Origin of the sequence: Methanoregula sp. UBA64 (genome assembly GCF_002502735.1) — an archaeon.
Classification (GTDB): Archaea; Halobacteriota; Methanomicrobia; order Methanomicrobiales; family Methanospirillaceae; genus Methanoregula.
Map to the genome: position 1 here is coordinate 1 of NZ_DAQC01000008.1, position 53,472 is coordinate 53,472.

Genomic DNA, 53,472 nt, shown 5'->3' on the forward strand with positions numbered 1-53,472 from the left:
ACGAGATCTGGATCTGGACCGATGTGGACGGCATCATGACCTCCGACCCGCGGGTGATTAACGATGCCCGGGTCTTAACGAGCGTCTCCTACATCGAGGTCATGGAGCTCTCGTACTTCGGCGCAAAGGTCATGCACCCGCGCTCGATCGATCCGGCCATGCGCAAAAACATCCTTGTCCGGGTAAAAAACACCTTCAACCCGACCTACCCGGGCACGATGATCGTAAGAAACGGCCACCGGGACAACCGGGTGGTAAAGGCGCTCACCTACATCGACAAGGTTGCGTCCATCAACATCAACGGCGCCCAGATGATCGGCAGGCCCGGGGTTGCAAAGATGATCTTCTCGGCTCTTGCCGACAAGGCCGTGAACGTGATGATGATAACGCAGGGGTCGAGCGAGGCGAACATCTCGCTCATCGTTGACGAGTCGCACCTCGACGCGGCGGTAGAGTCGCTCGAATTTCTCGTCAAAGACGGGATCGTCCGCGAGGTCTCGCACAACCGGGATGTCTGTGCGGTCGCCGTGGTCGGCGCCGGCATGGCAGGCGCGGCCGGGACGGGCGGGCGGATCTTCACGGCGCTCGGGGCAGCCGGCGTGAACGTGATGATGATCTCGCAGGGGTCGAGCGAGGCTAACATCTCCTTTGTGGTAAAGCAGGAGGACGGCCCGCGGGCGGTCCGCGTGCTCCACGACGAATTCAGGCTCTCGGAGGAAAGCGAATGACACAAAGCGAATACAGCAAGGCCGGTGTGGATATCGATCTCGAAGCAACGGCAATCAAGGCGCTCATCAAAAACCTGAGCTACCGGCGGAAGGGCAACTACACGATGCTCGGGAACGTGGGCCACTTTGCGGGTCTCATCGATTTTGGGCCAAAGGCGCTCGCGCTCACTACCGACGGCGTGGGGACAAAGATGCTCGTTGCCGACAAGGTCGGGGACTGGAGCACGGTGGGGATCGACTGCATTGCGATGAACGTGAACGATCTCTACGTGATGCATATGGAGCCGGTCGCGTTCGTGGACTACATTGCCACCGACCGGCTCTCGATTGAGCAGATGGCGCAGATCGGGATCGGCCTCAACGAGGGCGCAAAGCAGGCGAACATCGATATCGTGGGCGGCGAGACCGCGTCCCTAAAAGGGCTCATCAACGGCCTCGATCTTGCCGGCACCTGCTTTGGCATCCAGGACAAGCAAAAGATCGTGACGGGCGAGAAGATCCGGCCCGGCGACAAGATCGTTGGCGTCCCGTCAACCGGCATCCACAGCAACGGCCTCTCGCTCGCCCGCCGGGTCGTGGAGCAGCACGCGGACTACGATGAAAAACTCAGTAACGGTAAGACAATCGCCCGCGAACTGTTGACCCCGACAAGGATCTACCACGAGAGCCTTGCAGTTGCCGATGCCTGCACGGTGCACGGCATGTGCCACGTCACGGGCGGCGGCCTGTTGAATTTCCTGCGGCTCAGCAAGTTCGGGTTCCGGTTCGACAACCCGCTCACGCCCCCGGAGATCTTCCGCTGGATCGAAGAGACCGGGAAGATCTCGAAGGTCGAGATGTACCGGACCTTCAACATGGGCATGGGATACTCCTACGTTGTCCCGGCCGATGCAGCGGACAAGGTGACCGCGATGGTGCCCGGGGCCAGAGTGGTCGGGGAAGTTATCGAGAAGCCCGGCGCATGGCTCGGGGATATGCAGGTTACCTGATTCCGAACTTTTTCACGGGAATTTTAGTTTTTGGGACTGTAGAAATCATTTCCCTTCACCAAACCGTATTTGCGAGGGTGACCCCCTCTCTCCCCCAGAGGGGGAGGCAACCCAAGGGGGAAAGCCCCCTTGACCCCCCTGCGGAATGAAAATTTTTCAATTATGCTTCCCGTACATGGTTTTGCTCCACGGGGCGAGCCCCGACGAGGCGGCGAGCACCCGTGGTCCCCTCGCAACAAAATTTAGGATGGTACTTACAGTTTTTTACAGAGTCAATTATTCAGATAATTTTATACTTTTGCTGTGTTCTTTACCATTTATGGTAACGATGGATTGGACAAATATCGGCATTGATGCTCTTGCTCTGGTTGTAACATTCATTATCACAACGATCCTTGCCGCATTTTTCCTGTGGCTTATCGATATGGCGCTCAATGAGGTAGATTTCCTGACAATGCGTGATGACCCAAAAGCCCAGGCAATTGCCAGTCTAGGATGGCTGATTCTCTACGCCCTGGTATTTGCCGGAGCCTTTATTGCACCATTCTCCCTTGACGGGTTGATTCTCCGGGAAATCGTGTGGACATTTGTCATGCTGCTTGTGGCATCGGTCCTGACTATTATCTCAGTGAAATTCATCAGCCCGTACATGCGTTACTGTGGGAAAGACGGCCTGCAAGGTCTTGGCAAAGATCGCGTGGCAACTTCACTTTTTTATCTGGGATTGTGCATTCTGATCGGAGTGATAAGTTTCAGCGCATTGACAGCGTGAGGTTAGAAAACAATGAACCTTCGTGTGGGGCAGCGAATCGTGAAAACCGGATCACTGATGCTGATCATTTGTTTTTCCTTTTCCTTTTTTTATGGAGTTGTGGCAGCGGCGTCTGTACCTTTGGGTCAGATAAGCGGGCACAATGCTTATCCTCATTTTACTTCGACCGTTCCGGGAAATTCCGCCGGGGGATTTGATACCCAGGGATCCAATCAAATTAATTTTAATTCAGTATCGAATGCTAACAGTTTTTCAGCCTCTTCTAAAAAGAGCACCAGTTCCGAGAAAAATTGTTATGTGCATGGATACACAACGAAAAAAGGAACTCACGTGAAAGGATATTACCGGCGTTGCAGATAATTTGGCAGATGAACAGTACGTGCCCCCGGCATCTCTTTTTTTCTTACGGTAAAACCGAAACCGTATTACCCCCGCCTGCCGTAATGACGCTAACGAAGCGTGAACCATGACCGGCACCAGCGGATCGGATCGTCACGAACGCACCCGCGTTATCCTGACGACAAGGACAAAACGGGCGATCCGCGAGCTGGTCGGCACCTGCGAGTACTGCGGCGCAACGTTCCCGCCCGAAGAACTCGACGTGTTCCAGATCGGCATGCTCTCCAGCAGCCCCGAACGGCCCGCGGGAAACCCGGCAAATGCCATTATTGTCCTGTGCCATGAACATCACCGCGAGGCAGAGGAGGGAACGATCAGAAAAAGCGACCTCAAGGGAAAGGTGACAAAGCGCACCGATAAAAGAAAGATGGCGCTGCGCGGGCTTTTGCTGAAACTCGACCGGACCTACGAGGGCGCGAATGTCAAAAAAAGCCGCAACCCGGCGGTCTTCGGGGTCAAGGCGTTTGTAAAAGAGCAGTCGGGTCTCCGGAGATAATGCGGCGTTAGACGCACGGCATTCCCGGTCATTCCTCGTCGTACGATCCCGAGAAATAATAGGCGGGACCGGACGGGACGAGCTCTGCCCCGCACGCCGGGCACCGGAACGGGCCGGGGGACGGCTGGCAGCAGCTGCACCCTGCCATGACATCGTAGTCCTTCCCGCAGCCCGGGCATCTCATCCGCTGCATACCGTGTCCTGTTGGCAGTGCGGGGTGTTGAAGCTGGCGGCCGGTGCCGGATAAAAACGTACCGGCCCGGGGGTTACTCCCCGTCCTTCTCCGGTTCTTCCGGCACAAACGCGGTCTTTTTTGCCTTGTCCGAGACGATCACGCTGTTACCCAGCGGGTCCTGGAGGATGACGGTCACCGGCAGCTCGCCGGCTTTTACTGCCTCCATCTTCCCGAACAGCACCCGGGCATTCTCCCGTTCCTCGGGAGTCCCGTCGCGGATCCCGGCGGTAACGGCCTGGCCGATCCGGTCGAGCACGCCCTCGACATTGGTGATAAAACCCTGGCAGGCCGGGCCCGGATCGATCCGGACGCCGAGCTCGGGGATCTCGATGATCCCGGTCATGCTCCGGACTACTTTCGCGCTGAGATCCCCGGCGGTCGTCACCGCGAGCTCGTACCGCACCGGCTCGGCACTCTTGAGCATCTGGGTATCGACGTACCGGTACCCGCATGAGGGACACGTAGCCGAAATGATGAGGATATCAGAAAAATAGGGAATATTTTCTGTCTGGTAAAGGTATTGTATCTCGGTATTGCAGTAGGGGCACGGTCCCGGGACGATCTTCTGCACGGGCTTATGCCCCGCCGATCTTGTCGCGCGAGATCTTCACCGACATAGGGGTGAGAACCACGTAGCGCTGGTCGCCGAGGCCGATGATATCGCCGTTTACGTCTTTTGCAACCTCTTTTAAGTCCTTTAAGACGCGCTCGTACGAGATCTTGTCCATTTTCAGGCGCGAGATGTCCACGATCACGATGTTGCCGTTGTATACCTCGTCCTTTACCCGGGGGGTGTCCTTGAGGTCGCCGATCGTTGCGATCTTCACAAGAAGCGCCGGCGCACCGGAACTGCCGCGCTCTTCATAGGAACTGAGGTCCAGCTCCATATAGTCGTCATCGGAACTGGTGGCGTTTTTGCCTAAAAGGGTGTCAATGATCTTAACCATAAAAAAACTGTATGAAGAAAATTATTTAATAGTATCGATGGAAAAGCGGCAAACCGCCGTTTATCTGGCCCGTTTTCGCACGAAAAAAAGATTATATCTCAAGGTTCCAGAGTTCATCGCCGACATGGTGGAAGCTTTTACACATCTTCCCCTGTGCGCTCGCGAGAATTGCCTGCCCGTCCATGAGCGCGACGCCGATGGCGAGCGGCTTTTTGTGGCGTTCCTCGACAATCTGGACCGGGCCGTTGGCTTTCACGTCCCCGCTCACGGCCACGATCCCCGGCCGCATCACGTCAGCGCCGTTCACCACGTACGGGATCGCCCCGGCATCGACCGTGACCATCCGTTCCGGGAAGGGGATCTGGAGTGCCCCTTTGAGGGTCGGAAAGACCCAGTCGCCGTTATCCATGAAGAGCGGTTTCTTGTTGACCAGGTAGATCGCAACGTCCGCATTGGTCTCGAGGATCTCGATCATGTCTGCCTTGAACAGGTCTGCCGAGGGGCCGATCTGGAGGGCGAGCCGGTCCATGAGATCGGCAACCTGCCCTTTCCGGATGGAATGGCGTTTCTTTATGACGATCTTTTTCATAGTTCTGCACCTACATTCTCCCGGCAAACGGCTAAATAGGTTTTCCCCCCCGGGGAAACCACGGCGGGCCGCACTCTGCCAGAAACCTTCATGCTCCATGACGGTCTACGCTATGTTTAAGTAGAGTGCTCACGCACATATATTACTCCAGAGCGATGGTAGTACAAGGGTTTTAGAGTATGACCAAAAGACCGTTGGATATTTTGGATCTGGTGCTGAACCGCCAGCCCGTGATCGTCTCCCTCAAAGGCGGGAGAGAGATCCGGGGAGTTCTTCAGGGGTACGACGTTCACATGAACCTCGTCCTTGACAAGGCAGAGGAAACTGAGAACGGGCAGGTCGTAAAGGTAGGCACGCTTATCGTCCGTGGAGATAACGTGATCTACATCTCGCCATCGCTGGAATCATAAGGTGAAATAACATGACAAAAGGCACTCCGTCAATGGGTAAGATGAACAAGATGACCCACATCGCCTGCCGGCGCTGTGGCAGGATCTCGTTCCACGCCCAGAAGAAAGTCTGCTCTTCCTGCGGATTTGGAAGAAGCACCAAGATGCAAAACTTCAAGTGGCACAGCAAGAGACCAAAAACGCCGACCCATTAAGAGAGCAGTACCATGTGTGGTATCGTTGGCATCGTGGATGCTGGCGGTGTATCCATCCGGCTCTATTATGCCTTGTATGCCCTCCAGCATCGTGGCCAGGAAAGTGCCGGGATCTCCACATATGACGGCACAAGTCTTTGTAAGTTCAAGGGGCAGGGACTTGTCGCCGATGTGTTTTCCCCTTCTGTTTTAAAAGATCTCAAAGGTACGGCCGGTATCGGCCATGTGCGGTACCCGACCACCGGTGCAAACCTGCCGGAGAATATCCAGCCGCTGAATTTCCAGTTCAAGGATCACTCCATCTCGGTTGCCCATAACGGGAACCTGGTCAACACCTGCGAGCTCCGGCGCGAGTACGAGCAGGCCGGCCAGATCTTCACGACCACGACCGACACGGAGATCATTGCAAAGATCTTAATGGAGGAGATCAGCGCCTCCAACTGCGTCGAGGACGCGGTCCACCTCTGCATGAAGCGGATGGCCGGCTCGTATTCGGTCGTGATCATGATCGACGGCGTGATCTACGCGTTCCGCGACCCGCTCGGCATCAAGCCGTTCTGCCTCGGGAAAATCGAGAACGGCTATATCGTTGCCTCCGAGAGCGTGGCAATCGATGCCCTGGGCGGGAAGTTCCTTCGCGACATAAAACCCGGCGAGCTGATCCGGATGGACGCGGAAGGGGTCCGGTGCACGCAGATAGCAACGGCCGGGCGTTGCGCCCACTGTATCTTCGAGTACATCTACTTTGCCCGGGCCGATGCGATTATCGACGGGGTGCTGGTGTACGATGTGCGCCGGGCAATCGGCCAGAAACTCCACGAGGAGGCACCGGTCAATGTCGATTCGGTCTGCCCGGTGCCGGACTCGGGAACGGCGTACGCTATCGGGTATGCGGAGCGCTCGAAGGTTCCCTTTGTGGAGAGCCTCATGAAGAACCGGTACATGGGGCGGACTTTTATCATGCCGGGCCAGAAGGAGCGCGAGCGTGCGGTCCGGATCAAGCTCAACCCGATCCCGGGGCACTTAAAGAACAAGTCGATTGTCCTTGTCGATGACAGCATCGTGCGGGGCACGACCTCGAAACGGATCATTGAGATGATGCGGGATGCGGGGGCAAAAGAGATCCATATGCGGATCGGTTCCCCGGCGATCAAGGCCCCGTGTTACCTTGGCGTCGATATGCCGACCCGAAAAGAGCTGATCGCAAGCGACAAGGAAGAGGAGGAGGTCCGGCGCTGCATCACGGCAAACTCGCTCCACCATATCTCGCTCGATGCGCTCGTAAAAGCCATAGGCTTTGACCGCGAGGACCTCTGCACGGGCTGCCTTACTGGCTGTTACCCGCTGCCCATCGAGGGCGAGACGGCAAACCCCCGCCAGGTAAACTTCGTGGACGGGACATTCCAGTCGCGGCTCGAATCGTTCGAGGCGGAGAGCAGCTAAGTTTTTCCTTTAAGCGAACTCCCTTTTTTATCGGGATCGTTTCTTGTCACATATAGTAGCCATAGCAGCAGGAGCGAAAGCCGACGAGGAGCTTTATTCTGCTACGGTAATGATTTCTTCAGAGGCAAATTTTGTATCTTTTCATAATCACCACCAGAATCCGAAGATACACGTTAAACGATGACTCGCCCCCCGACCCCCTCGCGCCCGGCGGGTGGCACTGCTACACCCGTCTCGCTAGGGGGAGTATCGGTCCACTCTTCCAAAACTCACCTTTTTCTCCCTGCATCGACAACCCGGAACCATACCGGAATATCCTTTTAGCCCACAGGAGACCTTGCATGGATCACATCAGGAAAGCCTTCGATGCAGTAGCGACAGAGTACGATGCGCAGCGGGAGTTCGTTATCCCGCAGATGCGGGAATATTACGGGGCTGCGGTCTGGGCTGCGGAAAGTCCGAACCCCTCCCCCCGGATCCTCGATGTCGGGGCGGGCACCGGCCTCTTATCCGCGCTGCTTTTGGAAAAATACCCGACTGCCACGCTCACCCTGCTCGATATCTCGGAGAAGATGCTTGCCGTAGCCCGGGAGCGGTTTAGGGGCCGCGACACTATCCGGTTCTGCACCGGCGATTACTCGCAGGCGGACCTGGGCGGGCCCTACGATCTTGTCTGCTCCGCGCTCTCGATCCACCACCTCGGACAGGACGAGAAGCGCCGGCTCTTTTGCCGGATCCACGATGTCCTGGTGCCCGGCGGGCTCTTTGTCAACGCCGACCAGGCCGAGGGCGAGACGCCGTACTTTTCCCGGAGGTATCTTGAATACTGGAATGCCTTCTTGGAAAACGGGCCGCTTTCACGTGAAGAGCACGAAGCGATCCTGAAACGCCGGGACACGCTCGACAAGAACGAGAAGCTCTCCGACCAGCTCGCGTGGCTCAGGGAAGCCGGGTTCTCCGATGTCGATGTGGTGTACCGGAACCGGACCTTTATCGTGACCGTGGCAGGAAAAAACTAAAAAAAACGCTGGCCCGGGGCCGCGCCTTACGAGGGCAGCTCTTTCGTAAGGAAATAGAACGAACAGAGCGCCGCGACAAGGCCGGCAGCCGTCAGGACAAGCGATGCCGCGGACGGCAGGCTCACGCCGTTATAGGTCAGCACCTCTTTTACTAAAAACAGCCCGAATCCGAGGGCAAGGGGCCAGCCCCAGCGCTTTTTCTCGGTCACGGCCACACGGACCGCGTAGATCACTACGAGCAGGTCGATCCCGATCAGGATCGGCGGCAGCCATCCAGGAACAATCATCCTGTACCCGTTGTCCTTCCTGTACAAAAAGGCGTTCGTCTCCCCCACCGGGATGCACAAAAACAAAAAAATAAAAAAACGCTTTACCAGGTCCGGACCCGGACCGACCGCCACGCCGCGGGAGGTACCTGGATCTCGAACCGGGCCCCGTTCCCCGGTTCCCCGGTCTCGGCAATGGTTATCCCGGTCATTAAAAGAATGTCCCGGGACAGGGAGAGCCCGATACCGGTATGGCTGCCGTACCCGAACTCGAAGATCCGGGATTTTTCCCCGGTCTTTATGCCTTTGCCATCGTCCTCAAAGACGATAACAAGGCTCCCGTCGGGCCCCGTTTTTGTGGAGACCTCGAACCGGGTGACATGGCCGCCGTGCCGGATCGCATTCTCAAACAGGTTGTACATCACCTTGAAGGCCAGCGGATCGGTATAAATCTCGACCGGGTCCACGTGTACCGTGAGCGCAATTCCTTCGTGAGGGAACGCCGCGATCCCCCGCTCGATCAGCGATTCGAGCGGCTGCCAGGCCGGCTCGTGGGACCCGATCTCCTGGTACTCCCGCGAGAACTGGAGGTGGCGGGAGATCTTCTCCATGACCCCGTCGGCCGATGCAAGGTAGGCGACGATCCCGGGATCGGTGTTCTTTTCCCGGACCAGGTCAAGATAACCGGAAAGCGCGGTGAGGAGGTTCCCGACGTCATGCCGGGTCATCTGGGAGAGGATGGAAATCTTCTCGTTGGCAAGCTTTAAGGAGACTTCCGCAGCCTTGCGGTCGGAGATGTCCCGGATGATGAGTACAAACCCGGCGATCCGGCCGTAGGGGTCCCGGACCTGGGTCCCGGCAATGCTCCCGAACGTACAGGACCGCCGGGCAAGCCCGACCTCCAGATCGGTGACCGATCCCTTCTCCAGAAGGGCCGATCGCAGGGTGGCACAGACCCCTGCGGGAAGAAACGATGCAATTGTCTGCCCGGGGAGATCCTCAGCGGGAACCCCGAGAATCTTTCCCGCCGCCAGGTTTGCGACAATAATCTTTCCGGCGGGATTTACCAGGATCACGCCCTCCGGGAGGGTGCGCAGGATCTCGGGGACTACCGTCTCGGGGCTCATGGAGAATAAGCCGTACTGCCGGATCGCAGATACGATCAGGATCGCAAAGATCATGCTGCCGACAAAGATCAGGTTCGGGAGATAGATCCCCATACGGGGGAAAAGCATCGCCGAAAGGGCACCGCAGACAATAAGGCAGACGAGCCCGACGCAAACGAGCCCGTTCTGCCGCCGGGTCATCTCCTGCTCGGCCCGCTGCCACGCGATCATGGTTGCACCGGTCGCCCAGAGCATGATGAGGATCATGTAGATCCCGCTTGCCAGGTACACGCTGCTCGACAGAATCGGCACGTAGACCCAGCCGGTCCCGGGAATGTACTCCACGGAGAAGAACGCGTCCGTTAATGCGCCGGCAAGGGAGAAGAAGACCGCCGGAAGAAAGAGCAGCGCCCGCAGGGCCCACGACAGGGCATGATCTTTTGGCCAGCGGCCGGTAAACGTGATGATGAAATAGACGCAGACCGCCGTAGCAAGCGGCCAGAACGCGCTTGCATGGAGCCATAAAGAGAGCCCGTCGGCATTCCCGGCAGACCAGAGATGGTACTCCCCGAGCGCCCAGTAGGTAGCACCGATCATCATGGCAAAAAAGAGACGGTTGAGCCGGGACTGGCTGTTCTTTGCCAGAACATACACGCCCAGCGCCAGGGAGACGAATGCGGAGAGCAGGCAGGTCAGGATCAGGAGATGAAGAAGGTTCGTTGGGGTTCACATCCGTTCTTTTACGGCAGGCACACTACTGCCGGTGCAGAACCAGGGGATTCAAAAAGCGCAAGGGAAAAAATCCCGGTGTTTCGATCCACACATATGCCGGTTCAGAGTTGTCTGATATTATTTGTGAAAACGTAAATTCCTTTGTTTTTATTCACGGAGAATATAGATCTCATTATATCACATGAGATACGTGACCTGCCTTCGGCAGGGGCTTACTTAAAAAAAAAGGAAACGCGGGATTATTTGACCACGAGCACCTTGCAGGGCGCGGAACGGATAACCTCTTCTGCCACGCTCCCGAGAAGCAGGCGCTCAAAGCCCTTTTTGCCCTGCGTGCCGATCACGATCAGATCGATCCTTTTTGCCGCGGCATACTTCACGATCTCTGCCGCGGGCCGGCCATCGAGGATCGATGTCGTTACCGGCATATCTCCGGCCAGCGTTTTTATCCGGTCGAATGCCTCGTCTGCCTCGGCCTTGATGATGCGGTAGGTATCGCCGATGGGCATATCCGCCGACATGGAAGAGAACGTTCCCATATCGATCACGTATACCGCATATACGGCAGCACCGAACGCACGGGCAATTTTTATGCCTTCTTCCAGGGCCGGCCGGTTCTTCACCGAACCGTCCGTTGCGATCAGGATCCTGTCAACCAGTCCGTTCGTCATCTCCGGTTACCTCCAGTGTTACCAGATATTCCTTACTTGCGGCTCCTATCAGATACCTCTTGCGGATCGCGGGCGGGGATGGTGCCCGGCGGCACTGCGCCATCGGTCTCCTCTACATAGCGTTCGCCCCGCATCGCACAGAGGAGCGCGGCAAAGAACGAGACGCCGGCGCCGATATAAAACGAGAGCGCAACGGACGGCATGAACGCCCCGGCAAGCATGGTCGGGAACCACGTGCTCCCGGTAAGGAGCGCGATCGTTGCCGGGGCTACGGTGGCGATGACGGCCGGGGAGAGGCCGGCAAGGATCGTCTGAACCGGGTTGTAGCCGAGGAACGCGGCAAAAAGCGCGCCGGTCGGCGGGATCGAACCGAGCGCCGGAGCGAGCTGGCTGGCGTTTGCCGCGGCAAGCGACGAGGTGAGTGTCAGGGGGAAGGCGTTTGTCAGCCCCACGACGATGATCGTAAAGAACATGCCCATCGAGAGGACAAAGCCCGAGTTCATCAGGGTCGACATCATGCCCGAGGAGACCCCGCGATCCCCGGGGGGGACCGAGTTCATGATCGCCGCGGCATTTGGCGAGGAGAACATGCCGTTGCCTATCCCCATGATCAGAAGCGCGATCGCGAACGGAAGGTAATCGAAGTTGTAGGGCAGCACGGCGAGGATCAAAAACGAGATCCCCACGAGGATCATGCCGAGCGTGCTGATCCAGCGGGCGCCATACTTGTCGGAGATAATGCCCGAGAGCGGGCCCATCACCACAAAGCCGATGGTGAGCGGCAGCATGTACACCCCGGCCCAGAACGGCGTGGACTCGAAGCTGTAGCCGTGCAGGGGGAGCCAGATGCCCTGGAGCAGGATGATGAGCACGATCATGACGCCGCCCCGGGCAAGGGCCGACATGAACCCGGCGGCGTTCCCGAACGCAAAGTTCCGGATCTTAAAGAGGTCCATCCTGAACATCGGGTCTTCCACCCGGGTCTCGATGACGGGGAACGCAACAAGGAGCGCGAGCCCGACAGCGAGCGCCGCGATAACGAACGGATCCCGCCATCCCATTGCATCGCTGCCATAGGGGAGCAGGGCATAGGTGATCCCGATCAAAAAGATGGTCAGCCCGCCGATGAACGATAAGTTGCCCCAGATATCGATCTTCTGGCTCCGTTTCTGGTAGGCCGGCTCTTTGAGTTTCATAAACGCCCAGATTGTCCCGATGATACCGAACGGCACGCTGATCAAAAAGACGTACCGCCAGTGGTAGACCGCGAGGATACCGCCGATTAAAAGGCCGATGAACTGGCCGGCAAGGGCTGCTACCATGTTGAGGCCGAGCGCTTTTCCCCGCTCGTCGGGCGGGAACGCATCGGTGAGGATCGCGGCGCTGTTCGAGAAGATGAACGCCGCCCCCACGGCCTGGATGAGCCGGAAGACGATGAGCTCGATGGCCCCGGCATCCCCGGTATCCGGTGTGAGGAAGAGGAGGATCGAGCCGGCGGTAAAGATCGCAAACCCGATGTTGTAGAGCCGGACCCGGCCGTACATGTCCGAGAGCCGCCCGAAGCTCAACAGCAGGGTGGCGGTCACGATCCCGTAGCCCATCAGGATCCAGAGCAGGTACTGGAAGGAGGTGAGCGGGTTGATGTTGATGCCGTTAAAGATCGCCGGCAGGGAGATGAGGAGGATGCTCCCGTTTACCGCGGCCATGAACATGGCAATGGTCGTATTCGAGAGCGCTATCCACTTGTAGTGGGGATCCCGCACGGAGGGATCCGGTACCGGCTGCCCGGACACTTCATTGGTATGCGGCTGTGCGTCCACGATAGTTACCGTCTCTTTGCAGTTCTTCCGGATCATGTCATCCGGTGCCCATTTATATGAAACACTAACCACGGGAGCATATAGTTTCATCGGGCATACTGTCCGCCCGGGGATCGTGAGGGGCACAAGCGCCCCGGGGTGGGGGGGTCACGCTAAAATTTGTGTGACCCCCCTCACGCTGTACCTGCATATCCGGTGCGGGATTGCCGACATTTTACGGCGGACAAATTCCGGGAGTACCGGGCATTTTGGATAAACTGGGGTGGGGGGTCACACCTTTTTTTAGCACGTGAGGAGTCGGGAAAATTTCCGGTGATAAAACAGGGTAAATACTCGCCCCGGGAGGACCGAAAAAACAGGGGGGGTCATGCCTTTTTTTGTGCGACCCCCCCCTTTTTGCGGCAGCTGCACCGGTCAGGCAGGATGCAGTAACCCGAGTGCTTCTTTTGCAGCATTCTGCCGGGCTTCTGCGGTACTTGACCCGGTCCCCGTGCCAAGGATGCGGCCCTTCTCATCGGAGACGCTGTACGTAAAGACCGGCTGGTGATCCGGGCCGGTCCGGGAGCGTTCCGCATAGACCGGGACCGGCCGGCCGGACTGCTGGAAGTGTTCCTGGAGCCGGCCGATATAATTGGCAGACGGGTCGTAGGCTTCGATCTCCCCGGCAAGGAAGTCGCGGGCAACAGATACGGCAGTAAAAAGGCCGGCACACGCGGAGATCGCACCGATGCACGCCTCGATCGCCCCGCCCCGGATCGCATCCCCGTATGCCTGCTGCTGCCCGATGGCTGCCGGGACCAGCAGGGAGGTATCCACGCCTTTGTGCCCGGCAATGGCCGCAAGGGACTCGTTTGCCACCACCCCCATCTTTTGGGTCATCGTGCCTTCGTCACAGGCGGGATTGCCGGAGAAGAGCAGCCCGGCTGCGGCAAGGTTGAGGATCCGGTCGCCGAGGAACTCGTACCGCTGCCAGGCTTCCTTTGAGACCTGCCAGGCTGGATCATCCGAACCGGCCTTTTCGTTGTAATACCGGACGAACGCCGCGATCTTCTGCGCAACCGTGCAGCCGGGTCCGGACAGGACCGCGGCAAGTTCCTCTCGGGATCGATTGTCCATATAAAAAAGTTCAGGCTGACGGGGCGGGGGGCTGTTTTCGCTCCACCCCTACCCGGCCGTTCTCGGCAGTAAGGACAAAACCGAGGTCTTCCAGGTACTTCCGGCTCTTGCCGGTCCCGTGCGTCAGGAGCTCCACAAAGTCCTCTTTCTCGTCGATATCGGTGTGGAGCACAAACGAGTCTATCACTTCGCAGGAGAGGCCGGCCTCTTCTGCGATCTTTTTGTGCTTGAGGTAACTCATCCCGTAGTAATCGACATGGAACTTTGCCGGCTCTTTTAGGAAGATCACGTTCGTGCCCCCGCCCCGGCCGGGGACGATTGCCATATCGCTCTTTGTCGTAATCACCCGTTTTATCGCTGGGCCGGTGGCAAGCGGGAGATCGGCCATGATGATCAGGATCGAGCCCACGGACTGGGGGAGCACCTCGTTTAAGGTACCGCTTAAGTCCTTGTCGGGAATCGTGATCTGGATATCCTCGGAATCAAAAAGTTCGGTGGCAACGATCACGGGGCTGCAGTTTACGTCTTTTACTGCCGCAATCACATCCTCGAGCATTGCCCGGGCAAACGCCTCCCGCTCCTCGGTCGAGAGCACACCGGAGAGCCGGCTTTTGGGTCCCGCGGGCTTAAAGGGGATGAGTGCATGGGGACACATGTGATACGCTCATATGCGGGGCAATGTAAAAAAAGTGCTGATTCTCTTTTTGGAGCGGCAGCCCCGGCCCTGCAGCGCAGTAAAAAACGGCCGGGTTTAACAGGGTTGAGCGGCAAACCATACCGGTAATGGACGATACTGCCTATACCGTAGAAAAACTCTCCTCCCGGCTCGTGGCCGGGATCGAACGGCGCACCTGCAATGCAGACGGCAGGAGCTTAAAAGACATCCCTGCATGCTGGCAGGATTACCTGTCGACAAAAGCGGTGGCCCGTACCCCCGACCGTGCCAAGCCCACGGTCATGTATGCGGTATATTCCGGCTATACTACCGACTGGACCGGGGAATACTCGTACCTTCTGGGATGCGGCGTAACAAAAGCTGACAAACTCCCCAAAGACCTGGTGGCACGGGAGATCCCGGCACAAACGTATGCGCATTTTAAGGCGCAGGGACAGATGCCGGATGCGGTTGTCGGTACCTGGGCCGGGATCTGGGGCTCGGACCTGCCGCGGACGTACGTCTGCGATTTTGAGATCTACGATGCCCGGTTCACCGACAAGAACAAGCCCGAAGTCGATATCTACGTCGGGATAAAGGAAGAATAAACTCTTTTCTTTAAAGGCTCTCGTTCCGGTAGCACCCGGCCGGGATCCGGATCTCGAACCGGGCTCCCTTCCCGGGCTCCCCGGTCTCGGTAATCGTCATCCCGGTGAGGGCAAGGATCTCGCTTACTAAAAACAGCCCCCACCCGGTATGCTTGCCAAACCCGCGGTCGAAGAGACGCGGCTTGTTCTCTTTTGGGATCCCGATACCGTCATCCTCCACCACCAGGAGGGCCCCGCCGCTGTCTTCCTGCACGGAGATCCGGATCCGGGTAACGTGATCCCCGTGGCGGATCGCATTGTCCAGCAGCTGGCCGATGGCCTTTTCAAGCGCCGGATCGGCGTACACGGCTGCGTTCCCGCAGGACTCTTCGAGGGCAACGCTCCCCAGCGCCACCATCTCGCTGCCGCGGCGGACCGCGGATGCGATCGGTTCCCAGCGCGGCGGTTCGGCGGCAAGGTTCTGGTATTCCTTTGCGAACTGGAACTGGCGCCGGATCTTTTCAAGGGCGGTCCGCTCCTTCTCGATATAGGACTTCATCTGCGGATCGGTTGTCACCATCTCCAAAAGTTCGGTGTACCCGCTGACCGCCGTGAGCTGGTTTAGGACATCGTGGCGCGTGACGCTGCCAACAAGGTTGAGTTTCTTTTCCAAAAACGCCACGAGATCGGCCTGGCGCCGGGCCGTGCAGACCTTGTCGATGAGGCAGGCAAGGGCCGGGTACCAGGCATCGACCGGGCCTTCCATGACCATGATCTCTGCGCGCCGGGTAACAGCCGTAAAAAAGACCCCGGGATCGTACGCCCCGGCAAGGATGATGACCGGGAGGCCGACTCCCTGCTCGCGCAGGTGCGTGAGGAATGCCAGGCCGTTCTGGCCCTCTTCATGGACGGCAATAACAACGGCGTCCGACTCCGCCAGGTGCCGGCTTATGGTGACTTCCTGCGCAGCAGACACCATGACGCGGAACTGCCCGGTACCGGCGAGGCGTTCGGTCAGGGCGGCGCTGCGGTCGGCCTTCGTATCGATACACAGGAGAGGGATCATATCGTATCACATCGAAGCATCCGTTCGTCTTACCATTCTATTCTTCTCCCTATCGTATAAAAGACGCACCGGCCCCGCGAATTTTTAACATGTACAAAAGGGATACCCTGATCCATGCAGCCCCGGACGATCACCTTCTCAAAGAACGTCTTTTTGCCCCTGACCACCGTCTGCCGGAACCGGTGCGGGTACTGTTCGTTCAAGACCCCGGTGCAGGACGGGTGCCTCATGATGCCGGACAATGTAGAGGCGCTCCTTCTCCGCGGCAGGGATGCAGGGTGCACCGAGGCGCTCTTTACCTTCGGGGAACGGCCCGAAGAGGAGCCGGGGTTTTCGAGATATCTGGAAAAGACCGGCTACGACACCATCCTCGATTACTGCGAAGCGATGTGCAAAAAGAGCATAGAGTACGGGATTCTCCCGCACACGAACGCCGGGATCCTCACCTATGACGAGATGAAGCGGCTCCGGAAGGTGAACGCGAGCATGGGGCTGATGCTCGAAACCACCGCACGGATCCCGGCCCACAACGGCTCGAAAGGGAAAGAGCCGGAGGTGCGCCTTGCCATGATGGAGGATGCAGGAAAGCTCAAAATCCCGTTCACCACCGGCCTCCTCCTCGGGATCGGCGAGACCGTGGCCGACCGCGAGGAGTCGCTTTTGGCGATCCGCGACATCAATAAGAAATACGGGAATATCCAGGAGATCATCCTCCAGAACTTCTGCCCCAAGGACAACACCCCGATGGCCGCATTCCGGGTGCCGGAAACGGAGGAGATCTGCGAGACGATCAAAATGGCGCGCCGGATCCTGCCAGAGGAGATCGCGATCCAGATCGCCCCGAACCTGATCGATGCCTCAACACTCATCTCCTGCGGGGTGGACGACCTTGGCGGCGTCTCCCCGGTCACCATCGATTACGTGAACCCCGAGCACCCCTGGCCGGCGATTGACGATCTCAAAACAATCGTCGGCGACGCAACGCTCCGGGAACGCCTCTGCATCTATCCCCGGTTCATCCGGGCGGGGTGGTTCGACGCCGGCCTGCAACCCCTAATAAACCGGCTCGACCAACGTATATCCACAGGGAGCAGGAAACCGTGAAGCAGAAAAAACTCCTGTATACCGGAAAGGCCAAGTCGGTCTTTAAGACGGACGAAAAGGGAACGCTGATCGTAGAATTCCGCGATGATATCACCGCGTTTGACGGCGGGAAAAAGGACACCTTAAAAAACAAGGGCAGCTACAATGCAAACGTCTCCGCGTACTTCTTTTCGTATCTTGAAAAGAACGGGGTAAAGACCCATTTTGTCAGGATGCTCGATGAGAAGCGGATGGTGGTCCGCGAACTCTCGATGATCCCGCTCGAAGTGATTGTCAGAAACCTTGCGGCAGGCTCGATTGTGAGGAACTATCCGTTCAAGGAGGGCACACCGTTAAAACCGCCGGTCATCGTCATCGATTACAAGGACGACTCCCGGCACGACCCGATGCTCAACGACGAGCTGATCGTTGCGCTCAAGCTCGCGACCCCGGCAGAACTCAAAAAGATCAAGGAGATTGCACTCAAGATCAACACGCTCCTTGTAAAACTCGTCGCAAAGCAGGGGATCACGCTCGTGGACTTCAAGCTTGAATTCGGCCGGCAGGGAAAAACGGTCTACCTGGGCGACGAGATCAGCATGGACTCGATGCGCCTCTGGGATAAGAAGACCGGCGAATCGCTCGATAAGGACGTGTACCGGTTCAACAAGGGCGACGTGATGGCAACCTACAACCGGGTTGCGGCACGCATCACGAAAAAGGCAAAGCCCGCTGCTGCAAAGAAGAAGACCACAAAAGCGGCAGTGCCAAAAAAGGCCGCAAAGAAACCCGGCAAGCGGTAGATTCCACAACACATAAGTTGTCCCTCGAAAGATAATCGTACGAGGAAGGGTGGGCAGGACAATCATGGCAGAGGTGTCGCAGGAAGAAGCGGATATGCGCAAGTGGACAACCGCGATAGCGAGGAAGAACGGGTGGATCCTAAATCCCGACGAGGAACACCTGCGCATTGTCCTCAAGGGGTTAGTAAGGAACAAGGAGAAGTTCGGGAGGCCCTACTGCCCGTGCCGGCTCCGGAGCGGGGACGAGGAGAAGGACCGGGCCATCGAGTGTCCCTGCATCTACCACAAGGACGAGATCGCAAAAGACGGGCACTGCCACTGCCTGCTGTATTATAAGAAACCATAATCTTTTTTTTTTATGACCTTGGGTAGTTCCCGATCGCCCGGGCTTGCACCGGTTTCCGGGGAGAGTCCGGCAGTCCTTATTCTCGGCAGTTTCCCGTCGGTGCAGTCGCTTGCAAAACGCGAGTACTACGGCAACCCGCAGAACCGGTTCTGGGCGATCATGGAGAACATCTTCGGGATAGACCGCTCCCTGCCGTACGCAGCCCGCACAGCGCAGCTGGCCAAATGCCGCATCGCGCTCTGGGACGTCCTTGCCTCCTGCACCCGCAAAGGGAGTGCCGACGCATCGATCCGGGAGATCGTCCCAAACGATATTGCCGGGTTCCTGGAGATGCACCCCTCCGTCAGGTGCATTGCGCTCAACGGGACCGCAGCAGGGAAGTTCTTCTCCCGGGACACCTGCCCGGTCCCGGCAATCGTCCTCCCCTCGACGAGCCCGGCCAATGCCCGGCAGTCATTGGAAGAAAAGACCCGGATCTGGAGTACCTGCCTCGCGGAATATCTGCACTAAAAAAGAGATTTTTTCATCCGGCCATCTAGCGTTCGAGCCGGAGCTTGAGGAAGATAACGTGGTAGATCGCATAGAACCCGCAGAGCACGGCGGCTGTATAGCCGAGGATCGCGATCCACATGACCTCTTTTGGCATGGTGACCGGCGACGCCTGGAGCACGAGCGACGACCCGACCACGAGCGCTGCCACCACAAGGCCGATCATGATCTTGTCGCTTGCCCGGTCGAGCGCCATCTGGAGTTTCTTTAAGTCCGTATCAACGACTTCGAGCCGGACGGTCCCGGTCGAGAGGCGCTTGAGCATGAGGTTGACGTTTCTGGGCAGGTCGAATGCCGCATCCACCGCTTCCAGAAGCGAGTTCGATGCACGCTTTGCATAGCCGGCGGAGAGCACATTGGAGTCGGTGAGCTTGCGCAGGTACGGCGTGATCTCTTCCCCAAAGGAAAACTTCGGGTCCAGGTGGATGGCGACATCGTAGACCATGACGAGGGTCTTTAACAGGAGCATCAGGCTCATGGGCACCTTGATGTTGTAGTGCCGCATGACTTCGGTGAGCTCGTTTATCATGAGGCCGAAGTTGAACTGGGCGATCTGGTCCCCGCCGCCGAAATCGTGGAGCATGATGTAGAGGTCGTCCCTCAGGGCCTCGCGGTTCTCCTCGGCAACAACGATCCCGAAGCCTTCGAGGGCCTTTAAGATCATATCCACATCGTCCGTGGTGAGGGCAAAGAGCAGGTTGATGAAGAGCTGCTTCTTCTCCGGCCGGAGCACCCCGACGATACCGAAGTCCAGGAGCACGAGGTCCCCGGTCTCGGAGACGAGCATATTGCCCGGGTGGGGGTCGCCGTGGAAGAACCCGTCCTCGAAGATCATCTTCAGGTAGGCGTAAAAGCCCCGCAGCGCGATATCGTGCGGGTTGCACCCCTGCGCCTTGATCGCCTCGATATTGTCGACCCGCACCCCTTTCACGAACTCCATGACGAGGATGTGGGGCGAGGAGTAGTCCCAGTAGACTTTCGGGAAATGGATGCCGGGCACGTCGCGGAAGTTCCGGGCCATCCGCTCCATGTTCCGGCCGTCGCGGGTGAAATCAAGTTCCTTTCGGATCTGGTTGGCAAAGTCCTGCACAAGGCCGACCGGGTTGTACATCCGGCTCTCGGGGAAGACCGCCTCGATCCTCTCGGCCATGGACTGGAGGATGGCGAGATCGTTTTCTATCTGGTCGGGGATACCGGGGCGCTGGATCTTGACCGCGACCACGGTCCCGTCGCGGAGGACCGCACGGTGGACCTGCCCGATCGAGGCCGATGCAACCGGCGTCTCGTCGATCTCGGAGAACCAGTCGCCGAGATCCGGGCAGGACTGGTGGAGCACCGCGACAACGTCCGAGAACGGCAAGGGTTTGGCATGGTCCTGGAGTTTTTTGAGCTGCGCGATCAGCTCCGGCGGGAATATCTCCGTCCTCGTGCTCATGATCTGCCCGAACTTCACAAACGTGGGGCCGAGCTCTTCGAGCGCCATGCGGATGCGCTCGTACGTCGTGGACTGGTCCGGCTGCGACGATTCGGATCCCGGGAGACGGAACCGGGTCCTGCCCGGGAATGCTTTTTCAAGGGCTATCCCAAAACCGTATTTCGTTAAAACATCGATAATCTGCGCGTACCGCCGGATACGGGTGACCATGGATACAGTTTGGCAGTGGGGCTACTTAATGCTGGCTTTTTTTGATCAACCGGCGGGGCAGGGCCGGCCGGGGCCGGCTCAGCAGGAGTCCGGCTTAGAAAAGACCACGATCCGGTTCGTGTTGGTGCCGCACTCGTTGTTCCCGACACCCCAGATATGGGAGGTCTTGGAGAAGACCTGCTGGTTGATGATCACGCATTCGCAGGAAAACCCGGCGTCCTGCCCGAGCGGGACCACGTGCTCTTCCAGGCGGACGGTCTTTTTGCGCACTTCGCCCACCTCGAACGCCACCCAGCCCCCGGGTGCAGTGATCCGGTAGAGTTCGGAGAATACCGCTCCCATCACCGCGTTCCATTCCGCGACCGTTCGGGCCATCGTGATCGTCTTCCCGATCGCCTCCTCGTCGAGGCCGCAGAACCAGCACCGGAGCCAGTTGTCGTCCCGGTACTGGACGATATCCAGAAACGGCGGCGAGGTAACCGTCAGCTTCACCGTCCCGGTACCGATGGACGGGGTATCCCGGGCATCACCGGTCAGGAACCGGGCGCCCTCCCCGGCACGGGCGAGGCGGGCCATTGCTGCGGGAGTAAGCCCGGAGAGCAGGCTCTTTGATTTCTTCAGGATCAGGGCGTGCGTGTCCCGGTACTCCGGCACCTGGTCCCGTTTTTTATTGATACGCCGCTGGCTTTCGGGAGAGACGGCCTGGTTGGGGGGGAGCGTGTAGACAGAAAAGAAGCCGGAGGAGTGGCCGGTGAGCCGGTTGGTGGCTGCCATCCGGATCCACGCATCGGTCGCATCCGCAGTACCCTCCTCGTTTCGGGCAATCAGGTACTCCCGCAGGGCCGCGATCTCCTGCTCGGTCTGAGGATGGTAGAACATGGAGAGGTCCCGGTCTGCCTGTCCGCCGTCCCGCGGGATCGTCTCCAGCCGGGCCGCGATCTCCGGCAGCGTGGGCGGGAAAAACCGGGGCTCCGTGAGCAGCCGGGACAACGGGTTTGCATCGTTTGCGATAACGTTTCGTCCCGAGAGCCCTGCTTCGACCGCAGTCGTACCGCGTCCCGAGAACGGGTCGTACACGATCTCCCCGGGACGTGTCAGAAGGTCGATGAAAAAACGGGGCAGCTGCGGCTTGAAACAGGCCCGGTAGGAGATCTCGTGCAGGGACGAGGCCTGGCGCTGCCGGGATGTCCAGAACTCTCCCGTGTACTGCCGGATACCGGAGAGACCCGGGGGTTTTCCCACGAGCACCAAACGATCCCCCGGGCCCCGGAATGCGGCAAGGCACGCGTGGAATGCTCGTGGGGTTTTCCGGTAGGTACCTGCCATCGGGATCGCTTCCGTGATACATACCGTTGTGCCGGATAACGGTATATCACCTGTGTTCCGGAGTTATATAAAAAAAGAATCAGGACGGGACAAAAAGGGCGGGACACCGTACCCGTTCAGCCGGCATGGGCCCCTTCCTCGTCAAACTCCCGGGGGTACCGGACGGTGCCGTGGATGCCGTCGAGCGCCCCGTCAACCAGGGGATATGCCATGAACACCTCGTTCCTGCAGGGGAACGGTGCCTTGATTCCCATCACCGGTGCCGGGGTAAACCCGAACCGGGGGTAATAGGAGGGATGCCCTACCACGATCACGATCCGGTGCCCCTGCTCCCGGCAGATCCTGAGCCCCTCTTCCACAAGACCGGAACCAACGCCCCGGCACTGGTATTCAGAAAGAACGGAGAGTGGCGCAAGAGCCACGGCCGGTATACTGGCATGTTCGGATTCGATCGAGATCGGGGCAAAGAGGATATGGCCGATAATTTTTCCATCGTGAACGGCAACAAGGGATGAGCCGGGGATATAGTCTCCCCCGTTCCTGAGGGCCCGGACCAGCCGGGCTTCCCCGTCCTGGCCAAACGCCTCGCGATTGACGGTATCTATTGCAGGAATATCGGAGGGAATTTCAGATCGGATAAAAAACGAGTCCATCCTGTAATATACGCAGTCTGAGGTAAAAGAAGGAGCAGACCGGGAACACCCCGGGATCGCGGTTCATTCCTGGCTCAGCACCACGGAGACCACGCTTCCGGCTATTTTTTCCTCAAGGGAGCGTTTGAGCTCGGCGGCAAATGTCTGGACCTCCCCCATCTTCTGCTCCGGGTTAAACCCAAGGGAGATCTCGATGTAGATCCTGCTCCCTGACCGGCGGGAGCGGACACCGTGGAATTCATCGTATTTCTCGAACGAGCCGGAGAGTTCCCGGAGGATGACCAGCTGGAGCTCTTCGTCAAGGGTCTTGTCAAAGAGATCGGGGAGCGATGAGGAGAATTCCCGGTACCCGGCAAGGATAAGGAACCCGATGATGACAAACGAGACCACCGGGTCGATGTAGCGCGCCCATTCGTACCCGATGAAGAGTACCGAGAGCACGAGCGCGGACAGGATCAGCAGGTTGGAGAAGGTCTTTGCCCTCCGCAGGCGCCACTGCGCCTCCATGATCGGGGAGGGGTCCTGCTCGGAACGGTGGCGATAGGCATGCCAGTGGTGGTAATCCGCGATGCTTGCAATGCACATCAGCGGGATACCGATGTATGCCGCATCCATGTCGAACTCCTCGGGATGCGTGAGCCGGTGGAGGGTAAACAGGAAGAGGATGCAGATGGAGATCCCCATCACACCGCCGGTGATGATCCGGGTTAATGTCTCGAACTTTCCCATCCCGTAATCGTAGGTAAACTTCCCGCCGGCCTTCATTCTCCTGATTATCAGGAGGGCAAAGAGGGAGGCCAGGATCTCGTTTGCACACTTGAACGCATCGGACAGGAGGGTGGCCGACCCTGACAGGAGAATGGCCGCGATCTCCGGGATCAGGATGAAAACGTCCGTGCAGACCCCGGCGGAAACCAGCTTCTCGCGGGACTTTTTTGGCTTGTCGTTCCCACTTGAATTCACGGAGGGCTGCATGATCTTTCTGGTACGTTCAAACGAAAAAGAAAAAATTTCAGGTATGCGTGAAGTAGGCCCGGATACCGCTCTTGTCCGCGGCATCGATCCGGGCAAAGGCAACCCGCTCGAACTGCACGACCTTACCGGCCTCTGCCTTCACGGCAGGCTCGCAGGCACCCTTCATCTCCCCGTCCTGCGTGAGAAGCGTGCAGGGCGTGGCTGCCTGCACCGGGAGCCACTGGATGATCTTTGCCTTTGCCGCCCGGGCATCGGCAAGCGAGTCCCCGCCGTACGAGAACGAGGGGGTTTCGCCAGTCCATGTAACATTCACGTTGAAGAGGTCTTTTAACCGGACCATCGAGGTCCCGAAAACGATCTCGCCCTTCGGGAGGAGGACGGTGCCGGTAAATTCCAGGGAACGCGATCCTTTCTCCTCATGGCCCGGGTGGAGCATGGCATGGGCAGTCCGGACCGGGGCACCCCCGATCTCTGCCTCCAGCGGGTCGGGCACGAAGAAGTACCGGTTTGCCACCGGGTCCACGATCTTCTTGTTCTCCGCGTACAGGTTGTCCCACGAAAACGAGATGTCCACATCGCCGATCCCGATCGCGATCATCGCGTTTTTCACGGCATCGGGGCTGATCCCCCGCCGGGCAAGGGCGCGGAGCGTCCCGAGGTGGATGTCGTCCCAGCCGGTGTATTTCCCCTCGTTGATCCCTGCGTGCATCTGGGAAGTGGAGAGTACCACGCCCTCGATTCCCATCCGGCCATAGTGCCGGTACACCGGGACCTTCCAGCCGAAGTGGTCGTAGATGTAGCGCTGGCGCCGGGTGTTTGCTATGTGATCCTTCCCGCGGATCACGTGCGTTACGCCGAGCAGGTGGTCGTCGGCAACCACCGAGAAGTTCATGAGCGGGTAGACCCGGGCGTCCCCGATCTTCGGGTGGAGCGGGGCATCGAGGATCCGGAAGATCGGATAGTCCCGCATTGCCGGGTCGGGGTTCAACAGATCGGTCTTGACACGGACCGAGGCTTCGCCTTCCTTAAACCCACCGTTGAGCATCTTCTCCCAGAGGGAAAGTGCTGTTTCGACCGGCTGGTCGCGGCAGGGGCAGGCTTTCTTCGCGTCTTTTAACGCCTTGAAGTGCTCGTTCTCGCAGGTGCAGACGTACGCCCCGCCGCGTTCGATAAGCTGTTTGCAGAGATCGTAGTAGATCGGGAACCGTTCGCTCTGGGTAACCGTCTCGGTGATCCCAAGGCCGAGCCACGCGATATCCTCCTTTACCATCTCATAGGCTTCGGGGTCGACGCGCTTGGGGTCCGTATCCTCGATCCGGAGGATGTACCGGCCGCCGTACTGTTTCACGTAGGCATCGTTGAGCGCCGCGGCCCGGGCATGACCGATATGGAGCGGACCGGAGGGGTTTGGCGCAAACCGCATGACAACGCCGTTCTCGGCTCCTTCGAGCTCGGGAAGCACCTTCTTCTTCTCGTGCTTCTCGTGGAGCGCGGCAAACATCTCCGGGGAAAGGGACTGGAGCTTTGCCACCCGCTCCCCGGGGGAGAGGGCTGCTACGTCAGCGATGGCATCTTTTGCCGCCGCGGACACTTCCTTTGCCTGCTTACGGAGCTCGGGATGAGCCCCCATGACCATCCCGATAACCGCTCCTGCCTGCGGTACGCCGCCGTGCTTGACCGCGTTCTGGAGTGCACACAAAAAAAGCGCGGCCTTTATCTCGTCCCCTGCCATCCTAGAAGCTCCGGGTTACGAAGAATTCTCCGACGTCCATGATGAGCTGGCGTTCCTTTGTCGGGGGAAGGACCATGAGCAGGCGGTTGGAGTCTTCGACAAGATCGGCAGCCTTCTTCTTCACGGCATCGATGACGCCTGCATCGGCAAGTTCCTTTATGGCGGCCTTAATGTCGGCCGGCGAGAGTTCGCGCCGGTACTTCAGGAGGTCGACGCCTTTCTGCCGGGCAATGATCATAATTAAGGTCTGTTTGCCCTCGCGGAGATCGGAACCCTGATCCTTGCCGCTCTTTTCCGTCGGGGTCAGAAGATCGATAAGATCGTCCTGGATCTGGAACGCAATGCCGGTGTTGAGCCCGAACTGGTACAGGGCTTTTACCTGCTCCTCGTTCCCGCCGGCAAGCGTGCCGCCGATGGCTGCTGCCGCCGCATAGAGGACACCGGTCTTCTTTGCTACCATCTCCATGTACTCCTTCTCGGTTACATCGGTCCGGTGCTCGAACGACATGTCCTGGTGCTGGCCCTCGCAGATATCTGCGCAGGCCCGGGCAAGGAGTGCAGTCGCTTTGACCTTTGCAGCATCGCCGGCCTTTGCCTGGCTGATGAACTCGAATGCCCGGGCATAGAGGACATCGCCGGCAAGGATCCCGGTCGGCATGTCCCACTTCGTATGAACCGTCGGCACCCCGCGCCGGAGCGAGTCCCCGTCCATGATATCGTCGTGGATCAGGGTGAAGGTGTGGGTAACTTCGAGCGCGAGTGCTGCCGGCATGATATCGGCGGAACTCCCGCTCCGTACTGCATCAGCCGCAAGCATGACCACCGCGGGCCGGAGGCGCTTGCCGCCGGCGTTTAAAAGGTGGGCGGAGGCCTTGTCGAGCTCTCCGGTGGCGCGGTTGAAGTTCGTGTCAATCAGGCCATCGATCTTCTGTGCGACCGATTTTAAGTACGGTGATAGTTCCGACATCGTTGTTCTCCTTAATTGATCTTGAGCCGCTGGCCGTTCTGCATGATGTGAACGTCGTTACCGAGCGTGTAGCCGAGGTCTGCGGAAAACTCGGCGTAGGCCGCGGTCATCTTGATGTTCCCGTGGGCCGGGACAATGTGCTGCGGGTTTAAGAGACTGATAAACTCGTAGTGGTCCTCGCGGTACGCATGCCCGCTCACGTGGAGGTCCGGGAAGAGTCGGGCGCCGGCCATTCTCAGGTGCGTCTCGACCATGTAGCGCTGGCCGTAGTTCATCGGGTTCGGGATCACGTTTGCCGAGAAGAGCACCTTGTCGCCTTTTGCGATCTGGTACGGCGTGTCGCCGAGGGCCATCCGGGTCAGGATCGATCCCGGCTCTCCCTGGTGGCCGGTGATGATCGGGAGGAATTTTTCTTTTCCGGCCTTCATCATCCGGCGCAGGGTCCGGTCAACGGTCCGCCGGTTCCCAAAGACGCTCGTGTCCGGGGGAAGCGAGACGAGTTTCATCTGTTCGGCCGTGACCGAGTACTTCTCCATCGAGCGGCCAAGGAGCACCGGCTTTCGCCCGATCTCGTGCGCACACTCGGCGATGGTCTTAACCCGGGCGATATGGGACGAGAACGTCGAGACAATGATCGAGTTCTTGTCGTCCTCGTAGCTGGTGATGACGTCCCGGACCATGTCCCGCGCCATCCGCTCGCTCGGGCAGCGGCCCGGGCGGTCGATATACGTACTCTCGACAATCAGCGCAAGCACGCCTTCTTTTCCGATCTGGCGGAACCGGGCAAAGTCCGGCGGTTCTCCGATGACCGGGCTCCGGTCGAGCTTGAAGTCGCAGGCGTAGACAATCGCGCCGTGCGGGGTGTGGAGCACCGGGGTCACCGTGTCGATGATCGAATGCTGGGTCCGCACGAACTCGAGCACCAGGTGCTGCGAGATCGTGTACCGCTGGCCGGGCTTAAGCGCGAAGAGCTTGTTGTTCACCCCGAACTTCTGCTCGCCCGAGATCTGCTGCCGGATCAGTTCGGTTGCATAGGGCGACGCGATGATCGGCGCATTGTACCGGTGCGCCAGCTTCGGGATCGCGCCGATATGGTCGAGGTGGCCGTGGGAGCAGACGATAGCCTTTACCGTCCCCTCGACCGAGTTCATCATCGTATCGTCGGGTATCGCCCCGATCTTGATCAGATCGAGGGAGTGCATATTCTCAACCTCCGCGTCCTCGTGGATCATCATCTGGTCCAGGCGGAGCCCCATGTCGAAAATGACAATTTCTTTCCCGCAGCGGACTGCGGACATGTTCCGTCCGACTTCGTTGTACCCGCCCACTGCTATAATCTCTATATCCATGTTTGTACTCCTGTTGTTTTTTTTTTGGTAAAAGGCCGTTTTTTTAAAAAAACTGCCTCACATCTCGTGATATGCGCCGGTGCGCTCCCCGATCATCTGCCGGGTTTTCCCCGTAATATACACACGGGTCGAGCGCAGGTCGGCGGTCCGTGCGGCACCGCACAGGAACATCGCTCCCACCAGTTCGCGGTGGATCGTCTCCACGCGGGCACTAAGCGCCGCGTCGCTCTCAAGCGCCGGTTTCAAAAGCGGCATCGCCATCCCGGTAAGGTCCGCTCCCAGGGCAAGGCACTTTGCCATGTCGATGCCGGTGCGTATCCCGCCCGATGCAATCACCGGGCCGCCGGTCGCCGCTACCTCGGCAAGGCTTACCACCGTGGGGATGCCCCATGCGGAGAAGTCTTCGCCAAGCGTCTGTAAGGGCCGGTCTTTTTCGTTTTTGCTCTCGCCGGCCCGCACGCTCTCGACTGCTGCCCATGAGGTGCCGCCCCAGCCGCCGATATCGATGGCCTTTGCGCCGGCGCCCCAGCACCGGCGTGCCACTTCGCCCGAGATCCCGCAGCCGGTCTCTTTTACGATCACCGGTGTTTTCATCTCGGAACAAAGCTCTGTAATCGCGGCAAGGCAGCCGGTGGCATTATGATCGCCTTCCGGCTGGATCGCTTCCTGGAGGAAGTTGAGGTGGATCGCAAGAGCGTCCGCCCCGATCATCTCCACGGCCTCCTCTGCCCATGCAGTCCCGTGTTCGCGGAGCTGCACGGCACCGAGGTTTCCTACGATAAACGCGTGGGGCGCTTCGTCGCGGACAACAGCGAACGTGTCCGCGAGGGACTCGTCCTCCAGCGCCGCACGCTGCGAGCCGACACCCATCCCGAGACCGAACCGTTCTGCGATCCGGGCGAGGCGGGCATTGGTCTCCTTGGTCTTCGGGTGACCCCCGGTCATTGCCGAGACAAAGAGGGGCGAATTTAGCGTATGGCCGAGGAAACGGACAGAGAGGTCGATGTTGCGCATATCGCACTCCGGCAGGGCATTGTGCGCCAGCCGGACATCGCCGAATCCTGCATCGCCGCACTCCACGGCCTCTTCCGCGCAGATGCGCAGGTGGTCGAGCTTGCGCGACGATGTGAACCGTTTCTTGTCAGCCATAGTGGTTAGTTCCCCCTCACTTTTGTCCCGCCGTGGTCGTTTCCACAAAGGAAATCGCCCAGGCGCGAGACATGAAAGATATCGGACCCGGTGCCGGCTTTTGCCAGCCCGAGCAGTTCGTCAATTTTCCCTTTCATTCCACCGGTTACATCGGTATGTGACGAGTTGCCGATCTGGAGGTTTGCGACAGTCGCCGGAGTGATCTCCGGTACCACGCGTCCCCCATCCAGCACTCCCGGTACATCGGTGGCGAGCCCGACGCGGCTGCATTTGAGCGCAACCGCGAAGTACCGCACGAGCTGGTCGCCCGATACGATACACGCTCCCCGGGAAAGGTCCATCACCACGTCGCCGTGGATCACAGGGACCATCCCGAGCGCAAGCATCTTTTCGATATGCCGGTGCTCGAATGCGATAAGCCGGCCGTTGTCCGCCACGCCCGCATGGAGCGGGTGGACGCCTGCTGCCGCGATACCGGCTTCCCGTAAAGAAGAAACGACGGCATCGTTTAAGGAACTCACGGCCCGGTGCGTGACCACGATCCCTTCCGTTGCCCCGACCTCTGCCCCGCGGTCCAGGTGGTAGCGGTGCGCCTCGGGGTGCCCGCAGGAACCGGCGCCGTGGACGACCACGATCTCCGCTGCGTGCGCCCGGGCGATCGCCCCGGCGATCTCGGCAAGAGCTGACTTGTTGATCGCACAGTCGGCACCCTTGTCGGTGATCACGCTGCCGCCCAGTTTTACTATCACGCGCTCAGACATTCTTCTCCTTCCGTACCCCTTCGGTATCGATCCCGGTCACGATCGCCCGGGCATCGCAGGACTCTATCGCGTGGGCAACCCGGTGCCGGATCGGTTTTGCGCAGAGGGCGACCATGCAGCCGCCGCCCCCGGCCCCGGTCAGTTTCGCACCAAACGCCCCGGCCGACCGTGCGGCAAGCACGAGCCGCGAGAGCTGCGGGTGACCCACACCCAGCGCTTCAAGGAGCGCATGGTTCATGTTCATGTACCGTCCCAGCTCGCGGTGGTTTGCCAGGTGGTGGATCGCAGCAAGGCTCACGCCTTCGATGGCATCGAGGATCGGATCTACGATCTGCGGGTTGTGCTTCTTTAAGTCCGCCACCTGCTCGACCATCTTTGACGTGCTGTGGGAGACGAGCGAGTCGCCAATCACCAGATACATGTTCTCGGGAGGCAGGCGCCTGCGGGACGTGCCGGTGATAAGGACAACGCCGCCGAATGCGGAGACGGTCGTATCCGTGGGGCTCGCCCGCCCTTTCTGCACCTTTTTTTCGATCTCGAATGCCATGTTTGCGACATCTTCCCGGGTCTTCCCGAGGCCGAACTCGTCGTTGATTGCCGAGAGCGTGGCAACAGTCACCGCAGCGGACGACCCGAGGCCGGAGGAACTGGGGATCTGCGAGTTGATGTATACGCTCCCCATGACCCCCATCGCCTCAAAGCACCCGTCGATATAGGGGGACTTTGCCCGCTGCGGTCGCTTGGATCTCCTGACCGTTACAAAGACCCGGGGCTTGATGGCCATGGCAATGCCGGGCTTCCCGTATACCACCGCATGTTCGCCGAACAGAAACACCTTGCCGGGTGCACTCCACGTTGCCAACCTACATCACCGCAATGGCTGCATACCCTACGACCGCGTCCCGGTCGCCGGTTGCATCGCCGCTCGTACCGTACCGGATCAGCTGCCCTTTTTCCGCCCCCATGTGCAGGCAGGAAGTGATCATAGCGCTGATCGGTCCGTATCCGCAGGCAGTCAGGCGCTTTTCCCGTATCCGCCGGTAGAACTCCGGTACATCGAGGTTCTCGACTGCCTGGATCGCATACAGGTCGCCGTCGCGGGCAACCTGCTCCGGCACATAGTGCGAGAAGTCGCTCGATGCCACGATCCGGATATCCCGTCCTGTCATCCGGTGCGCCGCCACGATCTTCTCGGCCACGGCCATGGCATGGGCAGGATCCTGCTCGCCCATCATAACGGGAGCGATCTTCGCTTTCGGGAACCTGTACCGGATGAACGGCAGCTGCACCTCGATCGAGTGCTCGGTCACCTGGGCCATCTCGTCAACCGGGAGATCCAGTTCCGCTGCAAACTCCTCGTCCGTTTCAACCGGGCCAAGCGGCGTGTCCCACGAGATCGCCGAGATACAGGTGAGGTACCCGTTATGGGACGGGCCGATCACGACAAAGGTACCGGAAAAATCGGGGGAGATGGCCGAGAACGCATGGGCTGCAATCTGCCCGGAATAGACATACCCGGCATGCGGGCATACTATTCCCTTGGCATCGGTGGCAGGCCCGGTCCCCGTAAAGAAACCGCCGATGAGGTGTCCGAGGCGGGCAGGATCTTTTGGATAGAACATCCCCGCCACGGCGCACGGACGCGTCATCATCGGATCAACCCTCTGGTCGTCCTGTTATATCTAACGATCGGTCCAAAAAATGGACCGTTTCAGATCTCGGTTTCGAAATCTTCCTGGGTGAGTGCCGTCGAGATCCCGCGGATCTTGAGCATCTCCCTTGTCAGCAGGAAGTAGATCATCGAGAGGGCTTTCCGGCCCTTGTTGTTCGTGGGGATCACGAGGTCCACGAACTTGGTCATGTTGTTGGTGTCGCAGAGTGCAACGACCGGGATGCCGCACTGGACGGCCTCGTTAATGACCTGTGAATCGCCGATCGGGTCGGTGACGACGATGACCTTGGGCTCGATGTATGCTTCGAGCACGGGGTTGGTGAGCAGCCCGGGGATGAACCGGCCGGTGGCCGACATCGCGCCGATAGTGTCGGCAAACTTCTTTGCCGGGTACTGGCCGTACTGCCGGGAGGTGACCACGAGGATCTCGGGTGCCTCGTACTTGCTTAAGAACTTCGCCACCGTCTTGATCCGGGCATCGGTCTCGCGGATATCAAGAATATAGAGACCGTCACCGCGGACGCGGTAGATAAACTTCTTCATGTCCTCGCTTTTCTGCTGGGTGCCGATGTGGACACCGGCTGCCAGGTACTCCTCGACGGGGATGAGCGGTTCCTTTAATTCAATTTCCATCTCGTTGACTTGGGTCATAGTTGTTCCTCTATGCGGATAAGTTCGTTGAGTTTTGCAATGCGTTCGCCACCGACGACCCCGCATTTTAAGAAGACGCAGGAGAACGCCGTAGCAAGGTGCGCAATCGTGGTATCCGTGGTTTCGCCGGACCGGTGACTCATCACCGTGTCCAGCCCATGGGTGTGAGCGAGGCGGACGGCCTCGAAGGTGTCGGTCAGGGTGCCGACCTGGTTGGGCTTGATGAGGACGCAGTTTGCGGATGCACGCTCGATGCCCTTTTCAATGCGGTCGACCTGGGTTACAAAGAGGTCGTCCCCGCAGAGCAGGCATCGGTCGCCAACCTGGCTGTTGAGTTCTGCAAACCCGTCGAAATCGTCCTCGTGGAGGGGATCTTCGACATAGACGAGATTGTATTTATCGACCAGTTCGGCGATATACGCGATCTGGTCCTCGGTCGAACGGACACGGTCGCGGTACTTGTACCCCTCGCCGTTCCACATCTGGCTCGATGCAACATCGATCCCCATGTCGACCTGGACATTCATCTCGTCTGCCACACGTCCGGTTGCCTCGGCAATGAGCTCAAATGCGAGGGCATCGTCAATCTGCGGTGCCCAGGCACCCTCATCACCCTTGCCGGCGGCAATACCTTTCTTCTTTAAGATATCCTTGAGGTTTTTGTGGACGGCGGCATTGGCAAAGACTGCCTCCTCCGCATCCGCCGCGCCGCCCGGAACCACCAGGAACTCCTGGATCTCGGTAGCGTTTGTGGCATGCGCACCGCCACCGATAACGTTCCCGAGCGGCAGCGGCATCTCGTTGACAAACGCCCCGCCCAGGTACCGGAAGAGCGGCAGGCCGAGCGCCGAGGCCGCAGCCTTTGCATTTGCAAGGGAGAGCGCGACCGCGATATTTGCCCCGATACCGGAGAAATTCTCCGTTCCGTCGATATCACGGAGCTGTGCATCGAAGCACTCCTGGTCGGCAGAATCCATCCCGACGAGCGCCGGGACCAGGCTCTCAATGGCATGGTCGATGGCCTCTTTGGGGGGCAGGACCTTTGCCTCAGCCGCGCCGGTGGAGGCGCCGCTCGGGGCTGCCGCCCTCCCGTGGCCGCTTGCCGTGTATACGTCCGCCTCGACGGTCGGGTTCCCCCGGCTGTCAATGATCGTCCGCAGCTCGATTGCCTCAATCATCGTCATAGTGGCCACACGTCCTTATCTTCGCTTTACGGTAATGGGGATAATGTTCGCGTTGAATTCCTCGATGGCGATCTCCAAAGGATCGATCCGGGAGGTAGTGACGAGTAACGGAGCACCCATTGATATCTGCAGAGCCCTTGCTCCAATAATCCGCGCCCGTTCATACCGGGTGTAAACCTGCGTCTGCATTCGTTGTCCTCAAAAATTGTTCGATAGTGCAATTTGGTACAGTTGGAAAATGGGGTCGCTGAGATTCGAACTCAGGTCACTGCGTCCCGAACGCAATAGGATAGTCCAGGCTACCCCACGACCCCTCGGTCATATCACTGGTACGGGTTGAGCTCATCAATGATCTCTTTGTGTGTTAAGAGCATCCGCCGGCAGCAGTATCGGGTGATACCGAGATCGTCGAGGATCTTTTTAGGATCCTCGCCTTTCTCCCGCCGTGCCTTATACTCTTCCCACGCTGTGGAAATAGGTTTTCCGCAGGTGAAACATCGTACGGGTATCAAGATTGTCGACCTCTCATATATTGGTTGCTTAACGATAAGACTTTTGGAACTTCTTGCGTGCGCCACGGCCGTGAGGCTTCTTGGTTTCTTTCTGGCGCGAGTCGTTTACCAGGAGCGTTCTGTCGTATGTCAGGTACGCATCCTTGATTGCGGGATCATTGGACCATTCCATGATGCCGCGGGCGAGCGCGGTACGGACGGCCTCTGCCTGTCCCATAACCCCTCCGCCAGAGACTTCGATGGTCACATCGATCTCGCTTGCCGCACCGGGCACGAGAAGGAGCGGCTCGGCGATCTTCATCCGGGTGGTCTCGGTGCCGTACTTTTCGAGCGGCACGGAGTTGACCCGGATCATGCCTTTGCCGGCCTTCACGGTCGCCCGTGCAATTGCCGTCTTGCGTTTTCCGCTGGTGTTAATGATCTTTGCCATACCTGACCACCTTAGAACTTCGCTCCGAGAGCTGTGCTGACTGCCCCGAGGGTTACGAACTGCGGGTTGTTGAGCCGGTCCATGTGAACTTCCTCGGGGACTTCCATCTTCGCATTGGCGAACTCTGCCGGGACGCCGACATAGCACTTGATGCGCTTGAACGCGTCAATGCCGCGGGGGCGCTTGTAAGGGAGCATGCCACGGATCGTGCGCTTGACGATGTGGTCGGGTCTGCGGGGGAAGTACGGACCCCAGTCGGTCGACCCGCGCTCGCGCTTGTGGTAGTAGTTGCCAAGCACGCGTGCGCGGCTGCCGGAGATAATAACCTTCTCGACGTTCACGATCGCGATCTCTTCACCGGCAAGGGCGCGCTGGGCGGAAACGCTTGCGAGCCGTCCGAGGATGAGGCCGTCGCCATTGATTACGGTAACCATGTCTTTCTCACCTCAGGATCCGGACACCGCTACCCTTGGGGTTGTCCTTTAACAGCTGTTCGATGGTCATGCACTGCCCTTTTGCGTCCGCGATCTTGCTTGTCGCCGATGCAGAAAAGTTCAGCGCGGCAACCTTTACGGACTGCTCCAGCATGCCGCTGCCCAGCACCTTGCCCGGGACGATGATCGTCTCGCCGTTCTGGGCGTAGCGGTTGATCTTGGACAGGTTGACCTCGGCGTAGTTCCGGTTCGGGGTCTCCAGCCTGCCTGCAATTTCGCGCCAGATCTTTGCCTCATTCTCTCTCGACGTGTTCTTCAAGAGTAAGATGAGGTTGGTAAGACGGGGGTTCGTCTTCTCCACGGTTCTTGTCATTTCTTCTCCTCCCCTGAAATTTCGCTTGTCTGTCTCTCCAGCTCATCGGCCTGCTCCTTAACAAAGGAGAGCGCCTGCACCATGATCTCTTTTACCGGCAGCGAACCGTCGCCTTCGACCACAAAGATATACCGGTCGGGTTCGGCGGTGATCTTGATTGCCGGTTCTTCACCGATTCCGCTTGCCAGGCAGGCCCGTTCGCAGAGCTTGCACATGGAGCAGTCGGGAAGTTTGCCCTCGATAACGGTAACCTTCTTGCCCTTGACTGCAAGGATCGTGCGCGGGCATTCGTCCACGCACATCCCGCACGCATCGCAGGTGTCACTGATCGTAATGATCGGGTGATTCTTGTACCCGCAGACGAGGGTCGGCTGCCATTTCGCATGCACCGTGCCCTTATTGAGCACGGCACGGGCCTCGATAACCAGTTTCTGTCCCTTCGTGAGTTTCACGATGGGGACGTTGTCGTACACGGGCGCGGCTTTGGGGTCCTGCGGGATGAGGTCGCTTGACATGACCATTTTCGGACCCTCAACGCTGAGCGTGTAAGTCGACGTGCAGGACGGGCATCCCGCCCCTCCGCACGAACATGATTCCTGAGTCGAGTAACTGCTGAGATCGGTCTTGATTGGGATGAGCCCGAGCCGGTGCGCCAGCATTTCGTCGAAGAGTGCGCTCGTGTTATCGTAGATGCGCACGTCCTCGATGGCAAGGGTCGGCACTTCGCCGATCATTGCACGCCGGAACGCATTGGCAAATCCGGGCTTCGCTCCCGAAAGGGTGAAACGTGCCAGATTGTCGTCCAGACTCGCGAATTCGATCTCCATCACACTCTCCTTCCCCGTCTGCCTCCCTTAGGACGGCATGAGTCGTGCGGGACGGGCGTGACGTCTTCGATACGGCCGATGCGCATGCCGGCACGGGCAAGCGCACGGATTGCTGCCTGTGCGCCGGGCCCGGGGCTGCGCTGTTTGCCCTGGCCGGGTGCACGGACTTTCACATGGACGCCGACAATGCCCTTTTCGCGGGCGATTGCGGCAACGTTTGCGGCCATCTGCATGGCTGCATACGGGGAACTCTCGTTCCGGTCCTGCTTGACGACCATGCCGCCGCTCGACTTGGTGACGGTTTCCGCGCCCGAGAGATCGGTGACGGTGATGATCGTGTTGTTAAAGGAGGCGAAGATGTGTGCTACGCCCCACTTTTCCTTCTCGTTTGCCGCCATCTTAGTTCACCCCTGCGCCGGTTGCCGGGCCTGCTGCCGCTGCACCTGCGGGTTTGGTGATCCGGACACGTTCTGCGTGGGCACCATCGGTGTACGGCGACTTGCCGTAGTAGGAGATGCCGTTTTCCTCACCGCGCCTTACAACGTATCCCGGGACGGTGACACGCTGGCCGTTGATTGCGATGTGGCCGTGGGTAACGAACTGACGTGCCTGTTTCGGCGAGCGGGCGAGGCCTTTCCGGTAGACCATGGTCTGGAGCCGGCGTTCGAGCTGGGCCTGGACCTTGAGCGCGAGGACGTTATCGATGTCCGCATCTGCACTCAGGAGACCGGCACGCTGCATGTGGCTGATGAGCTCGGTCTTCTTTGCCTCGACGCGTTCTTCTGCCGTGCCGTTCGACTTGAGGGCGAGCAGGTCACGGGCGGCCTTGCGGTACTTCCTCAGGTGGCTCTGTGCCTTCCAGACCTCACGCTTGTTGCGCAGGCCGTACTCGATGACAAGCCGGGTCTCTTCCTCGATCCGGGTCTTCTCCCACGGGCGCTTGGGCGTCTGGTAGGACTTATGGTTCTTGCCTGGGTATCCCATGATTAGTTACCCCCCTGTCCTTCCTTGGTCTTCTTGACACCGACGGTGATGCCGGTTCTGCCGGTGGACTTGGTGCGCTGCCCGCGGACCTTCTGGCCGGTTTCGTGGCGGATGCCACGGTAGCAGCGGATCTTCCTCATCATGTTGACATCTTCGTCGCGGGTGAGCGTGACGTCGGTGCCGAAGAGGTGCTTGTCCTCACCGGTGTAGAGATCCTTGGGACGGTTTGCCATCCATGCAGGGATGCTCCCGGCGTACTTCTCAACTGCGGCGCGGATCCGGTTGACCGACTCCTCATCCATGAGACCGAGCTTTGCGTACCCGTCTACCTGGGCCATCCGGGAGATGACCGTGGAGGTATGCCTGCCGACACCCTTGATGCCGGTCAGTGCTACCCGCACCGACTTCGTGCCGTCCAGATCGGTGGTACCGACCCGGACAAAATATCTTATTTCTTCTTCCTGAGCCATCCAATCCCCTCGATTTTGAGATTTTCTCTATGAAGCGCTGAGGGAGGGATTTGAACCCTCGAGTCCTTTTGGGACACAGGTTTAGCAAACCTGCGCCATACCAGGCTTGGCTACCTCAACAGAGCAATCTCGCATCTTCTCAGACACTCGCAATGGTTATTCCATTGCTCCATGAATGGTGCTTCATAATATGGTAGGGTTAGGGTAATAAGTGTTGTGGGGGAATTCCCCCCATCTGGTCAAAACTCCATTATTCAACAGGATATGTGATCTTCATAGAGGATATGACGTTAAGTACCCTCCACAGATTCGTTTTGTTTACTTAGGGAGAGAACAAGGGTCGATAAATCATTTTCTTCGATTTCATCAAGATTCATGAGATTGTAAAGTAAGCTCCCCACATCTTTAAGATCCAATTGTTGAGGCGTAGAGTTCCCAGCAATCCCTCCTCCCATCATATACTCATTTGTAGAATAGACAACATTCAACAATTTTAGCTCCTCAATTTCTCGAATGATGCTCTTTTCATTCCTATTTAGTGCGGCATCCCATTTTTTAAAATCCGAACTAAGAGTGTATTTGGATTTCTTGTTAATAACAGCCAAAATACACATCTGTCTATAAGTAAGACGTCCCGCTATTCGCAATAGAAAGTTCGCTTGATACCGGTCAACTTCCGAGTCAAATGCAATATTTCCTATGAAATTCCCATAATATCTTAGTTTTTTTTCTTCATGCTCATTTTTTGCGGCAAGTAATGTTCCCTCAAGTATTTCATCTGCGGAAGAACGATCATTAATTGAATCCGAAATGAAAAACCCATCAGATCGAAGAGACATTTCTTTTTCATTATTGATTTTTATTCTTAACAGTGCAAAGCCTGCTACCGCTCCAATTTTAGCACTCTCACGTCGACTTATGTATTTTTCATCAATCTCCTTACCAGCCCGAGTGAAAAGATCTGTAATTGATTTCCCACCCGCAGCACCTATCATCGCACCCGGAGGGCCCATAATAAAATTACCAAGAATCGAGGCCACAGCAGCCCCTGCCGCCTCACCCATATATGGTAGGCCGGGGTCGACTAATCTGCGAATTACTGCCCCAGTCTTCTTCATCAAAGTATACTATCCCTGAAGAGATGATAGGTTTTTCCGATTCCCTCTGTTTATGCAGGAATGGGATACTATCCAAACCCTCATATTCCCGCACGTAAGATTAATCTTACTGATTGCCCATGGATGTCGCTATCACCCGCATGAGTTCGAAAGGCCAGATCGTCATTCCCGCATCGATGAGGGAGAATATTCCCGAAGGAGAAAAACTTCTCATCATCAGGGACGGCGAGCGGTATATCCTCAAGCCGCTTGCCGAGCTCGAACCGGCCCTCAAAGAAGACCTCCTGTTTGCCGAGGAAACCGAGCAGGCATTCGAGGAATACCGGAAAGGTGCGTTTACCAAAAAGGCCGCATCAGAATTCCGTGATGAGCTTGCCGCATGGTAACGGTAGCTTACCACCCCCGGTTTGAGAAAACGATCCGTAAGATCCGGGATTCCCAGCTCAAAGAGCGGGTAAAGCACCAGATCATCAGGATCATTGAGGATCCCGATACCGGAAAACCGATGCGGTATGCCCGCAGGGATACCCGCGAGGTATATATCCCGCCATTCCGGTTATCCTATTTTTACGATAAAAAACAGGATACGATTGTCTTTCTTGCACTTTACCACAAAGACGAACAATAATCCCGGATCCCTGACACCTGAAAACAGAGTTCTATTCTAAAACCGGGCCGGTAACACTCCCGGCTTTCCTGTAAAAAAGGGTTACGGCGTTCCCGCCTTCTGCTCTTCTGCCTGTGCTGCTTCCATTGCACGCTTCCGTGCATACTCAGGGTACCAGATAGTAAACGCGAGCGCGATGACCATGAACGCCCAGGTAATATTAGAGTACCCTGAGTTCTGGAAGGATTTGTTGTAGAACGCTACAATATCGATGAAGAGATCGATGACAAACGCCAGCCCCCACACCGCGGCGATCACGTAGTTTGCCCGGATAAAGGCCGGGCGTTTGGTCCGGGCCGGGTCGATGCCCTCGCATGCATAGGGAAGCGTGAACGGTTTGCGGATAAGGATCGATCCCCAGCAGAACACGGAGAGCACCGCCATCGAGAAGATCCCCAGGTATGCGACCAAGAAGTACTGTTTGAAGCCGAGGATCGCAACGATCATGAGGGTAAAGTACACAAGGGTGACCCAGCTCATCGGGTTCATCCTCCGCAGGTCGTGGAAGCTGGTCACGACAGTAAGGACAAGGGCAAGGAGGAGTGCGAACGTGAGGCTCTGGATCGTGGATCCGGCCAGCAGGCCAAAGACAATCCACGGCGAGAAGGAGATTATCAGGCGTAATGCGTTCATGTACTGCCAGTACTATGCGGCGGTTATTGCCTTCAAGGCTTCTCTTTGGGGAAGGGATCCGGCCCCGGACTTTTTTGTACCTCAATGATCCCCACCCCTTCCTTACCCATATTCATGAGAGAGATTGCCGGCCAAAAGTCAGTTTGTACCCAAACGATCCCCCCCTCACCCGCCCGATCCCGGCACCGGATCGCATCCGCGTATATGAGGGTAATACACCCGGTTTTACCGGAAAGACCCTGCATGCAGATGCGGGGGGTCATGCAGGTACATTTTTGTTTGCCGGGCGATCCCCCGCGGACCGGGCAGGGTACAAGGATCAGATCCTATAGTACCCGGCAGATCGGATCGCACCGGGCCAAAAAAAAGAGGTATCTTAGTACTTACAGCGCATGGACCAGCGACCGCCGGGTTACGAGGCCGGCCAGCTTGCCCTTCTCGGTGATCGGCACCGTGCTGATGTTCTTTTTGACCATCAGATCGATCACGCTCGCGTACTCCGCGCCAAGCTCCACCGAGAGGAGCGGCGAGCTCATAATGTCCTTGACAAGCAGGTTCCGGATCTGGTGATCCTGGTGCTGGTCTTTGACTGCCTCCCGGAACTTCCGCATCGAGACTGCCACATCCGTCTCGGTCACGATCCCCACCGGCTTACTGTTCTCGGTCACCACGAACCGGGAGATGGTATCGTCGAGCATCCGGCGCCGGAGGTGGACCACGCGCTCGTCAGCCTCGATCGTCACCGCCTTCTCCATTGCTTCTTTTACCGAGCCGGTGTGCGGGTACTTCTTTAACAGGTCGATTGCCGTCACCTGCCCGAGCAGCTTGTGGTCGCTGTCGTACACGACCACCAGTTTGTAGCGCTGGAGCAGGGGGATGAGCACGTCGACGCTCTCGTCGGGATAAACGCTCGTGAAGTCCTCCTCGACCACGCTTGCCACGTGGATGGCAGTCGGGGCGATGGCGGTATTCTGTTTGCTTCCGAGCTTCTCTGCTATGGCCTGCCGTGAGACCGTCCCGACAACGGACGTATTGTTGAGCGCGATCAGCGGATCGATCCCCTGATCGAGCATCTTGTCGAGCGCTTCGGTGATCTTTGCCGATTTGGATATGGTCGTTGGTTTTGCCATGATATCTTTAACAAACAGTTCCTTTGTCATTTCGCCACTTCCTTTTCGATATCGTCACGTTTTCTTTATCCCCGCCGGGCGGCCGTTCGTTTTGACCGCCGGGGTGCTGACCTGTTCTTGCGGTACCTGTCCTGTCCGACAGGAGACCGGGGATCCCCCGGCCCCGTCGCGATCGCGGGGCCCGTTCTCACGTTCCCGTCAGTTACCGGGACATTACAGAGGGAAACCCCCGCACATCCTGTTCCGGAATTATCGTTTGTATCATGAAATATGGCCTTTCTGGTTACCTCCGGCCATCACCTGGTTCTCCCCCGGGACGTTGTTCGCGGCTGACGATCCTTCGTATCCTCCGTCACGTTCCCGGCCGTGCCGTCTCTGGCCCGGTACCGGGGGCGGACTTCATCAGATGCCCGTATGCGCCGACCTCACTCTTCGGAGAACGCCCGCACGAGATCGAATTCCGTTACAAGGCCCACGAGCCGGGCGTTCTCGATAACGGGAAGCGCCCCGATATTTCGCTCCAGCATCTCCCGGGCGGCCTCGTTTACCGGTGTGCCCGGGGTCGTGGTCACAAGGCTGCCCGCCATGAGGGTCCGCACCGGGAGGTTCATCACTTCCGCGATGTTGCCGGTCGTGAGCCGGCCAAAGACCTCCCTGCTCCCGAGGTACCGCATGATGTCGGTCGCGGTCACGATCCCGAAGAGCACGTCGTCGCTGACCACGGGGAGCCGGCGGAAGCGGTACTTCGTCATGTCCTTTGTGGCAGTCCCGATCGGGCTGTCGGGGGCTATCACCCGCAGGGAGGACGTCATTACGTCCTCGACCGCAAGCGGGCTGTGCTCCGCGGCAAGCATCCGGAGCACGTCGCGTTCGGTGATGATCCCCAACAGGACACCGTCAGCGTCAACGATCGGGAGCCCGCCGATCTTCTTTCCCACGATAAGGGAAAGGGCATCGATCACCCGTGCATCCTTCTGCAGCGTCTCGGGCCGGGGCGTCATGATCGTGCGGACGCTCTCGTTGACCGCCGCCAGCAGGTTGCCGTGGTGCCGGACGCGGACAAGCTTGTACTTGTCGCCCCCGCCCATGAGGTTGATCACGTCGCCCGAGGTTACGATCCCCCGGATCTTCTTTGTGCCGGCATCGGTGACCGGGAGACGGCGAAAGCCGCACTCCGTCATCGCTGCCACGGCGCTGATGATACTCTGCGTGGGAGGCACGGAGACAACGTCGCGGGTAGCGATCGCCATCACCTCGCCTTCCTGCTGTACGATATGGGACTTGAACTCGACCGGCCCCCGGTCGAGTTTGCCCCGCATCTTAAGGAGCCGGTCACCGGGGCCGGTGGCCCGCTCGTTGCGGTTCATGAATGACTGCCTCCGATTGTTATAACGGGACACGACCGTTCCGGTCCTGCCCCGGCAGGGTATTTCCCGGACAATTCCGGATAGCTTACGCGAGTCCGGCAAGGACATCGTGCCGGTCGAGGATCCCGACAAGGGTATCCCCGTCAAGGACCGGCAGCCGGCTCACATCGTTATCCACCATGAGCCGGGCCGCATCGGCAAGCGGGCGTCCGCACGAGACCGTGATGACCTCCCGGGTCATCACGTCCCCGACTGTCTTTGTACTGCTTCCGGCAATCGCCAATCTCATCGCGCCGGACCGGATCAGGTCGCGGCGGGAGATGAGGCCCGCGAGCTTTTTCTTCTTTACCACGGGGAACGCACAGTACCCGCTCCCGGCAATCTGCCCGTACACCTGGGGAAGCGTATCCTCCGGGCTGACGGTCGTTACCTTTTTTGTCATCCGGGCCGACACGCTGCCGGCAAGCTCGTTTCTCGATATGATGACCGGGAAGAGGTCGGCAAGGAGCACCCCGCCGAGGATGTGCCGGTTGCAGTCGGTGATGGCTGCGCTGTCGGTACGGTACTCCCGCATGGCCCTTGCCACATCTTCAACGGAAGTCTCCGGACCGGCGCATGCTGCATCCTTGAGGTACCCCTCGACCGTAACGTTCGATTTCGTTGCCGTCACTTTGAGGGCATCGGTGATATCGATATACCCGAGCAGGTCCTTTTTTGCGCCGGTCACGTATATCTCGCGGAACCGGTCGTCACGGAGAATCTGCCGCGCCTTGGTTATCCCGTCATGGTAATCGAGCACCGGAATCTCAAGCATGAAATCCCGTGCCGTCCTCATGTCAGGGCGTCCTCCTCGCGACAGCGGGGGCAGAGCAGGACGGAATCCACACGCTTGAGATCATCAGACATCTGGCTGCAGCGGCTGCACATACCTACTTCGAAATGCTCCTCCCGGTTGATCTCGATGAGATCGGTCAGGAGTGCGTTCTGTTCGTTCGATATGGTCAGGAGATCCCGGACGGTCACGATTCCTATGACCTTGTCGGTCTTGTCAACTACGGGAAGTCTTCTGACCTTGTGCTTGACCATCATCTGTGCTGCGTCGACTACAGTCTTATCCGCACTCACCGTAATGAGTGGCGTGCTCATGATTGTGTTCACCTGCACTGTACTTGGCTTGAGGTCCTTTGCCACCACCTTGCAGTTGATGTCCTCCTCGGTCACAATGCCAATGGGCCTGTTCCTCTGGACGATAATGACGCTCCCGACCTCTTCGCGGCACATGGCTTTTGCCGCCTTTGCGACATTGGCCTCGATGCTCACCATGATCGGGTTCCTTTTCATCACTTCGCTTAACGGTACGCGGGTCTCAAACCGGATCGTGTTGGTTGTCTTTTTCATGAGTCACCTCCTTGTGAAGTGCTGTAATGCTGATGATTACAATTAGCATCCTTTCCGCCCCTTGTATAAATACAATTTGGCAGCGGCAGAAACGCGATGCGGCCGGGTAATACAATCCGTTTGCATGGCAGAATGCAGGGGCTGGTTCATGACGGCCGGTACGAGAAACATAATAAAGAACCCTTGCCAAACACTACTAACGGTTGATGGCAGGACCGGCGTTTTTGCCGGTATGCCCTGCAAATAACCTTCGAGGGGCCCTAATGACGACATTTTCCACGAAACTGGGGAACGCAAAGAAGAAACTCTCCTTATTTCTCAAGCGGTTTTTCAAGAAGAAGCGGACCCGGATCGGGATCTACGGCCCGCCGAATGCGGGGAAGACGACGCTCGCAAACCGCATTGCCCGGGACTGGACCGGCGATGCGGTCGGCCCGGTGAGCGAGATCCCGCACGAGACCCGGAGGGCAAGGAAGCGCGAGGATATCGTAATCACGGGGGCAAACGGCCACACGGTAACGATCGATATCGTGGATACCCCGGGGGTTACGACAAAGATCGATTACCACGAGTTTCTGGAATTCGGGATGGAGAAAGACGAGGCGATCATCCGGGCCCGGGAGGCGACCGAAGGGGTTGCCGAGGCCATGCACTGGCTCCGCGAGGATATCGACGGCGTCATCTACATGCTCGACTCGAGCCAGGACCCCTTCATGCAGGTCAATATCATGATGGTCGGGATCATCGAGAGCCGGGACCTGCCGGTGATCATTGTGGCAAACAAGATCGATCTGCCCGATGCTGCGCCGTCACGGATCCGGAGCGCCTTTCCCCAGCACCCGGTGGTTGCCATCTCGGGGCTTGAAGGGCGTAACACGGAAGAGCTGTACGAGAAGATGATCCAGAACTTCTCCGGATAATCTGGAGGGATCATGCCACACAAGTGCACAAAATGCGGCAGGGAGTACAAGGACGGGTCTACCGAGATCCTGAAAGGCTGTGCCAGCTGCGGCAACAAGAAGTTCATCTACGTCAAGGAGTCCGACATCAACAAGGACGTGTACGAGGAGAAGTCCATCGAGGAACTCGCGGGGGAGTCCGCAGAGGACGTTCTCGAAGTTGCTGAGCCGGAAATTAAAAAAGAGCCAAAACAGGAGGCTCCCGCCGCTGCTGCTGCCGAGGTAAAAGCGGACGTTAAGGGGAAAGCCAGAAAGGAGACCGGGATGTTCGACCGGGTCGAGACGATCCGGATCGTGGGCCCCGGTTCCTACGAGCTCAATATCGACAAGATGGCAAAGAGCGACGAGCGGATCGTGAGTGTCGGCGGCGAAGAGGGCAGCTACATCATCGACCTGATGTCGATGGCAAAGGACGACACGAAACCGAAGCGATCGAAGAGAAGGTAAGAGCTTTTTTTTGGCCGGCCGGACCCGGTCTTTTCTTTTTTACCAGTCCCGCGAGGGTAGCCTCTTACCGCGTCCCCAGCTCTCCGCGGATCCCCTCATAGGACGGCGGCAGCCCGAGCGGGGAAAAGAACCGGTCGGTAAAGGCAAGGCTGGTCGTCACCGCCCACTCCGCACACCCGTGCCCGAGGCACCGGTCCGGGAAGAAGGGGAGGTTACGGGCGGCCAGCGGGTCTTCAGCAAACCGGCCCGCAAGGTGGTGCCCGAACGCTTCGGCATGAGGCCCGGCACCTGCCCCGGCCCCGTGGCCGGTCGGGAGGGGGATCCATTCGCGCCGGTAGTGCATCAGGTAATTCCGGATCGCGATGATCTCTTTTATGCCCGTAAAATCCGGATCGTCTTCGGGAAAGATCGGCAGGTTCCCGATCTCAAGCACCTTCTGGTACTTGAGCGGCAGGGGCGTCCGGTCGAAATAGTTCTCGTTGTTCCACTTCTCGCCGATCGCTTTCAGGAGCGCCTCGTTCTTCTCGTCGGTGAAGCAGTACGCATTATCGGCTGCATCCGACCAGAGTTCGTTGATCGTGGCCTCCAGAAACGCCACCGACGAGAAGATCGCGTTTAAGACAAATGCCTCGTGCCGGAGCCGTTCGTCCGCAGATATCGCACCGGTCGCCGTATACTCCGCCTCGATCCGGTAGGCGAGCCGGCAGAAGAGGGCGGCGGACTGGAGGTATTTTACTGAGAAGCAGTCCCGGAACCGGATCTCCAGGTCGTCGTCGGGCTGACCCGCGGGCATCTGTTCCATGCTACATCCCCCATTGGCGCCGGCAGGTAAAAAAAATATGCGGCAGACGTATCCGACCGGCAAATGCTATAGTCATTCACGGTCAACAGTTCTCACTATAATTTTTTTTAATCACGGAAACGACCATGGAACCCGCAGATGCACCGGTAGTGCCGCGCCCGCAAAAATATCTCGGCAACCGGGGCCTCATCGCACTTATCGCTCTGCTCTCCGCCTTTGTCCCGCTCTCCACGGACATGTACCTCCCGGCGCTCCCGGGCATGGGCGAGTACTTCGGCGTCTCCTCGAATCTCACCAACCTGACGCTCATCCTCTTCTTTGTCATCTTCTCGTTCGGGATGCTCGTCTGGGGGCCGCTCTCGGACAAGTACGGCCGCCGGCCGATCCTCATCTTCGGCCTTGTCCTCTACATTGCGGCAAGTATGGCCTGCGCCGCAGCATGGGGGATCTGGCCGCTCATCCTCTTCCGCTGCCTCCAGGCCGCCGGGGGAAGTGCTGCTTCCGCGGTTGCGACCGCGATGGTAAAGGACGTGTACGCGGGGCGCAGACAGGAGTCCGTGCTTGCCGTTGTCCAGTCCATGGTGGTCCTCTCCCCGGCAATCGCCCCGGTGCTCGGCGCCTTCATGCTCCCGTATACCTCGTGGCGTGGCCTCTTTGCCGTACTGGGGATCATCGGGATCGTCTCCCTTGCCGGGGCAGTCCTGCTCTCCGAGACCATCCCGGAGAAGAGCACGAGGAGCGTCCCGCAGTCCCTGCGCCGGATCGGGACGGTTGTAAAAAACCCGGGATTTGCAGCACTTCTCCTCGTCTTTTCGCTCGTGAGCACGGCCTCCCTCGCATTCATCGCCGATTCCTCCTACATCTATGAGGACAGCTTCGGCCTCTCGCAGCAGTGGTACAGCTTCTACTTCGCGTTCAACGCCCTTGCCCTGATCGCAGGGCCCTTCCTCTACCTCCGGCTCTCCCGAACGTTCTCGCGCCACGCGATCATCCTTGCCTGTTTTGTCACCATGATAGCCGGCGGGACACTGATCTTTTTCCTGGGGGAGATCGGGCCTTTGATCTTTGCCGTCGTCCTCTTCCCGGCCTCCCTGATGAGTGCCTGCGTCCGCCCTCCCGGGGCCTATCTCATGCTCTCGCAGCAGAAAGAAGATACCGGCTCTGCTGCGGCACTCATCAACTGCGCCGGCCTTCTCTTCGGGAGCGCCGGGATGATCCTTGTTTCAATGGACGCCGAGAGCCTTGTCCACGGTCTCGGGATGATCTACGTGGCGGTCGGGTGCATCTGCCTTGCCGGATGGCTTTTGATCGGACGGTACCGGCTGATAAAAGAGATGCCGGACGCCACCGGGCCTGCATAACAGCGGGTACGCTCCTCAGATACCCTTAATATTTGCCGGTGTCAATAATAGGACAGCACTTTTTAAAACAGGTGCTGACAGATGTAAGTCCGACGTGCCCGTTTCGACGGCACGGCCTCAAAACATCAGGCTTTGGGATTACAGAGAGTCAGTATGCACTACTGCACTTTTCTGGACTTACATGATTTAACGAGGTATATTCATGGCACGAATGCACGCCAGAAGAAGAGGCAAGTCGAGTTCTGTTAGACCGGCACGCAGCGAAGCGCCCGCATGGTCCAACACGGACAAGGCAGCGATCGAGAAACTTATCGTCGATCTCCGCAAGGAAGGCACATCAAGCAGCATGATCGGTCTCGTTCTCCGGGACCGCTACGGCGTTCCCGATGTCAAGCTGGTCACCGGCAAGCGTATCGGCGACATCTTGAAAGAGAACCAGGTCAGCTCCGAGATCCCCGAGGATCTCCGCGACCTCATGATCAAGGCTCTGGGCCTGCGCAAGCACTTAACCGAGAACACCAAGGATCTGCACAACAAGCGCCAGCTCCATCTCGTCGAGGCCAAGATCCGCAGGCTCGTGCGGTATTACACCGGCACGAAGAAACTGCCCGCGGGCTTCACCTACAAGCCGGAGAACGCCGAGATCCTGCTGTCCAGGTAAGTTAGGAATTAATCGCTGCTACCGATACGCTATGTCGCTTGAAGAATCCGCGAAGATCGTGGCCGACCAGATCCGGCGCCAGCAGTACGTCGAGGTGTACGCACACCACGACGCTGACGGCATTGCAGCAGGGGCGATCCTCTGCCATGCGATGCTCCGGGCCGGGATCCGGTTCCGCCTCAGGATCTGTGCCGAAACGCCGCGTACCGGCTTTTCGCACGATGCGGCAACCCTTCTCTGCGACATGGGATCCGGTACCGAAGACCTGCCGTTAGAGACGATCGTGGTGGATCACCACCTCCCGGTCTTTACCGGGCAGTTCCATGCAAACCCCCGCCTTGAAAAGATTGACGGCGACCGCGAACTCTCCGCTGCCGGCATGGCATACCTTGTCGCCCGGCAGATGGGAGACAACCGCGACCTTGCCGGCCTCGTGATGCCCGGCATCATCGGGGACGGCCAGGCATTTGCCGGTAAAAACCTCGAGATCTTCAACGAGGGCGTGGCAAACGGGATCATTGTCCCGGCCCGGGGCATTACCCTTGCCGGCCGCGACATGGCGGAACGGTGGCTGCTTGCCACCCGGCCCTACCTTGACGGCATCAGCGGGGACGAGACGGCGGTTGCCGACCTCCTTGCGGACGCACAGGGGACAAACGGCCTCAACACCGGGACCCTCTTAAGTCTTGCCGTGCTCCGGTCCGCCCCGCAGACCTCTGCGGAAGGACTGGGGCTGCTCTACGGGGACACGCTCAGGCTGGAACGCGAGGTCATCGAGGACGCACATGCGCTTACCGCGGTCATCGACGCCTGCGGTAAATCGGGATACGGCGACCTTGCGGTTGCCCTCTGCCTCCGCTCATCTGCGGAGCTCACCGACGCCTGGGAACGGGCACGGCAGCACTATCTTGCCGTGATCGGTGCGGTAAAAACCGTGCGCCCCGATACGGAGGCCGGGACCGCCGTGTACGAGGCACAGGACGCATCGCTTGCAAGCGATATCGCCGACGTGCTCTCCCGGGACCGGGTGCAGCAGGCACCGGTGCTCGTGTATGCAAAAGCGGGGGGTTCCTGCCGGTGTTCGGCACGCACACCCGCAAGCGTCAGCGCCGATATCGGGCCGGTTGTCCGTGACCTTGCCGCAGCCTGCGGCGGGAACGGCGGGGGCCATCGCACCCGTGCAGGGGCAACGATCCCCTGCGACCAGCTCGCGGCCTTTGTCAAGGGCTGGCAGGAGGCGCTTCTGGCATGATGCAGGTCACAGGGAAGATCTCCACCCTGCACGCAGATGCGCCCGCCGTGGCGTCGTCGCTTGCACCGGATAACCTTACGGGCATGACAACGATTGCCTGCGGCGACCGGGTCGTAACGGAGCTCTCCGGCACACAGGTCAGGTCGGTCATCGCATCGGTAGACGATTACCTGATGAATCTGGCAATCGCGGACGAGGCAACAACACTCACGCGTACGAAGAAAACAGGAAGCAGAACCGAATAATAAAATTCATGAGTTGATACTATGGCAAAGAAGAAACAGGTTGGAAGAAGAGTAGAAGGCTGGAAAGCCAAGAGCTGGTTCAAGGTGTATACCCCCGACAACCTCGGCAAGGCATACATCGGCGACACCATCGCAAACGACACCGAGAGCGTCAAGGGCCGGATCATGCAGGCCACCCTTGGCGAGATTGCAAACGACTACGCAAAGCAGCACATCAAGATGAGCTTCAAGATCGCCGAGGTAACCGGCGATGCGGCCTACACCGAGTTCGTCGGCCACGAAGTGACCCGCGACTACCTCCGGTCCCTTGTCAAGCGCCGCAGCTCCCGTATCGACTGCCATGCGCAGCTCACGACCAAGGACAACAAGCTCGTGCGCCTGACCATCAGCTGCTACACGTTTGCCCGGGCAAACATTGCCCAGGAACACGCCTTAAGAAACGCGATCCTCGCGAGCATTGCAGCCCAGGCACAGGCATGGGACATGAATGCTCTCGTAAACGGCATCGTCTCGGGCGAGATCTCAAAGGATCTCTTCAAGGCCGTAAAGACCCTGTACCCGACCCGCCGTGTCGAGATCGTCAAGTCCAAGGTCGAGCCGGTTGCAGCACCGGTCTCCACCGCATAATCTTTTTTTGTTTTTGTCCGGCGCTGTGCCGGGGATATTCTGCACGGCCCGCTCGTTTTTACCCACGCGATTCCCGCAAATACCGTTGTGTTTTTTAGAGCTCCTGTTCCCCCGCACCGGCACGGCAGGAGATAACCGGGAAGCATAATTAACCCGGCCGCCCAATCAATCCTTAAATATATGACCGCTTCCCGGATCCTGTTCCTTGTTATCGACGGACTTGCCGACCGGCCCTGCCCGGAGCTCGACAACCTCACCCCCCTGGAAGCAGCAAGCCACCCGGTCTTAGACAGTCTTGCCCAAAACGGCGTAACCGGGATCATGGACCCGATTGCCCCGGGGGTCCGGCCCGGATCCGATACGGCCCACCTCGCCCTGTTAGGCTACGACCCCAAAACGTGTTACACCGGCCGGGGCCCGCTCGAATGCGAAGGCACGGGGATCCGGATGGAACCGGGCATGATCGGTTTCCGGTGCAACTATGCAACGATATCCCCGGACGGGCTCGTGACCGACCGGCGGGCCGGGCGTGTCCGCGATACGGCGGCCCTCTCGCAGGCAGTTCAGGACGGGGTCGATCTCGCGAAGTTCGGGATCGGATTTGTCTTCCGGTCCGGCGCCGGCCACCGGGCGGCCCTGGCCTTCAAAGGGGACAGCCTTGGCCACTGTGTCTCGTCAAACGATCCGAAACAGGACGGCGTGCCCCCCTCTGCCATCAGCCCGCTGGGGGACAATACACCGGACAAAAAAACAGCATTTGCCTGCAACGAATTTATCCGCCAGTCAGCGGAGATCCTCGCCGACCACCCGCTTAACCGGGAACGGGAGAGACAGGGCCTTTGCCCGGCAAACATCGTGTTTTTACGGGGCGCCGGGGAGATGGGACGCCTCGAACCGTTCGGGAAAAAGTACGGTCTTGACGGGAGCGTGATCGCAGCGGCAAGCCTTATTGCCGGGATCGGGAGCGCGGTCGGCCTGGAACGGGTGCCGGTCGAAGGCATCACCGGTTCGCAGGACTCCAATATCCGGGGGAAGATCGCGGCGGCGATCCGCGAACTTTCCCACCGGGATTTCGTGCTCGTCAACATCAAGGGAGCCGATGAGTCCGGCCATGACGGGAATGCCCGGGAGAAAAAGGCCTTTGTTGAAAAGGTGGACCGGGAACTTGCACCGTTACCGGGTCTCAAAGACACGCTTATCGTTGTCTGCGCCGATCATTCAACACCGTGCAGTATCAGGGATCACAGCGCCGACCCGGTGCCGGTGATCGTCCACGGCGACGGGGTCAGGACCGATGCAGTGAACGAATACGGGGAACGGGCCTGCGCCCGCGGGGGCCTTGGCCGGATCAGGGGGGCGGATCTTTTGCCGATCGCCCGCGATCTCATCAACCGGGCGCACAAGTACGGGGCATAAAAAAATGAACACGGGTGAGCAATGAGCGGGGATTCGGTAAAGAACTGGCACAGGCACTGCTTCCTTCCCGACGGGACGGAACTCCAGGAACACAGCATCAAGACCGACCGGGACATCGTGATCGGGGAGTTCTGCCAGATCGATTACGGCCTGCGGGGCGCCGATGTGTACGTGGGCGAGTCCTCAACAATCCGCGAGTACATCTGGGCAAACGGCGATGCCCGGATCGGAAACATGTGCGAGATAGGAAGCGACGTGATCGCGAAACAGGATGCCTACATCGGCGAAGGCGTTCACATTGCGGGAAAACTGGTGGTTAACGGGGCGCTCGATATCGGCGAGAAGGTGGAGATCGCCGGGGGTTTTGAGGCGACCGGCGAGATTGCGGTGAGAAACCCGATGCCGGTGCTCGTTTTTATTCTCATCTACCTCATGACGATGTTAAAGATCGAGAACGAGAAAGAGCTCGACCGGATCATCGACAATTTCTTCGAGGACGAAGGAAAGGCCGAGCTCCCGCTCATGATACCCGCCCGCTCGAAACTCAACATGAAGGTCTTTGCCGTTCCCTCGTCAATGAAGATCGGGCGGAAGTGCCGGCTGCACGGCAATATCCGGGCCGGCTCGATCGACCTTCTCGAAGAGACGGTAGTGTTCGGGTCCCTGCGGGCCCGGGGCGCCATCAGCATTGCGGGTGGGTCGACCGTGCACGGGAACGTGGAGAGCAGCGGGAAGGTGCATGTCAACGCCGGCGCCCACATCCTCGGCGACGTAATCGCAAAGGAGATCTTCCTCTCCGAGGATGCAAAGATCGACGGGATCATCGAGGCTCCCCACGGGATGCACATCGGGAGCGGGGACTAATGCCGCAGAAAGCCGCGGAAATCCTCGGGCTGGATGCGGTTGCGTTCATCGAGCCGTCGTTTGCAGCCCTCACCGATCCGCTCTATACGAGCCTCCTTGCAGCAGATAACGGCGACGAGGGGCGGATGCTCGTGGACGAGAACGAGGACCCGGTCGCAGTCGCCTTCCACGAGAAGGCCGGGTGGATCGCAGGATCGTTTCTGTGCCGGCCCCCTTCGGTGGACCTGATCGATGCCTTCGAACAGGTAAACGGCGAGATCTACCAGGAGAACCGAGCGATCTGGGCTGCGGCAATCCGCGAGTACTTCTCGCTGCTGCTCAAACAAGAAGTGCCGCCGGCATTCGAGGACCTTAACCCGGTGCGGAAGGGGATCCTTTCCGATGCGATTGCCGGTGTCTGGGGAAAAGGCACGGGCGAGACCTGTATCGACTGCGGCTGCGGTTCCGGGGTCGGGTCGCTCGTGCTCCGCGAACTCGGCTACACACCGCTCTCGTTCGACAACGACCCGGCGCTCCTTTCCCTCGGCCTTGAAAAAGGCCGGCTGCTCCCCGAAGAAACCATGTGCATCGATGCCACGCAGGTAGCGGCTTATACCGAACCGGTGCCAAAGGCCATCGGGATCATGATGGGCGAGATCAACACATTCTCCTCAGAGATGTGGCACGCGATAGCAGCCGGCCTCTTTGCCGTGAGCCGCGAGACCCTCATCACGGTCGGGACCGAGCCCGAGACGCACCGGATAGAGGAATGGGCAAAAGAGGCGGGGCGGAGCATCGAGATCCGCGAAAATACCGGCGATGTGTTCTACGACCACTGGCTCTGCGTGGCAAAAGAACCCTAAAACCGGATTCACCAGGAAAATTACCTCCCTCCGGGGAGGGGCGGTCGTTCTTTTTTAATCAGCCGATCCGGGCGAGCCGGGGGCTGACCCACCGGCTGATCTTCCAGTAGCACCATGCAGCCACGGCGCCGATCACAAAACAGACCGTTACCCGGAACCGGAGGTCGAGACCGGAGTCCGCGGTGAGGACAACAAAAAAAAGGCTGACTGCGATCATCACGGCTGCAAGCGACACGACGATTATCCCGGTCTCGGCACGGGTCGGGCGGGGGCCTGCCTCAAACCCGCAGAAGTGGCAGCGGGTACTTCCTTCGGGCAGCCGGGTCCCGCAGTTCGGGCAGATCATAATGCAGGTATCTGTATTTTTCTTTGCAATCAGTTAAAGCAATGGGATAATGGAACAAAGAAGGGGCTACCGCCGCCCGTGGCCCTTTTTGTGCCCGTGCTGCGGCTGGCCCCGCCCGGATCCTTTTTTCTCCCGCTCTTCCTTTTCCATGGGAGGGCTTTCGAGCTCTGCGATGATATCGAGCGGCTCGTCCATCAGTTTCGTGAGCCGGACTACCTCGAG

67 protein-coding genes and 2 tRNA genes (1 of these 69 only partly in view) are annotated in these 53,472 nt (G+C 58.8%); 25 read left to right on the plus strand and 44 right to left on the minus strand.

The features are described from left to right. The 4 genes from BP758_RS10415 to BP758_RS10430 all read left to right on the plus strand — a co-directional run. On the plus strand, positions 1–728 hold a 728-nt coding region (locus tag BP758_RS10415), incomplete at its 5' end, for an aspartate kinase (RefSeq protein ID WP_292370819.1). Then, positions 725–1,717: a phosphoribosylformylglycinamidine cyclo-ligase gene (gene purM / locus BP758_RS10420; protein WP_292370820.1), complete on the plus strand. Its 993-nt coding sequence runs from the start codon at positions 725–727 to the stop codon at positions 1,715–1,717. The genes BP758_RS10415 and purM, both read left to right, overlap by 4 nt. A gap of 319 nt (positions 1,718–2,036) precedes the next feature. Then, entirely contained in the window at positions 2,037–2,489 is a 453-nt protein-coding gene (locus BP758_RS10425; protein ID WP_292370821.1) for a hypothetical protein, read from the plus strand. Between the two features lie 466 nt (positions 2,490–2,955). Then, a complete protein-coding gene (locus BP758_RS10430) occupies positions 2,956–3,384 on the plus strand; it encodes a hypothetical protein (RefSeq protein WP_292370822.1) in 429 nt (142 codons plus the stop codon). A 28-nt stretch (positions 3,385–3,412) separates the two neighbouring features. Here BP758_RS10430 and BP758_RS10435 read toward each other — a convergent pair whose 3' ends face one another. From BP758_RS10435 to BP758_RS10450, 4 genes are all read right to left on the minus strand, one after another. After that, on the minus strand, positions 3,413–3,577 hold the full coding sequence (locus tag BP758_RS10435; RefSeq protein ID WP_292370823.1) for a hypothetical protein: 165 nt from the start codon (positions 3,575–3,577) through the stop codon (positions 3,413–3,415). Between the two features lie 73 nt (positions 3,578–3,650). Then, on the minus strand, positions 3,651–4,190 hold the full coding sequence (locus BP758_RS10440) for a ZPR1 zinc finger domain-containing protein (protein WP_292370824.1): 540 nt from the start codon (positions 4,188–4,190) through the stop codon (positions 3,651–3,653). 4 nt (positions 4,191–4,194) lie between these two features. Next, a complete protein-coding gene (locus BP758_RS10445) occupies positions 4,195–4,566 on the minus strand; it encodes a cell division protein SepF (protein ID WP_292370825.1) in 372 nt (123 codons plus the stop codon). A gap of 91 nt (positions 4,567–4,657) precedes the next feature. Further along, positions 4,658–5,155 carry an RNA-binding protein gene (locus BP758_RS10450; RefSeq protein WP_292370826.1) on the minus strand — a complete coding sequence of 166 codons (498 nt, stop codon included), beginning with the start codon at positions 5,153–5,155 and terminating at the stop codon, positions 4,658–4,660. A 179-nt stretch (positions 5,156–5,334) separates the two neighbouring features. On the opposite strand from BP758_RS10450, the gene BP758_RS10455 reads away from it, so the two are divergent. The 4 genes from BP758_RS10455 (at position 5,335) to BP758_RS10470 (ending at position 8,221) form a co-directional block, all read left to right on the plus strand. Next, positions 5,335–5,565 carry an LSM domain-containing protein gene (locus BP758_RS10455; RefSeq protein ID WP_011991105.1) on the plus strand — a complete coding sequence of 77 codons (231 nt, stop codon included), beginning with the start codon at positions 5,335–5,337 and terminating at the stop codon, positions 5,563–5,565. An 11-nt stretch (positions 5,566–5,576) separates the two neighbouring features. Further along, positions 5,577–5,759: a 50S ribosomal protein L37e gene (locus BP758_RS10460; RefSeq protein WP_292370827.1), complete on the plus strand. Its 183-nt coding sequence runs from the start codon at positions 5,577–5,579 to the stop codon at positions 5,757–5,759. Positions 5,760–5,771: 12 nt separating this feature from the next. Continuing rightward, a complete protein-coding gene (gene purF / locus BP758_RS10465; RefSeq protein WP_292370828.1) occupies positions 5,772–7,202 on the plus strand; it encodes an amidophosphoribosyltransferase in 1,431 nt (476 codons plus the stop codon). Positions 7,203–7,543: 341 nt separating this feature from the next. Further along, positions 7,544–8,221: a class I SAM-dependent methyltransferase gene (locus BP758_RS10470; RefSeq protein ID WP_292370829.1), complete on the plus strand. Its 678-nt coding sequence runs from the start codon at positions 7,544–7,546 to the stop codon at positions 8,219–8,221. A gap of 26 nt (positions 8,222–8,247) precedes the next feature. Here BP758_RS10470 and BP758_RS10475 read toward each other — a convergent pair whose 3' ends face one another. The 6 genes from BP758_RS10475 to cofC all read right to left on the minus strand — a co-directional run bounded on the left by BP758_RS10475 (position 8,248) and on the right by cofC (position 14,587). Continuing rightward, positions 8,248–8,508 carry a hypothetical protein gene (locus BP758_RS10475; protein ID WP_292370830.1) on the minus strand — a complete coding sequence of 87 codons (261 nt, stop codon included), beginning with the start codon at positions 8,506–8,508 and terminating at the stop codon, positions 8,248–8,250. An 83-nt stretch (positions 8,509–8,591) separates the two neighbouring features. Continuing rightward, complete coding sequence (locus BP758_RS10480; protein ID WP_349680512.1) at positions 8,592–10,295, minus strand: ATP-binding protein; 1,704 nt, start codon at positions 10,293–10,295, stop codon at positions 8,592–8,594. A 269-nt stretch (positions 10,296–10,564) separates the two neighbouring features. Further along, the gene (locus BP758_RS10485) at positions 10,565–10,996 is read right to left on the minus strand and encodes a universal stress protein (RefSeq protein ID WP_292370831.1); all 432 of its coding nucleotides are present in this window, start codon (positions 10,994–10,996) and stop codon (positions 10,565–10,567) included. Between the two features lie 32 nt (positions 10,997–11,028). After that, positions 11,029–12,852 carry an MFS transporter gene (locus tag BP758_RS10490; RefSeq protein ID WP_292370832.1) on the minus strand — a complete coding sequence of 608 codons (1,824 nt, stop codon included), beginning with the start codon at positions 12,850–12,852 and terminating at the stop codon, positions 11,029–11,031. Between the two features lie 378 nt (positions 12,853–13,230). Next, positions 13,231–13,932 (minus strand): putative dsRNA-binding protein, encoded by a 702-nt coding sequence (locus BP758_RS10495; RefSeq protein WP_292370833.1) that lies wholly within the window; start codon positions 13,930–13,932, stop codon positions 13,231–13,233. A 10-nt stretch (positions 13,933–13,942) separates the two neighbouring features. Then, the gene (gene cofC / locus BP758_RS10500) at positions 13,943–14,587 is read right to left on the minus strand and encodes a 2-phospho-L-lactate guanylyltransferase (RefSeq protein ID WP_292370834.1); all 645 of its coding nucleotides are present in this window, start codon (positions 14,585–14,587) and stop codon (positions 13,943–13,945) included. Between the two features lie 128 nt (positions 14,588–14,715). On the opposite strand from cofC, the gene BP758_RS10505 reads away from it, so the two are divergent. After that, positions 14,716–15,195 carry a GyrI-like domain-containing protein gene (locus BP758_RS10505; RefSeq protein ID WP_292370835.1) on the plus strand — a complete coding sequence of 160 codons (480 nt, stop codon included), beginning with the start codon at positions 14,716–14,718 and terminating at the stop codon, positions 15,193–15,195. A 10-nt stretch (positions 15,196–15,205) separates the two neighbouring features. On the opposite strand, the gene BP758_RS10510 is transcribed toward BP758_RS10505, so the two are convergent. Continuing rightward, entirely contained in the window at positions 15,206–16,240 is a 1,035-nt protein-coding gene (locus BP758_RS10510) for a sensor histidine kinase (RefSeq protein WP_292370836.1), read from the minus strand. Between the two features lie 114 nt (positions 16,241–16,354). Here BP758_RS10510 and cofG point away from each other — a divergent pair, with 114 nt between their 5' ends. The 4 genes from cofG (at position 16,355) to BP758_RS10530 (ending at position 18,982) form a co-directional block, all read left to right on the plus strand. Next, positions 16,355–17,344 (plus strand): 7,8-didemethyl-8-hydroxy-5-deazariboflavin synthase CofG, encoded by a 990-nt coding sequence (cofG, locus tag BP758_RS10515; protein ID WP_292370837.1) that lies wholly within the window; start codon positions 16,355–16,357, stop codon positions 17,342–17,344. Beyond that, complete coding sequence (purC, locus tag BP758_RS10520; protein WP_292370838.1) at positions 17,341–18,126, plus strand: phosphoribosylaminoimidazolesuccinocarboxamide synthase; 786 nt, start codon at positions 17,341–17,343, stop codon at positions 18,124–18,126. The genes cofG and purC overlap by 4 nt, the downstream gene beginning before the upstream one ends. A 64-nt stretch (positions 18,127–18,190) precedes the next feature. Beyond that, on the plus strand, positions 18,191–18,472 hold the full coding sequence (locus BP758_RS10525) for a ferredoxin-thioredoxin reductase catalytic domain-containing protein (RefSeq protein ID WP_292370839.1): 282 nt from the start codon (positions 18,191–18,193) through the stop codon (positions 18,470–18,472). 12 nt (positions 18,473–18,484) lie between these two features. Then, positions 18,485–18,982 (plus strand): DNA-deoxyinosine glycosylase, encoded by a 498-nt coding sequence (locus BP758_RS10530; protein ID WP_292370840.1) that lies wholly within the window; start codon positions 18,485–18,487, stop codon positions 18,980–18,982. A 25-nt stretch (positions 18,983–19,007) separates the two neighbouring features. Here BP758_RS10530 and BP758_RS10535 read toward each other — a convergent pair whose 3' ends face one another. The 25 genes from BP758_RS10535 to BP758_RS10655 all read right to left on the minus strand — a co-directional run bounded on the left by BP758_RS10535 (position 19,008) and on the right by BP758_RS10655 (position 38,233). Further along, positions 19,008–20,666, minus strand: coding sequence for an ABC1 kinase family protein (locus BP758_RS10535; protein WP_292370841.1), 1,659 nt, complete (start codon positions 20,664–20,666; stop codon positions 19,008–19,010). Between the two features lie 78 nt (positions 20,667–20,744). After that, a complete protein-coding gene (locus BP758_RS10540; protein WP_292370842.1) occupies positions 20,745–21,992 on the minus strand; it encodes a DNA methyltransferase in 1,248 nt (415 codons plus the stop codon). A 116-nt stretch (positions 21,993–22,108) separates the two neighbouring features. Beyond that, the gene (locus BP758_RS10545) at positions 22,109–22,645 is read right to left on the minus strand and encodes a GNAT family N-acetyltransferase (RefSeq protein ID WP_292370843.1); all 537 of its coding nucleotides are present in this window, start codon (positions 22,643–22,645) and stop codon (positions 22,109–22,111) included. 63 nt (positions 22,646–22,708) lie between these two features. After that, positions 22,709–23,620, minus strand: a complete 912-nt coding sequence (locus BP758_RS10550) for a cation diffusion facilitator family transporter (RefSeq protein WP_292370844.1) — start codon at positions 23,618–23,620, stop codon at positions 22,709–22,711. A gap of 37 nt (positions 23,621–23,657) precedes the next feature. Next, positions 23,658–25,352 carry a glutamate--tRNA ligase gene (locus tag BP758_RS10555; RefSeq protein WP_292370845.1) on the minus strand — a complete coding sequence of 565 codons (1,695 nt, stop codon included), beginning with the start codon at positions 25,350–25,352 and terminating at the stop codon, positions 23,658–23,660. 1 nt (position 25,353) lies between these two features. After that, entirely contained in the window at positions 25,354–26,319 is a 966-nt protein-coding gene (locus BP758_RS10560; protein ID WP_292370846.1) for a polyprenyl synthetase family protein, read from the minus strand. Positions 26,320–26,330: 11 nt separating this feature from the next. Continuing rightward, positions 26,331–27,668, minus strand: a complete 1,338-nt coding sequence (locus tag BP758_RS10565) for an RNase J family beta-CASP ribonuclease (RefSeq protein ID WP_292370847.1) — start codon at positions 27,666–27,668, stop codon at positions 26,331–26,333. Positions 27,669–27,725: 57 nt separating this feature from the next. Further along, positions 27,726–28,817 carry a type 2 isopentenyl-diphosphate Delta-isomerase gene (gene fni, locus BP758_RS10570; RefSeq protein WP_292370848.1) on the minus strand — a complete coding sequence of 364 codons (1,092 nt, stop codon included), beginning with the start codon at positions 28,815–28,817 and terminating at the stop codon, positions 27,726–27,728. 5 nt (positions 28,818–28,822) lie between these two features. After that, positions 28,823–29,578 carry an isopentenyl phosphate kinase gene (locus BP758_RS10575; protein ID WP_292370849.1) on the minus strand — a complete coding sequence of 252 codons (756 nt, stop codon included), beginning with the start codon at positions 29,576–29,578 and terminating at the stop codon, positions 28,823–28,825. After that, positions 29,571–30,440 (minus strand): mevalonate kinase, encoded by an 870-nt coding sequence (mvk, locus tag BP758_RS10580; protein ID WP_292370850.1) that lies wholly within the window; start codon positions 30,438–30,440, stop codon positions 29,571–29,573. Before mvk ends, BP758_RS10575 begins: the two co-directional genes overlap by 8 nt. Before the next feature lies 1 nt (position 30,441). Further along, positions 30,442–31,230, minus strand: coding sequence for an AmmeMemoRadiSam system protein B (gene amrB / locus BP758_RS10585; protein WP_292370851.1), 789 nt, complete (start codon positions 31,228–31,230; stop codon positions 30,442–30,444). Between the two features lie 59 nt (positions 31,231–31,289). Then, a complete protein-coding gene (gene rpsB, locus BP758_RS10590) occupies positions 31,290–31,901 on the minus strand; it encodes a 30S ribosomal protein S2 (protein ID WP_292370852.1) in 612 nt (203 codons plus the stop codon). Beyond that, positions 31,898–33,085 carry a phosphopyruvate hydratase gene (gene eno / locus BP758_RS10595; protein ID WP_292370853.1) on the minus strand — a complete coding sequence of 396 codons (1,188 nt, stop codon included), beginning with the start codon at positions 33,083–33,085 and terminating at the stop codon, positions 31,898–31,900. The genes rpsB and eno overlap by 4 nt, the downstream gene beginning before the upstream one ends. A 15-nt stretch (positions 33,086–33,100) precedes the next feature. Then, a complete protein-coding gene (locus BP758_RS10600; RefSeq protein WP_292370854.1) occupies positions 33,101–33,274 on the minus strand; it encodes a DNA-directed RNA polymerase subunit K in 174 nt (57 codons plus the stop codon). 50 nt (positions 33,275–33,324) lie between these two features. After that, positions 33,325–33,399: transfer RNA gene (locus BP758_RS10605), tRNA-Pro, on the minus strand. Between the two features lie 9 nt (positions 33,400–33,408). Next, positions 33,409–33,597, minus strand: a complete 189-nt coding sequence (locus tag BP758_RS10610) for a DNA-directed RNA polymerase subunit N (RefSeq protein ID WP_292370855.1) — start codon at positions 33,595–33,597, stop codon at positions 33,409–33,411. Between the two features lie 28 nt (positions 33,598–33,625). Continuing rightward, the gene (locus BP758_RS10615) at positions 33,626–34,027 is read right to left on the minus strand and encodes a 30S ribosomal protein S9 (RefSeq protein ID WP_292370856.1); all 402 of its coding nucleotides are present in this window, start codon (positions 34,025–34,027) and stop codon (positions 33,626–33,628) included. 11 nt (positions 34,028–34,038) lie between these two features. Further along, positions 34,039–34,461, minus strand: a complete 423-nt coding sequence (locus BP758_RS10620; RefSeq protein ID WP_292370857.1) for a 50S ribosomal protein L13 — start codon at positions 34,459–34,461, stop codon at positions 34,039–34,041. 7 nt (positions 34,462–34,468) lie between these two features. Further along, positions 34,469–34,834, minus strand: coding sequence for a 50S ribosomal protein L18e (locus tag BP758_RS10625; protein ID WP_292370858.1), 366 nt, complete (start codon positions 34,832–34,834; stop codon positions 34,469–34,471). After that, the gene (locus BP758_RS10630; RefSeq protein WP_292370859.1) at positions 34,831–35,661 is read right to left on the minus strand and encodes a DNA-directed RNA polymerase subunit D; all 831 of its coding nucleotides are present in this window, start codon (positions 35,659–35,661) and stop codon (positions 34,831–34,833) included. Before BP758_RS10630 ends, BP758_RS10625 begins: the two co-directional genes overlap by 4 nt. Continuing rightward, positions 35,661–36,059, minus strand: a complete 399-nt coding sequence (locus BP758_RS10635) for a 30S ribosomal protein S11 (RefSeq protein WP_292370860.1) — start codon at positions 36,057–36,059, stop codon at positions 35,661–35,663. The genes BP758_RS10630 and BP758_RS10635 overlap by 1 nt, the downstream gene beginning before the upstream one ends. 1 nt (position 36,060) lies before the next feature. Beyond that, positions 36,061–36,645 carry a 30S ribosomal protein S4 gene (locus tag BP758_RS10640; RefSeq protein ID WP_292370861.1) on the minus strand — a complete coding sequence of 195 codons (585 nt, stop codon included), beginning with the start codon at positions 36,643–36,645 and terminating at the stop codon, positions 36,061–36,063. A 2-nt stretch (positions 36,646–36,647) separates the two neighbouring features. Continuing rightward, positions 36,648–37,115, minus strand: coding sequence for a 30S ribosomal protein S13 (locus BP758_RS10645; RefSeq protein WP_292370862.1), 468 nt, complete (start codon positions 37,113–37,115; stop codon positions 36,648–36,650). Between the two features lie 35 nt (positions 37,116–37,150). Then, a tRNA-Ser gene (locus BP758_RS10650) sits at positions 37,151–37,235 on the minus strand. A 170-nt stretch (positions 37,236–37,405) separates the two neighbouring features. Beyond that, positions 37,406–38,233 (minus strand): DUF456 domain-containing protein, encoded by an 828-nt coding sequence (locus BP758_RS10655; protein ID WP_292370863.1) that lies wholly within the window; start codon positions 38,231–38,233, stop codon positions 37,406–37,408. A gap of 119 nt (positions 38,234–38,352) precedes the next feature. Between BP758_RS10655 and BP758_RS10660 the strand changes: the two genes are divergently transcribed. Both BP758_RS10660 and BP758_RS10665 read left to right on the plus strand, forming a co-directional pair. Further along, positions 38,353–38,619 carry an AbrB/MazE/SpoVT family DNA-binding domain-containing protein gene (locus BP758_RS10660; RefSeq protein WP_292370864.1) on the plus strand — a complete coding sequence of 89 codons (267 nt, stop codon included), beginning with the start codon at positions 38,353–38,355 and terminating at the stop codon, positions 38,617–38,619. Beyond that, entirely contained in the window at positions 38,613–38,861 is a 249-nt protein-coding gene (locus tag BP758_RS10665; protein WP_292370865.1) for a type II toxin-antitoxin system RelE family toxin, read from the plus strand. The genes BP758_RS10660 and BP758_RS10665 overlap by 7 nt, the downstream gene beginning before the upstream one ends. A gap of 81 nt (positions 38,862–38,942) precedes the next feature. Here the strand turns inward: BP758_RS10665 and BP758_RS10670 are convergent, their stop codons facing one another. The 5 genes from BP758_RS10670 to BP758_RS10690 all read right to left on the minus strand — a co-directional run bounded on the left by BP758_RS10670 (position 38,943) and on the right by BP758_RS10690 (position 43,428). Then, on the minus strand, positions 38,943–39,533 hold the full coding sequence (locus BP758_RS10670) for a hypothetical protein (protein WP_292370866.1): 591 nt from the start codon (positions 39,531–39,533) through the stop codon (positions 38,943–38,945). Positions 39,534–39,916: 383 nt separating this feature from the next. Further along, positions 39,917–40,693 (minus strand): CBS domain-containing protein, encoded by a 777-nt coding sequence (locus tag BP758_RS10675; protein ID WP_292370867.1) that lies wholly within the window; start codon positions 40,691–40,693, stop codon positions 39,917–39,919. Between the two features lie 395 nt (positions 40,694–41,088). After that, positions 41,089–42,030: a CBS domain-containing protein gene (locus tag BP758_RS10680; protein ID WP_292370868.1), complete on the minus strand. Its 942-nt coding sequence runs from the start codon at positions 42,028–42,030 to the stop codon at positions 41,089–41,091. Between the two features lie 85 nt (positions 42,031–42,115). Continuing rightward, positions 42,116–42,844 carry a CBS domain-containing protein gene (locus tag BP758_RS10685; RefSeq protein WP_292370869.1) on the minus strand — a complete coding sequence of 243 codons (729 nt, stop codon included), beginning with the start codon at positions 42,842–42,844 and terminating at the stop codon, positions 42,116–42,118. 17 nt (positions 42,845–42,861) lie between these two features. After that, positions 42,862–43,428, minus strand: coding sequence for a cyclic nucleotide-binding/CBS domain-containing protein (locus BP758_RS10690; protein ID WP_292370870.1), 567 nt, complete (start codon positions 43,426–43,428; stop codon positions 42,862–42,864). Positions 43,429–43,691: 263 nt separating this feature from the next. Between BP758_RS10690 and BP758_RS10695 the strand changes: the two genes are divergently transcribed. Next, the gene (locus BP758_RS10695) at positions 43,692–44,348 is read left to right on the plus strand and encodes an Era-like GTP-binding protein (RefSeq protein ID WP_292370871.1); all 657 of its coding nucleotides are present in this window, start codon (positions 43,692–43,694) and stop codon (positions 44,346–44,348) included. 12 nt (positions 44,349–44,360) lie between these two features. After that, positions 44,361–44,834 carry a Zn-ribbon domain-containing protein gene (locus tag BP758_RS10700; RefSeq protein ID WP_292370872.1) on the plus strand — a complete coding sequence of 158 codons (474 nt, stop codon included), beginning with the start codon at positions 44,361–44,363 and terminating at the stop codon, positions 44,832–44,834. A gap of 64 nt (positions 44,835–44,898) precedes the next feature. Here the strand turns inward: BP758_RS10700 and BP758_RS10705 are convergent, their stop codons facing one another. After that, positions 44,899–45,636, minus strand: coding sequence for a hypothetical protein (locus BP758_RS10705; protein ID WP_292370873.1), 738 nt, complete (start codon positions 45,634–45,636; stop codon positions 44,899–44,901). Between the two features lie 125 nt (positions 45,637–45,761). Here BP758_RS10705 and BP758_RS10710 point away from each other — a divergent pair, with 125 nt between their 5' ends. The 8 genes from BP758_RS10710 (at position 45,762) to BP758_RS10745 (ending at position 52,904) form a co-directional block, all read left to right on the plus strand. Continuing rightward, a complete protein-coding gene (locus BP758_RS10710) occupies positions 45,762–46,997 on the plus strand; it encodes a Bcr/CflA family efflux MFS transporter (protein ID WP_292370874.1) in 1,236 nt (411 codons plus the stop codon). Positions 46,998–47,199: 202 nt separating this feature from the next. Continuing rightward, on the plus strand, positions 47,200–47,658 hold the full coding sequence (locus BP758_RS10715) for a 30S ribosomal protein S15 (RefSeq protein WP_292370875.1): 459 nt from the start codon (positions 47,200–47,202) through the stop codon (positions 47,656–47,658). Positions 47,659–47,689: 31 nt separating this feature from the next. Further along, positions 47,690–48,910: a DHHA1 domain-containing protein gene (locus tag BP758_RS10720; protein WP_292370876.1), complete on the plus strand. Its 1,221-nt coding sequence runs from the start codon at positions 47,690–47,692 to the stop codon at positions 48,908–48,910. Next, complete coding sequence (locus tag BP758_RS10725) at positions 48,907–49,155, plus strand: KEOPS complex subunit Pcc1 (RefSeq protein WP_292370877.1); 249 nt, start codon at positions 48,907–48,909, stop codon at positions 49,153–49,155. Before BP758_RS10720 ends, BP758_RS10725 begins: the two co-directional genes overlap by 4 nt. A 21-nt stretch (positions 49,156–49,176) precedes the next feature. Beyond that, entirely contained in the window at positions 49,177–49,782 is a 606-nt protein-coding gene (locus tag BP758_RS10730; protein ID WP_292370878.1) for a 30S ribosomal protein S3ae, read from the plus strand. Positions 49,783–49,962: 180 nt separating this feature from the next. After that, positions 49,963–51,198: a 2,3-bisphosphoglycerate-independent phosphoglycerate mutase gene (locus tag BP758_RS10735; RefSeq protein ID WP_292370879.1), complete on the plus strand. Its 1,236-nt coding sequence runs from the start codon at positions 49,963–49,965 to the stop codon at positions 51,196–51,198. Between the two features lie 21 nt (positions 51,199–51,219). Then, positions 51,220–52,062, plus strand: coding sequence for a polymer-forming cytoskeletal protein (locus BP758_RS10740; RefSeq protein WP_292370880.1), 843 nt, complete (start codon positions 51,220–51,222; stop codon positions 52,060–52,062). Next, complete coding sequence (locus BP758_RS10745) at positions 52,062–52,904, plus strand: hypothetical protein (RefSeq protein ID WP_292370881.1); 843 nt, start codon at positions 52,062–52,064, stop codon at positions 52,902–52,904. The genes BP758_RS10740 and BP758_RS10745 overlap by 1 nt, the downstream gene beginning before the upstream one ends. A gap of 58 nt (positions 52,905–52,962) precedes the next feature. Here the strand turns inward: BP758_RS10745 and BP758_RS10750 are convergent, their stop codons facing one another. Both BP758_RS10750 and BP758_RS10755 read right to left on the minus strand, forming a co-directional pair. Then, positions 52,963–53,250 carry a zinc ribbon domain-containing protein gene (locus BP758_RS10750; RefSeq protein ID WP_292370882.1) on the minus strand — a complete coding sequence of 96 codons (288 nt, stop codon included), beginning with the start codon at positions 53,248–53,250 and terminating at the stop codon, positions 52,963–52,965. A 66-nt stretch (positions 53,251–53,316) separates the two neighbouring features. Next, positions 53,317–53,472 carry the end of a DEAD/DEAH box helicase gene (locus BP758_RS10755; RefSeq protein ID WP_292370883.1) on the minus strand. It continues 1,929 nt past the right edge of the window, so the window shows 156 of its 2,085 coding nt (coding positions 1,930–2,085); its start codon lies beyond the right edge, outside the window — the gene reads right to left on this strand; it ends in the stop codon at positions 53,317–53,319.

Excerpts from the sequence above, each read along its gene's own strand:
- BP758_RS10635 (WP_292370860.1), bottom strand. The coding sequence starts at position 36,059 with ATGGCGGCAAACGAGAAGGAAAAGTGGGGCGTAGCACACATCTTCGCC.
- BP758_RS10435 (WP_292370823.1), bottom strand. The coding sequence starts at position 3,577 with ATGCAGCGGATGAGATGCCCGGGCTGCGGGAAGGACTACGATGTCATG.
- cofG (WP_292370837.1), top strand. The coding sequence starts at position 16,355 with ATGCAGCCCCGGACGATCACCTTCTCAAAGAACGTCTTTTTGCCCCTG.
- BP758_RS10690 (WP_292370870.1), bottom strand. The coding sequence starts at position 43,428 with ATGAAAAAGACAACCAACACGATCCGGTTTGAGACCCGCGTACCGTTA.
- BP758_RS10460 (WP_292370827.1), top strand. The coding sequence starts at position 5,577 with ATGACAAAAGGCACTCCGTCAATGGGTAAGATGAACAAGATGACCCAC.
- BP758_RS10450 (WP_292370826.1), bottom strand. The coding sequence starts at position 5,155 with ATGAAAAAGATCGTCATAAAGAAACGCCATTCCATCCGGAAAGGGCAG.
- BP758_RS10665 (WP_292370865.1), top strand. The coding sequence starts at position 38,613 with ATGGTAACGGTAGCTTACCACCCCCGGTTTGAGAAAACGATCCGTAAG.
- purM (WP_292370820.1), top strand. The coding sequence starts at position 725 with ATGACACAAAGCGAATACAGCAAGGCCGGTGTGGATATCGATCTCGAA.
- BP758_RS10535 (WP_292370841.1), bottom strand. The coding sequence starts at position 20,666 with ATGGTCACCCGTATCCGGCGGTACGCGCAGATTATCGATGTTTTAACG.
- BP758_RS10715 (WP_292370875.1), top strand. The coding sequence starts at position 47,200 with ATGGCACGAATGCACGCCAGAAGAAGAGGCAAGTCGAGTTCTGTTAGA.
- BP758_RS10560 (WP_292370846.1), bottom strand. The coding sequence starts at position 26,319 with ATGTCGGAACTATCACCGTACTTAAAATCGGTCGCACAGAAGATCGAT.
- BP758_RS10485 (WP_292370831.1), bottom strand. The coding sequence starts at position 10,996 with ATGACGAACGGACTGGTTGACAGGATCCTGATCGCAACGGACGGTTCG.
- BP758_RS10625 (WP_292370858.1), bottom strand. The coding sequence starts at position 34,834 with ATGACAAGAACCGTGGAGAAGACGAACCCCCGTCTTACCAACCTCATC.
- BP758_RS10425 (WP_292370821.1), top strand. The coding sequence starts at position 2,037 with ATGGTAACGATGGATTGGACAAATATCGGCATTGATGCTCTTGCTCTG.
- BP758_RS10575 (WP_292370849.1), bottom strand. The coding sequence starts at position 29,578 with ATGTCTGAGCGCGTGATAGTAAAACTGGGCGGCAGCGTGATCACCGAC.
- BP758_RS10680 (WP_292370868.1), bottom strand. The coding sequence starts at position 42,030 with ATGAACCGCAACGAGCGGGCCACCGGCCCCGGTGACCGGCTCCTTAAG.
- BP758_RS10640 (WP_292370861.1), bottom strand. The coding sequence starts at position 36,645 with ATGGGATACCCAGGCAAGAACCATAAGTCCTACCAGACGCCCAAGCGC.
- BP758_RS10505 (WP_292370835.1), top strand. The coding sequence starts at position 14,716 with ATGGACGATACTGCCTATACCGTAGAAAAACTCTCCTCCCGGCTCGTG.
- eno (WP_292370853.1), bottom strand. The coding sequence starts at position 33,085 with ATGACGATGATTGAGGCAATCGAGCTGCGGACGATCATTGACAGCCGG.
- BP758_RS10565 (WP_292370847.1), bottom strand. The coding sequence starts at position 27,668 with ATGGATATAGAGATTATAGCAGTGGGCGGGTACAACGAAGTCGGACGG.
- BP758_RS10550 (WP_292370844.1), bottom strand. The coding sequence starts at position 23,620 with ATGCAGCCCTCCGTGAATTCAAGTGGGAACGACAAGCCAAAAAAGTCC.
- BP758_RS10750 (WP_292370882.1), bottom strand. The coding sequence starts at position 53,250 with ATGATCTGCCCGAACTGCGGGACCCGGCTGCCCGAAGGAAGTACCCGC.
- rpsB (WP_292370852.1), bottom strand. The coding sequence starts at position 31,901 with ATGACCCAAGTCAACGAGATGGAAATTGAATTAAAGGAACCGCTCATC.
- BP758_RS10555 (WP_292370845.1), bottom strand. The coding sequence starts at position 25,352 with ATGGCAGGGGACGAGATAAAGGCCGCGCTTTTTTTGTGTGCACTCCAG.
- BP758_RS10695 (WP_292370871.1), top strand. The coding sequence starts at position 43,692 with ATGACGACATTTTCCACGAAACTGGGGAACGCAAAGAAGAAACTCTCC.
- BP758_RS10495 (WP_292370833.1), bottom strand. The coding sequence starts at position 13,932 with ATGGACAATCGATCCCGAGAGGAACTTGCCGCGGTCCTGTCCGGACCC.
- BP758_RS10540 (WP_292370842.1), bottom strand. The coding sequence starts at position 21,992 with ATGGCAGGTACCTACCGGAAAACCCCACGAGCATTCCACGCGTGCCTT.
- BP758_RS10600 (WP_292370854.1), bottom strand. The coding sequence starts at position 33,274 with ATGCAGACGCAGGTTTACACCCGGTATGAACGGGCGCGGATTATTGGA.
- BP758_RS10545 (WP_292370843.1), bottom strand. The coding sequence starts at position 22,645 with ATGGACTCGTTTTTTATCCGATCTGAAATTCCCTCCGATATTCCTGCA.
- amrB (WP_292370851.1), bottom strand. The coding sequence starts at position 31,230 with ATGATGACGCGTCCGTGCGCCGTGGCGGGGATGTTCTATCCAAAAGAT.
- BP758_RS10670 (WP_292370866.1), bottom strand. The coding sequence starts at position 39,533 with ATGAACGCATTACGCCTGATAATCTCCTTCTCGCCGTGGATTGTCTTT.
- BP758_RS10530 (WP_292370840.1), top strand. The coding sequence starts at position 18,485 with ATGACCTTGGGTAGTTCCCGATCGCCCGGGCTTGCACCGGTTTCCGGG.
- BP758_RS10660 (WP_292370864.1), top strand. The coding sequence starts at position 38,353 with ATGGATGTCGCTATCACCCGCATGAGTTCGAAAGGCCAGATCGTCATT.
- BP758_RS10645 (WP_292370862.1), bottom strand. The coding sequence starts at position 37,115 with ATGGCTCAGGAAGAAGAAATAAGATATTTTGTCCGGGTCGGTACCACC.
- BP758_RS10490 (WP_292370832.1), bottom strand. The coding sequence starts at position 12,852 with ATGATCCGGAAGAACTGCAAAGAGACGGTAACTATCGTGGACGCACAG.
- BP758_RS10470 (WP_292370829.1), top strand. The coding sequence starts at position 7,544 with ATGGATCACATCAGGAAAGCCTTCGATGCAGTAGCGACAGAGTACGAT.
- BP758_RS10510 (WP_292370836.1), bottom strand. The coding sequence starts at position 16,240 with ATGATCCCTCTCCTGTGTATCGATACGAAGGCCGACCGCAGCGCCGCC.
- BP758_RS10455 (WP_011991105.1), top strand. The coding sequence starts at position 5,335 with ATGACCAAAAGACCGTTGGATATTTTGGATCTGGTGCTGAACCGCCAG.
- BP758_RS10615 (WP_292370856.1), bottom strand. The coding sequence starts at position 34,027 with ATGGCAAAGATCATTAACACCAGCGGAAAACGCAAGACGGCAATTGCA.
- BP758_RS10710 (WP_292370874.1), top strand. The coding sequence starts at position 45,762 with ATGGAACCCGCAGATGCACCGGTAGTGCCGCGCCCGCAAAAATATCTC.
- BP758_RS10740 (WP_292370880.1), top strand. The coding sequence starts at position 51,220 with ATGAGCGGGGATTCGGTAAAGAACTGGCACAGGCACTGCTTCCTTCCC.
- BP758_RS10730 (WP_292370878.1), top strand. The coding sequence starts at position 49,177 with ATGGCAAAGAAGAAACAGGTTGGAAGAAGAGTAGAAGGCTGGAAAGCC.
- BP758_RS10700 (WP_292370872.1), top strand. The coding sequence starts at position 44,361 with ATGCCACACAAGTGCACAAAATGCGGCAGGGAGTACAAGGACGGGTCT.
- BP758_RS10705 (WP_292370873.1), bottom strand. The coding sequence starts at position 45,636 with ATGGAACAGATGCCCGCGGGTCAGCCCGACGACGACCTGGAGATCCGG.
- purF (WP_292370828.1), top strand. The coding sequence starts at position 5,772 with ATGTGTGGTATCGTTGGCATCGTGGATGCTGGCGGTGTATCCATCCGG.
- BP758_RS10445 (WP_292370825.1), bottom strand. The coding sequence starts at position 4,566 with ATGGTTAAGATCATTGACACCCTTTTAGGCAAAAACGCCACCAGTTCC.
- BP758_RS10735 (WP_292370879.1), top strand. The coding sequence starts at position 49,963 with ATGACCGCTTCCCGGATCCTGTTCCTTGTTATCGACGGACTTGCCGAC.
- BP758_RS10685 (WP_292370869.1), bottom strand. The coding sequence starts at position 42,844 with ATGCTTGAGATTCCGGTGCTCGATTACCATGACGGGATAACCAAGGCG.
- BP758_RS10430 (WP_292370822.1), top strand. The coding sequence starts at position 2,956 with ATGACCGGCACCAGCGGATCGGATCGTCACGAACGCACCCGCGTTATC.
- BP758_RS10620 (WP_292370857.1), bottom strand. The coding sequence starts at position 34,461 with ATGGTTACCGTAATCAATGGCGACGGCCTCATCCTCGGACGGCTCGCA.
- BP758_RS10720 (WP_292370876.1), top strand. The coding sequence starts at position 47,690 with ATGTCGCTTGAAGAATCCGCGAAGATCGTGGCCGACCAGATCCGGCGC.
- BP758_RS10630 (WP_292370859.1), bottom strand. The coding sequence starts at position 35,661 with ATGGAGATCGAATTCGCGAGTCTGGACGACAATCTGGCACGTTTCACC.
- BP758_RS10745 (WP_292370881.1), top strand. The coding sequence starts at position 52,062 with ATGCCGCAGAAAGCCGCGGAAATCCTCGGGCTGGATGCGGTTGCGTTC.
- BP758_RS10675 (WP_292370867.1), bottom strand. The coding sequence starts at position 40,693 with ATGACAAAGGAACTGTTTGTTAAAGATATCATGGCAAAACCAACGACC.
- cofC (WP_292370834.1), bottom strand. The coding sequence starts at position 14,587 with ATGTGTCCCCATGCACTCATCCCCTTTAAGCCCGCGGGACCCAAAAGC.
- BP758_RS10725 (WP_292370877.1), top strand. The coding sequence starts at position 48,907 with ATGATGCAGGTCACAGGGAAGATCTCCACCCTGCACGCAGATGCGCCC.
- BP758_RS10655 (WP_292370863.1), bottom strand. The coding sequence starts at position 38,233 with ATGAAGAAGACTGGGGCAGTAATTCGCAGATTAGTCGACCCCGGCCTA.
- BP758_RS10475 (WP_292370830.1), bottom strand. The coding sequence starts at position 8,508 with ATGATTGTTCCTGGATGGCTGCCGCCGATCCTGATCGGGATCGACCTG.
- fni (WP_292370848.1), bottom strand. The coding sequence starts at position 28,817 with ATGGCTGACAAGAAACGGTTCACATCGTCGCGCAAGCTCGACCACCTG.
- BP758_RS10525 (WP_292370839.1), top strand. The coding sequence starts at position 18,191 with ATGGCAGAGGTGTCGCAGGAAGAAGCGGATATGCGCAAGTGGACAACC.